A 45,136-nucleotide genomic window follows, 5' to 3' on the forward strand; every position below is an offset into this window, starting at 1 on the left:
GCACGAGGTCGTGGCCGCCGAGACGGTGCTCACCGTGCCGGGCCGCACGGTGCTGCTGCTGCGGGTGGTGGAGGGGGCGGACCGGTGAGCGGTCCCCGGGCGGGCGGTGTGACGGTGCGGCGGACTCGGGGCCGGGGGCAGGTCCTCTGCACCCGGGTCGGGCAGGCCGCGCGGGCCGTGAACCGGTTGACCGGCTCCCTATCGTCTCTGCCATGACGACGAACGCCGCTCCCGGAACCGCCCGGCCCGCCCCCGAGGGGGAGTTCACGCACGACCCGGGCTCCGCCCCTCTCCTGGCCGCCTACGACGCCCAGGTGCGCGGCTTCCCTCAGCGGCCGCCTGCGGGGGTGCGCTACGAGGTGGACGGGCCGGTGACCCGGACCGTCGGCCAGTTCCGCGGCCTGGTGACCGGACCTCCCGACCTCGGCGTGACGGGGGCGGCGCTCGACGCACTGATCGCACGGCAACGCGACTTCTTCGCCGCGCGGGGCGAGGCGGTGGAGTGGAAGACGCGCGGACACGACCGGCCCGCCGACCTCGTCGACCGCCTGCGGGCCGCCGGGTTCACGCCCGAGGAGCGCGAGACGGTCCTCGTCGCGCCCACGGCGGCGGTCGCTGCCGCTGCGGCGCCGCCGCGCGGTGTCCTCCTGCGCCGCGTCGAGGCGGAGGCGGACCTGCGACGCATCGCGGCGATGGAGTCCGCGGTGTGGGGCGTCGACATGGGGTGGCTGGCCGAGGACCTGGCCGGGCGACTCGCGTCGGCGCCGGAGAACATCGCCGTGCTGGTGGCGGAGGCCGAGGACGGCCCGGGTGGGGAAGGCCCGGGCAGCGGAGGCGCGTCGGGTGACGGCCCGTCCGGGGAGGGCGGCGGGGGCGCGCGGGGCCGGCTGGTCTCCGCGGCCTGGCTGGTCTTCCGGGAGGGCACGGAGTTCGCCTCCCTGTGGGGCGGCTCCACGCTGCCGGCCTGGCGGGGACGGGGGGTCTACCGGGCGCTGGTCGCGGCGCGGGCCGGCCTCGCCGCCGCCCGGGGCGTGCGGTACCTCCAGGTCGACGCGTCCGACGACAGCGCCCCGATCCTGCGGAGGCTGGGGTTCCACGCGGTCACGACGACCACTCCGTACGTCTGGTCGCCACCCGGGGCGGTGACGGCCGGGTGAGCGGCCGGCCGGGGCCCCCACCGGCCGATGGCGCGGCAGTCTCCCCCGGACGGGTGAACCCGAAGGAGTGAGCGGGTCGCGGTACTGCGGCGGAGGTCGGATCGGCCGACGGGACCAGGACGAAAAACCCATAGGCACTGTCAGTGGCTGGGCCTACGCTCCGAGTTGATGTCCACTACAGCCACCGACCCCTCGCCCGGGGCGTCGCCGCAGGCCGCGCCCGTCCACAGATCCGCCGTCCGCTCCCTGCTCCGCCTCTGGCCCTTCCTGCGGCCGGTGCGCGTCCGGTTCTTCTCGGCTGCCCTCGCCGCCGTGGCCGGCTCCTGCCTGGGCCTGGTGATACCGCTGGTGCTGAAGTGGATCGTGGACGGGCCGGTGGCCTCCCACGACCCCGGCCAGGTGTGGCTGGGCGGCCTCCTCCTGCTGGTGCTGGGGGTCTGCGAGGCCGGGCTGTTCGGGCTCCGCCGCTGGCTGATCGCCCGGCCGCTGGCGAGCGTCGAGGCCTCGATGCGCGGGGCGCTGTACCGACACGTCCAGCGGCTTCCGGTCGCCTTCCACGACCGCTGGCCCTCCGGCCAGCTCCTCTCCCGTGGCACCACCGACCTCCAACTGCTGCGGCAGTTCCTGGCTTTCGGGCTGACCTTCCTCGTCGTCAACAGCGCCACCGTGGTGGTCGGCTACCTCGTGCTGCTCAGCCAGCGCTGGACCCTGGGGTTGCTGGTACTCGCCCCCGCGGTGCCGCTGGTGATCCTGTGCTCCCTGTTCGAGGTGCGGTACTCCCGTGCGGCGCGGCGGGCACAGGACCAGGTCGGGGACCTGACGACGATCGTCGAGGAGTCGGTGCTCGGCATCCGCGTCGTCAAGGGGTTCGGCCGACACCGCTCCCAGGCCCGCGCCTTCCGCGACCTCGCACTGCGGCTCCGCGGCACCGAGCTGCTCAAGGCCCGGCTGCTGGGGTCGATCTGGGCGGTGATCATGACGCTGCCGGAGCTGGCGCTGGGCGGTGCGCTGGTCCTCGGCACGCTCCAGGTGGCGCACGGCGACCTCTCCGCGGGCACCCTGCTGGGTTTCCTGTCGACGGCCTTGACGCTGCGCTGGCCGGTGGAGTCGCTGGGTTTCCTGCTCGCCCTGTGCAACGAGTCGGCGACGGCCGCCGACCGCTACTTCGAGGTGATGGACGAACCCGAGGCGGAAGCCGCCGGCACCGCCCGGGACACGCCGGCCACCGCCGGCCGCGGGGCGCGGGGCCGGGCCGGCGCTCCCCCACGGCCCGCGCCGGCGCCCCCGCCCCCCGCGGCCGGGGAACCGGGTGGCGGCCTGGTCTTCGAAGACGTCCACTTCCGCTACCCCGACGCCCCGCCCGGCGCCCCCGCCACGCTGTGCGGCGTCGACCTGCACGTCCGCCCGGGCGAGACGATGGCCCTGGTGGGGGCCACCGGCAGCGGCAAGACCACGCTCACCGCGCTGGTCCCCCGGCTGTACGACGTGTCGGCCGGACGCATCCTGCTCGACGGGACCGACGTACGCGACCTCACCCGTGACGAGGTCCGCTCCCGGGTGGCCATGGCCTTCGAGGACCCGACGCTGTTCTCCGCCTCGGTCGCCGAGAACGTCCTCATGGGCCGCGCCGCACCGGGCGGGGAGGCCGCCGCGCCGGCGGACGAGGCCGACGCCCTCGCCCGCGCCCTGCGCGTCGTCCAGGCCCACGCGTTCGTCACCACCCTCGCCGACGGGACGGCCACCCAGGTCGGCGAGCAGGGGCTGAGCCTCTCCGGTGGCCAGCGCCAGCGACTGGCCCTGGCCCGGGCCGTGGTGGGGCGGCCCCGCTTCCTGATCCTCGACGACCCGCTCTCCGCCCTCGACGTCCACACCGAGGCCCAGGTCGAGGCGGCGCTGCGGGAGGTGCTGGCGGCGACCACCGCCCTCGTGGTCGCCCACCGGCCCTCCACGGTCCAGCTCGCGGACCGGGTGGCGCTGCTGTCCGGGGGCCGGGTGGTGGCGGTCGGCACGCACCGGCGACTGCTGCGGGACAACGCCGAGTACGCCCGGCTGATGTCGGGCCTGGAGGAGCCACAGGAGCACCGTCCGCCGGCGACCGAGACCGTCGCCGGCGGGCCCGCAGAGGGGAGCACCCCGCGATGACGACGACAGTGACGGGTCCACCGGAGGAACGCCCGGACGCGGACGGGAGCGGCAGACCCGGGGGCCGGGCGGCCGGGGCGGACACCTCCGTCGCGACCGGCCCGCCGCCCCCGCCCCCGGCCGCCCCCGCAGCGCCCGCCCCGGCCGGAGCCGACACCACCACCCGGCCCGCCGAGACCGCCGCCGACCTGTTCACCCAGGACCGGCTGCCCGCTCCCCCGGGCGCCTCCCGCCGGCTCCTGGGGTCACTGCTGCGCCCGCACCGCCTCCCGGTGACGGCCGCCGCGGTGTTGCTGCTGGTCCAGCAGGTGGCGGTACTGGCGGGGCCGCTGCTGGTGGCGCTGGCGCTGGACCGGGCCGTGCCGGCGCTGCGCTCGGGCGACGCCGGGCCGCTGGTGGCCGTCGGCGGCGCCTACCTGGGGTGCGCCCTGGCCTCCGGGCTCCTGCAGTTGGCCTTCATCCGCCTGTCCGCCCGGATCAGCCAGGACGTCCTGCTGGAGCTGCGGGAGCGCATCTTCGGGCACGCCCAGGCCCTCAGCCTCGACTTCCACGAGCGCTACACCTCCGGCCGGCTGATCTCCCGGTCGACCACCGACGTGGAGTCGCTGCGCGAACTGCTGGACGAGGGGCTCTCCGAACTGCTGGCACTCGTCGTCTCCACCGTCTACATCCTGGTGACGATGCTCTTCCTGGACTGGCAGATCGGGCTGGCGGCACTGGTGTCCGCCCTGCCGCTGTACCTGCGGGTGCGGTCCTTCCGGACCAGGTCGGTCCGCGCCTATGCGAGGAAGTCCACCGCCACGGCCGCCGTCATCGTCAAGCTGGCCGAGACCCTCGGCGGCATCCGTCCCGTGCAGGCGTTCCGCCGGGAGGCCGCCAACGACGCGGACTTCGCGGTGCTCAACGCCCGGCACGAACGCGCCAACGGGGACGCGATCCTGGAGATGGCCCGCTACGTGGTCACCTCCCGGGCGATCGCCGGGGTGTCCGTCGCCGCGCTGGTGCTCTGGGGCGCCTACCGGGTGGCGGCCGGTGACCTCCCGCTCGGGGTCCTGGCCGCCGCCGCCCTCTACGTACGGCGGCTGTACGACCCCATCGACCGGCTGGGGATGTTCCTCAACTCCTACCAGTCCGCGGCGGCCTCGCTGGAGAAGATCGCGGGACTGCTCGCCCAGCAGCCGGCGGTCCCCGAACCGGCGCACCCGGCGGCCCTGCCCCCGAGGCCGAGCGAGCGCCCCGGCCGGGAGGCGGTCTTCGAGGGCGTGCGTTTCGCCTACCGCTCGGGCACGGAGGTGCTGCCCCGGTTCGACCTCACCCTGCGGGCCGGGCAGACCGTCGCCGTCGTGGGGTCCACCGGGGCGGGCAAGTCCACCCTCGCCAAGCTGCTGGCCAGGTTCTACGACCCGACCGAGGGCCGGGTGCTGCTGGACGGCGTCGACCTGCGGGACCTCACCACGGCGGAGCTGCGGCGCGGCGTGGTGATGGTGACGCAGGAGGCCTTCCTCTTCTCCGGGACGGTGGCGGAGAACATCGCCCTCGGCCGCCCCGACGCCACCCGGGAGGAGATCGAGCAGGCGGCGAAGGCCATCGGCGCCCACGACTTCGTCACCGCCCTGCCCGAGGGCTACGACACCGACGTCCGCAAGCGCGGCGGACGCATCTCGGCCGGCCAGCGCCAACTGGTCTCCTTCGCCCGCGCCCTGCTGGCCGACCCCGGGGTGCTCATCCTGGACGAGGCGACGAGTTCCCTGGACATCCCGGGCGAGCGGGCGGTGCAGCAGGCCATGGAGACCGTCCTGGCGGGACGCACCGCCGTGGTGATCGCGCACCGGCTCTCGACGGTGGAGATCGCCGACCGGGTGCTGGTGATGGCCGGCGGACGCGTCGTCGAGGACGGCAGCCCGGCGCAGCTGCGCACCTCGGGAGGTGAGTTCGCCGGGCTGTACCGGGCCTGGCGGGAGAGCGTCACGGGCTGAGCGACCGGTGGCCTATCCTGGCTGTGCGGTCGCCCCTGCGGGTGTGGCCGCACGGCGGTGGGGCCCGCCGTCCCCCACCGCGGCGAAGCGCCGCCAACGGTCCCTACCTGGCCCTTGCGCGCCCTGCCCGTCGCGCACCCCTGATCAGGTAGGAGAACTCTCGTGACCGACGAACGCGACCTGCCCCGGCCGACCGGCTGGGCGGCGGAGCCCGCGGACCCGGACACCGCCCCCGCCCCACTGCCGCCCAGGCCCGGCCGCACGCCGGCCCGGGAGCGGGCCGAGCTCCTCGGCGTGATCGCCGTCGGTGGCGCGATCGGCGCCTGCGCCCGCTACGGCGCGACCCTGCTCTGGCCCACCCCGCCCGACGCGTTCCCCTGGACGACGTTCTGGATCAACGTCACCGGCTGCGCCGCCATGGGCGTCCTGATGGTGCTGGTCACCGAACGCTTCACCGCTCACCCGCTGGTGCGGCCGTTCATCGGCACCGGGGTCCTCGGCGGCTACACCACCTTCTCCACCTCCACCCTCGACACCCAGCGCCTCCTGGACGGCGGGCATCCGGGCACCGGGCTGCTGTACGTGGCGGCCACCCTGCTCGCAGCGGTGGCCGCGGTCTGGGCCACCGCCGCCCTCACCCGCCGGATCGCCCTGCCCCGGACCCCGGCCGAGCGGGGGCAGGCGTGAACTGGCTGATGGTCGTCGTCGGCGCACTGCTCGGCGCTCCGCTGCGCTATCTCACCGACCGGGCCGTCCAGGCCCGCCACGACACCGTCTTCCCGTGGGGCACGTTCAGCGCCAACCTCGCGGCCTGCGCCGGCTTCGGCTTCCTCACCGGTGCCGCGACCGCCGCCACCGTCCCGCAGGCTCTGCAGCACCTCGTCGGGCCCGGCCTGTGCGCCACCCTGAGCACCTACTCCACGTTCTCCTTCGAGACCCTGCGCCTGGCCGCGACCAGGGCCCGCTTCTTCGCCGCCGCCAACGCGGTCGTCAGCGTCGTCGCCGGACTGGGCACGGCCTACCTCGCCACGGCCCTCGCCCGGGCGCTGCTGCTCTGACCGCGCGACGGCCCGGCCTCGCCGGAGGCACCGCCCTCGGCGCAGGGCGGACCACCGCCGCGGCTCCGCGTCGTGGGGCGTGGGCCCCGGGGCGGACGGACCCTCGATGTCAGTCGGTGTCCTTCCGTAGGATGCGGGCATGGGTCGATGGGAGCCGAACGCGCGCGGGCGTCTCGAACAGGCGGCGCTGGAGCTCTACAGCGAGCACGGCTTCGAGCAGACGACGGTGGCGGAGATCGCCAAGCGGGCCGGGCTGACCGAGCGCACCTTCTTCCGGCACTTCGCCGACAAGCGGGAGGTCCTGTTCGCGGGCGGGAGCCGGTTGCGGGAGCTGCTGACGACCGCCCTCGCCGGGGCCCCCGGGTCCGCGACGCCGTTCGAGGCGGTGGCGGCGGCGCTGGCGGCCGTCTCCGCCCCGCTCCGCGAGCGCCGGGACCAGGCCCGGCGGCGGCAGCACGTCATCCTCGCCAACGCGGAGCTGCGTGAGCGCGAGCTGATCAAGCTCGCGACGCTGTCCGCGGCGCTCACCGACGGTCTGCGGGCGCGCGGCGTGGGCGAGCCCGCCGCGAGCCTGGCCGCCGAGACGGGCATCGCCGTCTTCAAGGTGGCCTTCGAACGCTGGCTGGAGGGGCCGGACGACGGCGACCTGGCGGAGTACGTCCGGGGATCGCTGGAGCAGTTGAGGTCCCTGGCCGCGGGCATCTGACCGTCCCGCCCCGGCGCCTCCCCCACCCGCAGCGTCAGGCCGGCGCACGGCGACACGCCGCAGGCCGGCGCACGGCGACACGCCGCAGGCCGGCGCACGGTGCCGCACCGACGGTCCGGGCACGGCGGCACGGCACACCACAGGTCGGCTGGTGGCGACACGCCGTCGGTCGTCCGGGTTCCCCTCGTGCCGCACGGGCCGTGGTACCGCAACCACGTTTGACCCGGATGTGGTTGACACCGCCACCTGGCTGGAAGAATCTTTCACCCGTCGCTCAGGTGGGCGAAGGATATTTTCACAACAGACTTCGGGAGGTCCGGGTGGACGGCACGGCAGCAGCCGCGGCAGCGCAGACGACCGGCGAGGACACAGACCCCGTCGCACGCCCCCAGCAACCGCCCGCCGGCGGCATGACCCGCCGGCGACTGGGCGCCTCCGCCCTCACGCTCGCCGCGGCCGGTGCCCTGTTCGCCGCCGTGGGCGGTTCGGCGACCGCCGCACCGGCCGGCGGCGGTGACGCGCCGGACAGCGCCCTGTTCCCCCGCGGCGCCCGGAACACCACCCTGCGGCGCGGTTCGGCGCGGCAGGCCGGGCTGCTCCAGGGCCCGCTGGACCAGCTCGTCACCGACGCGCGGAAGTATCTCGGCCCCTCCCCCAAGCACCCGTACTACCCGGGTGCGGTGATGCTGGCGGGGCGGGGCGGCACGATCGCGCTGGAGGAGGCCATCGGCTCGGCGGTGCGCTACTCGCACTACGACGAGGCGAAGGACGTCGGCGTGGAGTTCCCCGCGGACCAGCAGATCGCGATGGCGCCGGACACCGTCTTCGACCTGGCCTCGCTCTCCAAGCTCTTCACCTCGCTGGTGGCGGTCGGTCAGATCGAGCGGGGAGCGCTGGGACTGGAGCGGCCGGCTGCCGCCTACCTGCCTCAGTTCGCGGCCCACGGCAAGGAGGCCATCACCGTGCGCCAGCTCCTGACGCACACCTCCGGCCTGCGGCCCGACCTCAACTTCTTCGAGCGCTCCACCCGTGAGGAGCAGCTGGCGCTCCTGTGGGACGACACGCCGCAGAACCCGCCCGGCAAGGTCTACCTCTACTCGGACCTCAACATGATCACGCTCCAGCTCGTCCTGGAGCGGGTCACCGGCAAGGGGCTGGACACACTGGTGCGCGAGCAGGTCACCGCACCCCTCGGCATGACCGCCACCCGCTACAACCCGCCGGCCGACTGGAAGCCCCGGATCGCCGCCACCGAGGACCAGCGCAAACCCTGGGGCCAGGTCGACCGGGGCCTGGTGTGGGGCGAGGTGCACGACGAGAACTCCTGGGCGCTCGGCGGTGTCGCAGGCCACGCCGGGGTGTTCTCCAGCGCCCGCGACCTCGCCGTGCTGTGCCGGACGCTGCTCAACGGCGGCTCCTACGGCAGGGCCCGCATCCTGCGGCCGGAGTCGGTGGAGCTGATGTTCACCGACTTCAACACCGCCTTCCCCGGGGACGCGCACGGCCTCGGCTTCGAGCTCTACCAGCACTGGTACATGGGCGCCATGGCCACGCCGCACACCGCGGGCCACACCGGCTTCACCGGCACCTCGGTCGTGCTGGACCCCACGACGGACTCCTTCCTCGTCCTCCTCTCCAACGCCGTCCACCCCTGCCGCAACTGGCGTTCGGGCAGCGCGCCCCGGGTCGCCACCGGTACGGACATGGCCCGGGCGGTCCCGGTGCGCCCGGAGGGGGGCTCCGCGGCGTGGTTCGCCGGGATGGCGAGCGCGGCGACCGCCACCCTGACCCTCCCGGAGGTCACACCCGCCTCCGGCGCCCCGCGCCTGCGCTGCGGCCTGTGGTGGGACACCGAGCCCGACTCCGACGCCGTCTTCCTGGAGGCCTCCACGGACGCCGGCGCCTCCTGGCACGCCGTCCCCTTCACCACGACGCCGACGGGCTCCCGCCGGGCGGCCCCCGAGAACCACCCGGGCGGCTCGGTGACGGGCTTCAACGGCAGGCAGTGGCAGGAGGTCTCGGCCGACCTCACGGCGTGGGCGGCGGGGCCGGTGCGACTGCGCTGGCGGTACACCACCGACCCGCTGTACGTGGGCCGCGGGGTCTACGTGGACCGGCTGCGGGTCGAGGACGGGCGCCACACGCTCTTCGACGACCGGCGGCCCGGCGACGCCGGCCGCGTCGCCCTGCAGGGGTGGACGCCGGCGCGGGACTGAGCCGGGTCGGCGGGCTGCTCGGCCCCCGCCCCCGGGACGGCGCGGACGGGGATCCCTGCCGGCGGTCCGTGCCGCCGGCCCGCTCCGACGACACCCCGCCGCCCGGCGGTGGCGCCCTGCCTCCCGGGGCGCCACCGCCGTGCTGCGGCGTCACCCCGCCACCCCGGTCCGCGTACGCGCGAGCTGGGGCGGCGCCGGGGTTGCGGACATCCGCCCGTGCCGGACGCGGCTCCGCGGCTCTCCTCCTACCCGCGCGGTGACGACCCGGCGGCGCCGCCACCTGCGGCGGCCCACCGGCGGCCGGGCCGAGACCGCTGCCGGCCACGTCGCCGCCGCCCACCGCCGGCCGGGCCGAACCGCCACCGGACGCGGACGGCAACCGGACGGGACGACGTACGAGTGCCCTGTGTGTCCGGCGTGTTTCGAGCGGCCGGATCCGGCCGCCCGCCCCGCACGCGGTGCGGTGGTGCGCCCGATGTGCCCGGGCCCCGCCCCGGCCGGGGCGCACCTGCTGCCCGCCGGCCCGCCGGGGCGCTGATCGTCCCTGCCCGGCACGGCCGTCGCGGCCGGGCGCGGAACCTGGGGCCCGGTCGCCGCGTCTCTCGCCGGACGGGTCCGCTATGCGGTGTCGAACCTTCGCCTTGCGGACGGATTCTGGCCAACTTGCCGAGGCACTCCTGACATGTCCACCGCTTGGGTGGCACGCTTCCGGACAGCCGGCGCACCCCCCACCTCGTGCGGTGGCCGCCCCCCCCACACGCTCCACATGCTCTCCCTCGCTCTGCCCCGGACAGCCACACGGCCGTCCGGTTCCCCCGCCCGAGGGGCGCGACCCGCCGCCCCGGGCACCGCAGAAGGAGTCAGTGTGAGACGTACCCCCCATGGACGCCGGCGTTCCCTCGCCTCCGGTGCCCTCGTCGCCGTGTCGGCCCTGCTGGCCGTCGGCGCACAGACCACGCTCAGCACGGCGGCGACCCCCCAGGCGACGGGGAAGGTCGTGGCGAAGGCGGCGGCCGGAGCACTGCCGGCCAAGCTCTCCCCGTCCCAGCGCGCGGAGTTGATGCGTTCGGCCGGAGCCACCACGGCTGCGACGGCCGAGCGGCTGGGCCTGGGCGCCAAGGAGAAGCTGGTCGTCAAGGACGTCGAGAAGGACGCCGACGGCACCGTCCACACCCGCTACGAGCGGACCTTCGCGGGCCTGCCCGTCCTCGGCGGCGACCTCGTCGTCCACCAGCGCAAGGGCGGCACGGTCGAGAACGTCACCAGGGCCACCTCGAAGCGGATCACGGTCGCCTCCACCAAGGCGAGGATCGCCCCCAAGACGGTGGAGAGCTCCGCGGTCAAGTCCGCGCGGGCGCTGGGTTCGACGAAGACCGAGGCGTCCCAGGCCCCCCGCAAGGTGATCTGGGCGGCCAAGGGCACCCCTGTCCTCGCCTACGAGACGGTCGTCGGCGGCCTCCAGGACGACGGCACCCCCAACCAGCTGCACGTGATCACCGACGCCACGACCGGGGCGGAGCTCTTCCGCTACCAGGGCATCGAGACCGGCGTGGGCCACAGCGAGTTCAGCGGCGACGTGACGCTGGGCACCTCGGGCTCGGCGGGCTCGTACTCGCTGACCGACACCGCGCGCGGCAGCCACAAGACGTACAACCTGAACCACGGCACGTCCGGCACCGGCACCCTCTTCACCGACGCGGACGACGTCTGGGGCGACGGCACGCCGACCAACACCCAGACGGCGGCGGTCGACGCACACTACGGGGCCGCGGAGACCTGGGACTACTACAAGGAGGTCCACGGCCGCAACGGCATCGCCGGTGACGGCAAGGGGGCCTACTCCCGCGTCCACTACGGCAACAACTACGTCAACGCCTTCTGGGACGACAGCTGCTTCTGCATGACCTACGGCGACGGCAGCGGCAACAGCGCCCCGCTGACCGCGATCGACGTGGCGGGCCACGAGATGTCGCACGGCGTCACCTCGAACACGGCGGGCCTGAACTACAGCGGCGAGTCCGGCGGCCTGAACGAGGGCACCTCCGACATCTTCGGCACCGCGGTGGAGTTCTACTCGAACACCGCGGCGGACCCGGGTGACTACCTCATCGGCGAGAAGATCGACATCAACGGCGACGGCACCCCGCTGCGCTACATGGACAAGCCCAGCAAGGACGGCGCCTCCGCCGACTACTGGTCCTCCTCGGTCGGCAACAAGGACGTCCACTACTCCTCGGGCGTGGCCAACCACTTCTTCTACCTGCTCTCCGAGGGCAGCGGGGCCAAGGACATCAACGGTGTCCACTACGACAGCCCCACCTACGACGGCCAGTCGGTGCCGGGCATCGGCCGCGCCAACGCCGAGCAGGTCTGGTTCAAGGCGCTCAGCCAGTACATGACGTCCACCACCAACTACGCGGCGGCGCGCACCGCCACGCTGTCGGCGGCGGCGGACCTGTTCGGCCAGGGCAGCGCCACGTACAACACCGTCGCCAACACCTGGGCCGCGGTCAACGTGGGCTCCCGGGTCTCCACCGGCGTCACCGTCACCAACCCCGGTGACCAGTCCAGCACCGTGAACACCGCGGCGAGCCTCCAGATCCGGGCCAGCAGCACCAACGGCGGTTCCCTGAGCTACGCCGCCACGGGACTGCCCACCGGGCTGTCGATCAACGCCTCCTCCGGGCTGATCTCCGGAACGCCGACGGCCACGGGGACGAAGAGCGTGACCGTCACCGTCACCGACTCGACGGGCAAGACCGGCTCCACCACCTTCAACTGGACGGTCAACACGGCCGGCGGCGGGGGCAGCGTCTTCGAGAACACCACGGACGTGAACATCCCCGACGCGGGCTCGGCCGTCACCTCCTCCATCACCGTCAACCGCAGCGGCGCGGGCTCGGCGTCCCTGAAGGTGGGCGTCAACATCGTCCACCCCTACCGCGGCGACCTGGTGATCGACATCATCGCCCCCAGCGGTGACACGGCTCGCCTGAAGAACGCCAACATCAACGACTCGGCGGCCAACGTGAACACCACGTACACCGTGGACGCCTCGGACGAGACCGCGGCGGGCGTCTGGAAGCTGCGGGTCCGGGACCTCTACACCGGCGACTCCGGCTACATCAACAGCTGGAAGCTGACGTTCTGACACGCCTGCCGGTGACCGTGACCGCGGGCGGCTCCCCCCACGGCCCCCCGGCACGGTGAACGGCGGCACCGGGCGCCGGCTCCCCCCTGGAGCCGGCGCCCGGTCATGTGTGACGACGGTTTCCTTCTCCCGCCGCCGCACGATCTGTTGAGCCGTGAACTTCTGGAGGGACATTTTTCGGCCAACATCACCGGCGGCGACTGACATGGACGCGCCCACCTGACATTCTTCGAACGTTCGACCGCACGTCACACGCACGCGCTTTGCACCCCCCACGTACACGGCAAAGTCGAAGGAGCACACGTGACCCCCCACACCTCCCGCATATCCCGGCGCACCAGGGTGGCCGGTGCCGCCGTCGCCGTCGCGGCCCTGACCACCGCCGGTCTCTTGACCGGCTCCGCGGGCGCGGCCCCCGGCGCCGCCCGCGCCGGTGCCCTCCCCGTCCAACTGACCGCCTCCCACCGGGCGGAGCTGCTCCGGGACGCGGACAGCACCCGGGCGCAGACCATGAAGACGCTCGGCCTGGGCTCCGCGGAGAAGCTCACCGTCAAGGACGTCGTCAAGGACGCCGACGGCACCACCCACACCCGCTACGAGCGCACCTACGACGGGCTCCCCGTCCTCGGCGGCGACCTCATCGTCCACCGGGCCCCCGACGGCACGGTCAAGAAGACCACCAAGGCCGCCCACGCGGCACTCAAGCTGGCCTCCACCACGGCGAAGCTCTCGGCGGGCACCGTCCGCGACGCCGCCCGCGCGAACGCCGCCAGAACGCTGGGTGCCAAGGGTGACGCGGCCAAGGCCGCCACGCCGCGCAAGGTGGTCTGGGCCGCCTCCGGCACCCCGAAGCTGGCCTACGAGACGGTCGTCACCAGCGTCGCCAAGGACGGCACGCCCAGCAAGCTGCACGTCATCACCGACGCCGACAGCGGCAAGAAGCTCTACTCCTACGACGACGTGCGCACCGGTACCGGCGAGAGCGAGTTCAGCGGCAGCGTCGAGCTGGGCACCACCAAGTCGGGCAGCGGCTACGCCCTCACCGACACCGCCCGCGGCGGACACTCGACGTACAACCTGGACAACGGGACCACCGGCAAGGGCAAGCTGTTCACCGACGACGACGACAAGTGGGGCACCGGCAAGGGCACCGACCCGCAGACCGCGGCCGTCGACGCGCACTACGGGGCCGCGGAGACCTGGGACTTCTACAAGAAGGTCTTCGGGCGCAACGGCATCGCCGGCGACGGCAAGGCCGCCTACTCCCGCGTCCACTACGGCGACAACTACGTCAACGCCTTCTGGGACGACAGCTGCTTCTGCATGACCTACGGCGACGGTGAGGGCAACAGCCACCCGCTGACCGCGCTGGACGTGGCGGCGCACGAGATGTCGCACGGCGTCACCGCCGCGACCGCCGGCCTGAACTACAGCGGCGAGTCCGGCGGCCTGAACGAGGCGACCAGCGACATCTTCGGCACCTCGGTGGAGTTCTACGCCGACAACTCCTCCGACCCGGGTGACTACCTCATCGGCGAGAAGATCGACATCAACGGCGACGGCTCCCCGCTGCGCTACATGGACAAGCCCAGCAAGGACGGCGCCTCCGCCGACTACTGGTCCTCCTCGGTCGGCAACAAGGACGTCCACTACTCCTCGGGCGTGGCCAACCACTTCTTCTACCTGCTCTCCGAGGGCAGCGGGAAGAAGACCGTCAACGGTGTCGACTACGACAGCCCGACCTCCGACGGCTCGAAGGTGACCGGAATCGGTCGGGACAAGGCCGAGCAGGTCTGGTACAAGGCGCTGACCGAGTACATGACCTCCACCACCGACTACGCGGACGCTCGCAAGGCCACCGTCTCCGCGGCCACCGACCTCTACGGCGCGGGCAGCGCGGAGGTCAAGGGTGTCGAGGCGGCCTGGACGGCGGTCAACGTCTCCTGATCCCGTGTGGGCTGGGGGGCGGGTGGCGCACCCGCCCCACAGCCCACGGGGCGCCGGTCCGCGGACCGGCGCCCCTGCGGCACGAACGGAACCCGGGTGACCGCATCGCCGCCGCCCGTTCACCACTGCTGCCGGACGGCCCGTCGGGTCTCCCACCGGGTACGGACCCTGATCTCACCGCACCGGGCCCGTGCCGACACCCTCGTACGGGTGAGGTACGCGTCGACCGCGTCCGGACCGGCCCCCGGCGGGAGGGGATCGAGACCGATCACCGCGCACGCCGTTGCACCGCTAAGCACGTGCTCCCGCCATGCGGCCCCGGGGCGGGGAAGGCTCAACTCGAAGGCCGGGTGACCGTAGTCCAAGGTCACGAGAGGGCCCCGCACGGTGAGACGCGCTCCAGAATCGGGAACGCACCGGGCGACCGGCGCCAGCCCCATGGCGTCCGCCATGCCCGTCAGCCCCGCCTCGACGTCGTCGTGCGTCGCGGCCCCCCGGCAGGCGCCCGGAGTGCCCCAACAGCAGCCAGGCGACAGGGCCGGCCGGTGTCGTGTCCAGCCATGTCGACACGGTCAGGTCGGCGATGAACCCGGGGCCGGGGACAGGGCAGAGGTTCACCTCACCCATGTCAGCTCCGCCCAGACCGACTTACCGAGCGGCTGGGACTCGACGCCCCACCTGCTCGCCAGCACGGCCACCAGGTACAAGCCCCGCCCCCGCACGCGTTCGTCGCCGCCCTCGCACAGCCGCGGCCGGCGCCGAACCGGGTCTGCGACCTCGATCCGGACGCCGCGGGCGGAGGCGACCATCGTCAGGCAGATCGCGTCACCGGGTTCGGTGCCGTAGCGGACGCTGTTGGTGACCAACTCGCTGACCACCAGAACTGTTGCGTCGAGGCGATCAGGGTCGATCCCCGGAACGTGGTAGCTCACGAACTGACGCGCGAACTCCCTGGCCTGCCTGGGGGCCTGTGGATCCTTCGCGAGGAGCAGGTGGGGTGGGGGACCTGTGGGTGGTGCGCAATACGCCTCGGGGGATGCGACTGGATTGGGGTGCCCCATGCAAGCTCCTCGATTCGGGCATGAACAGGCAGTCGGGGTCGTGACGCTTTGAAGCCAAATGCGTACGCCCCGCAGGTACAGCATGCATGTGTCTCGCATCACATCGCAATCTCGCCTATAGAATCTGAGAAATTGCATTTTTGAGCGACAGGAGTGCGCCAGCCGTGCGGCACCCGGGTGACACCGCACGCTGAGCAGGGGCAGACTGTCGGTCACGACGACGACAGGAGGGGGCCCATGTCCACACCGACGGTGCGACGCCGTCGACTGGGAGCGAAGCTGCGCGCCTTGCGCGACGGACTCGGGATGACCCTTGACGACGTCGCCGAGAAGAGCGCCGTCAGCGCGTCCCCGTTCACGACCGCGAAGTTGAGTCGACTGGAGACCGCCCGGACCGCAGCCAAGCCGGCGGACGTCGACGCGCTGCTGACCCTCTACGGGGTGTCGGACACAGAACTGCGCGCCGCTCTCCTCGCCTTGACGCGAGAAGGTGCCCAGCGCGGATGGTGGCAGTCCTACCGCGCCGTCCTCTCTCCGGTGTACGAGGACCTGATCTCACTCGAAACTGACGCGACTGCAGTCCGCACCTACCAGCTCGGAGTCATTCCTGGTCTGTTGCAGACCGGCGAGTACGCACGCGAACTCATGGGTGCGATCGGCATGGCGGACGCCGTCGAGGAACGCGTCGATGCCCTGGTCGAGGTACGTCTCGCCCGTCAGGCCGTGCTCACGCGAGACCATCCGCTGGACCTGTGGGCGGTGATCAGTGAAGGGGTGCTGCACACTCGCTGCGTGGGTGAGGGAGTCATGCGTGACCAGCTCTCACGTCTTCTGATGCTCGCGAAGCGACCCAACATCACGATTCAGGTCCTCCCCATCGACGCACCACCTCACGTTGGTCAGATGGGGTCGTACTCCCTGCTCGGGTTCGAGGGGCACATCGATCTCGACGTGGCGTTCGTCGAGCAACTCTCATCTTCGCTGTACGTAGAGGACAGCGATCAGGTGGAAACCTACCGGCGGGCTTTCGAACGGTTGCAAGCGGCCGCGCTGCCCGCAGAGGCGTCAGTCCAACGCATCGCAGAGATAAGGGAAAAGCACTCATGAGCAACGTCACGGACTCGTCGACCCTGCCGGTTCGCTGGTGGAAGTCGACGTTCTCCGACTCCGGCAACTGCGTCGAGTTCGGAGTCGTCAACGCCCAGGTGGCAGCCATCCGGGACAGCAAGCGCCCCAGCGGCCCGGCGCTGCTGGCGCCGGTGGAGCGGTTCGCCGCCCTGGTCGACGCCGTCAAGCGCGGCGACCTGGCCTGACGACGTCGGGAGACGGCCCGCCCCCGGGTTGCCGGGGGCGGGCCGTCTGCGTGGCGGGGGAAACGGCCATGGACGTCGACCTTGGCCGGGCCCTCAGCGCAGCAGCACCCCGGCCTCCTCGCCGGTGCCCTGCGGCGGCCAGGCCACCAGGCCCAGCTCGGTGCCGCCGCGCCCGTCGGGCAGCAGCGGGTGGGTCGGCACCACCCGGACCGTCCAGCCGAACGGCCCGGTGCGGTCCAGCAGCAGCGGCCCCTCGTAGAGCCGGCGCCCTGCCAGGTCGGCGCCGCCCACCGGCTTCAGCACCGTGGTGGCCGCGCCGGTGATGCGGTCCGCCTCGTCCACCCGGCCCGCGATCACCTGCACCTCCACGTCCTCCGGCGCCAGCCGGTCCAGCCCGACGCGGACCCGGAGGGTGACCGTGCCGCCCAGCTCGGCGACGTCCTCCTCCCCCGGACACGGGCCGGCCTCGACGTGGTCGACGGTGACGGCCGGCCAGGCCTGCCGGACGCCGGCCTTCCAGTCGGCCAGCTCCGTCGCGGCCGGTGCGGTCAGCGCACGGTGCGAGCGGGCCGCCGGGGCGTACAGGCGCTCGACGTACTCGCGGACCATGCGGCCCGCCACCACCTTCGGGCCCAGCCCGGCGAGGGTGCGGCGGACCATCTCCACCCAGCGGTCGGGGACGCCGTCCGCGCCGCGGTCGTAGAAGCGCGGCGCCACCCGGTCCTCCAGCAGCTCGTAGAGCGCCCCGGCCTCCAGCTCGTCGCGCCGCTCCTCGCCCACCGCCTCACCGTCGGCGGTGGGGATGGCCCAGCCGAAGTCGCTCTCGTACCACTCGTCCCACCAGCCGTCGCGCACCGAGAGGTTGAGGCAGCCGTTGAGCGCCGCCTTCATGCCGCTGGTACCGCAGGCCTCCAGGGGCCGCAGCGGGTTGTTGAGCCAGACGTCGCAGCCCGGGTAGAGCCGCTGGGCCATCGCCATGCCGTAGTCGGGGAGGAAGACGATGCGGTGGCGCACCGCGGGGTCGTCGGCGAACCGCACCAGGTCCTGGATGAGGCGCTTGCCCCCGTCGTCCGCGGGGTGGGCCTTGCCGGCGACGACGATCTGGAGCGGGCGCTCGGGGTGGAGCAGCAGCCGCCGCAGCCGCTCGGGGTCGCGCAGCATGAGGGTGAGGCGCTTGTAGGACGGGACGCGGCGGGCGAAGCCGACGGTGAGGACGTCGGGGTCCAGCACCCCGTCGATCCATCCGAGTTCGGCCTCCGCCGCCCCGCGGCGGCGCCAGGAGGCGCGGAGCCGGTCGCGGACCTCGGTCACCAGCCGGCCGCGCAGGGTGCGGCGCAGCTCCCAGACCTCGGCGGCGGGCACCTCGGCGAGCGCGTCCCAGTGGTCGGAGCCGCCCACGGTCAGCGCCTCGGTCAGGCGGTCCGCCCCCAGGGTGCGGGCGCCCAGCGCCACCACCTCTGGGGCGACCCAGGTGGGGGCGTGGACGCCGTTGGTGACGGAGGTGATCGGCACCTCCTCGGGCTCGAAGCCGGGCCAGAGGCCGGCGAACATCTCCCGGCTGACCTGGCCGTGGAGGGTGGAGACGCCGTTGGCGCGCTGGGCCAGGCGCAGTCCCATGACGGCCATGTTGAACAGGCCGCTCCCGCCGTCCGCCGCCTCCTCGCTGCCCAGGGCCAGCACCTGTTCGACGCCGAGGCCGGGCAGTTCCCCGTCCTCGCCGAAGTGGCGGGCGACCAGGTCGCGGTCGAAGCGGTCGATGCCGGCGGGGACGGGGGTATGGGTGGTGAAGACGGTGCCGGCGCGCACCGCCTCCAGGGCCGCCTCGAAGCCGAGGCCGTCCGCGACGCGCTCCCGGATGCGCTCCAGGCCGAGGAACCCGGCGTGGCCCTCGTTGGTGTGGAAGACCTCGGGGGCGGGGTGTCCGGTGAGGCGGGAGTACGCCCGGACCGCGCGCACGCCCCCGATGCCCAGCAGCATCTCCTGCAGGAGGCGGTGTTCGCTGCCGCCGCCGTAGAGCCGGTCGGTGACCTCGCGTTCGCGGGGGTCGTTGTCCTCGACGTCGGAGTCGAGCAGGAGCAGCGGCACCCGGCCGACCCGGGCGAGCCACACCTGGGCGTGGAGGGTGCGGTGGCCGGGGAGGGCGAGTGGGACGAGGGCGGGTGAGCCGTCGGCCTCCCGCAGCCTCTCCAGGGGCAGCTCCGCCGGGTCCAGTACGGGGTACTGCTCCTGCTGCCAGCCGTCGCGGCTGAGCGACTGGCGGAAGTAGCCGTGGCGGTAGAGCAGGCCGACGCCGACCACGGGCACCCCGAGGTCGCTGGCCGCCTTGAGGTGGTCGCCGGCCAGGATGCCCAGGCCGCCGGAGTACTGGGGCAGAGCGGCGGTGATGCCGAACTCGGGGGAGAAGTAGGCGACGGCGGCGGGCTGGTCGCCGGCCGGCCCGCTCTGGTACCAGCGTGGCCCGCTGAGGTAGTCGCGCAGGTCGGCGGCGGCCTCGGCGAGCCGGCTCAGGAACACCTCGTCGCCGGCGAGTTCGGTCAGACGTGCAGCGGAGACCGAGCCGAGGAGGCGCACGGGATCCTCTCCGGCCTGCCGCCAGCCGTCGGGATCGATCGCGCGGAACAGCTCCCGGGTGGCGCCGTGCCAGGACCAGCGGAGGTTGCGGGCGAGGTCGTCCAGGGGTCGTAGGGGGGTGGGCAGGACGGGACGCACGGTGAAACGACGAATGGCCTTCACCCTTCGACGGTAGCTCCCGGTGCGGCGCCGGGCAGCTCTCACGCGGCGAACCGGCCGTCACTTCCGCGCGTTCGTACCCCTCCTTCCCTAGCCTGACGCACAGTCAGCAACGCATTGGCCAAAGATCAATGGCGCAGTGTCCAGCAGAGCGGGCCTCCCGGGCCGCAGGACGCGCACCCAACGGACCGGTCTCCCCATCACCGGGTGTCACAGGCGGACTTGGCCTGCTCCTGCCGGTGTGATCCGGGGCAGGGGTGGTACCCAGAAGACGGGGGCGTCGGCCCGGCCGGCCGGGGCGGTCATCCAGCGGCGCGTCCGACCGGCGCCCCCGCCCCCCGCGGGCCCACCGGGCCCGGGGTTCTCCACCGTGCCCACCCGGGTCGTTCCGGGCGGGTGGCACTCGGCACCACGGCCCGACACCCGTGGGTCGATGGCCGGTTACGTACCAGAAGTTAACGCAAGGGCCGGATTGCCCTCCCGCCGCGGGTGGGAAGGCTCCCCCGGTGTACGTCCCGCGCAGCCCTGCCGCCCCGCCAACCGAGTGAAAGCGCACAGGAGCGTCCATGCCCGCACGTACGGCCCCCACGGAGAAGATACAAAGAGCGAATCCCCCTAAAACGCCACGAACCGCAGGTGGTCCCATGATCGGCCGCATCCCCGTCCTGGACGTCGCCCCCCTCGTCGACTGCGGTCGCCGGCCGGCCAAGGCGGTGGTCGGGGAGACCTTCCAGGTGAGCGCCACGGTCTTCCGCGAGGGACACGACGCGGTCGCGGCCGACGTCGTCCTGCGGGGCCCCTCGGGGCGGACCGCCGGATCCACCCGCATGCGTGAACTCGCCCCCGGCACCGACCGGTTCGGGGCGGAGGTCACCCCGACCGCCGAGGGCAGGTGGTCCTACGTCGTCGAGGCGTGGTCGGACCCGGTGGCCACCTGGCGCCACCACGCCCAGGTCAAGGTCCCCGCGGGCATCGACACCGAACTCGTCCTGACCGAGGGCGCCGCGCTGCACGAGCGGGCCGCGGCCGGGGTGCCCAAGCGGGCGGGACGCGAGACGGTGCTCGCCGCGGTCGACGTGCTGCGCGACCGCGAACTGCCGGCGGCGACCCGTCTGGCCGCGGTCCTCACCCCCGAGGTCTCCGCGGTCCTGGACCGGCACCCGCTGCGCGAGCTGGTGAGCGCCTCCCGGCCGGTGCCGCTGCTGGTGGAGCGCCGCCGGGCGCTGTTCGGGTCGTGGTACGAGATGTTCCCGCGCTCGGAGGGGGCGGTGCTCCAGGAGGGCCGGCCGCCGGTCAGCGGGAACTTCCGCACCGCGGCGGCCCGCCTGCCCGCGGTCGCCGCCATGGGTTTCGACGTGGTGTACCTGCCGCCCGTCCACCCCATCGGCACCGCCTTCCGCAAGGGCCCCAACAACTCCCTCTCGGCCGGCGCCCACGACGTCGGATCGCCGTGGGCCATCGGCTCCCCCGAGGGGGGCCACGACGCGATCCACCCCGACCTCGGCACCTTCGAGGACTTCGACCACTTCGTGCAGACGGCGCGGGAGCTGCGCATGGAGGTGGCCCTCGACTTCGCCCTGCAGTGCTCGCCGGACCATCCGTGGGTCAAGGAGCACCCCGAGTGGTTCCACCACCGTGCCGACGGCACCATCGCCTACGCCGAGAACCCGCCGAAGAAGTACCAGGACATCTACCCCGTCGACTTCGACACCGACTTCGCGGGCATCGTCGCCGAGACCGAGCGGGTACTGCGGCTGTGGATGGACCACGGGGTGCGGATCTTCCGGGTGGACAACCCCCACACCAAGCCGGTCGCCTTCTGGGAGAAGGTCATCGCCGACATCGGTCGCACCGACCCCGACGTGATCTTCCTGGCCGAGGCCTTCACCCGGCCGGCGATGATGCGGGCGCTCGCCCAGGTCGGCTTCCAGCAGTCCTACACCTACTTCACCTGGCGCAACTCCAAGGACGAACTCACCGCGTACGCACGGGAACTTGCCGAGGAGACCGCCGCGTACATGCGGCCCAACTTCTTCGTCAACACCCCCGACATCCTGCACGCCTACCTCCAGGAGGGCGGCCGGCCGGCGTTCGCGGTCCGGGCCGTGCTCGCCGCGACGCTCTCGCCGTCCTGGGGGGTGTACGCCGGTTTCGAGCTCTGCGAGAACAGCGCGGTGCGGCCCGGCAGCGAGGAGTACCTGGACTCCGAGAAGTACCAGCTGCGGCCCCGCGACTGGGAGCGGGCCGCCCGCGAGGGCACCTCGCTCGCCCCGCTGATCACCACCCTCAACCGGCTCCGGCGCCGCCACCCGGCGCTCCAGCAACTGCGTGACGTGCACTTCCACCACGCCGACGACGACGCGGTGATCGCCTACTCCAAGCGTGAGGGTGCCGACACCGTCCTCACCGTGGTCAACCTCGACCCGCACCACACCCACGAGGCGACGGTCTCGTTGGACATGCCGGCACTCGGGCTGGACTGGCACGAGTCCCTCCCGGTGCGCGACGAGCTCACCGGCGACACCTACCACTGGGGCAGGGACAACTATGTGCGTCTGGAGCCGGGCCGCTGCCCAGCGCCCGCGCACATCCTCACCCTGCGGCCGTCCTCATCGATCGGAGGGTCACCCAATTGATCGTCAACGATCCCGTCCACGACAAGTTCGAGGACACACCGGCCAGGGACCGCGACCCGGACTGGTTCAAGCGCGCCGTCTTCTACGAGGTCCTCGTCCGCTCCTTCCAGGACAGCAACGGCGACGGCATCGGTGACCTCAAGGGCCTGACCGCAAGGCTGGACTATCTCCAGTGGCTGGGGGTGGACTGCCTCTGGCTGCCGCCGTTCTTCAAGTCCCCTCTGCGGGACGGCGGTTACGACGTGTCGGACTACACGGCCGTGCTCCCGGAGTTCGGCGACCTGGCCGACTTCGTGGAGTTCGTCGACGCCGCCCACCAGCGGGGCATCCGGGTCATCATCGACATCGTCATGAACCACACCAGCGACCAGCACCCGTGGTTCCAGGAGTCGCGCAAGGACCCCGAAGGCCCCTACGGCGACTACTACATGTGGGCTGACGACGACAAGCGCTACAGCGACGCCCGGATCATCTTCGTCGACACCGAGGCGTCCAACTGGACCTTCGACCCGGTCCGCAAGCAGTACTACTGGCACCGGTTCTTCTCCCACCAACCGGACCTCAACTACGAGAACCCCGCGGTGCAGGAGGAGATGATCTCCGCCCTCAGGTTCTGGCTGGACCTGGGCATCGACGGCTTCCGGCTGGACGCCGTGCCCTACCTCTACGCCGAGGAGGGCACCAACTGCGAGAACCTCCCCGCCTCCCACGGCTTCCTCAAGCGGGTACGGGCCGAGGTCGACGCGCACTACCCGGACACCGTGCTGCTCGCGGAGGCCAACCAGTGGCCGGAGGACGTCGTCGACTACTTCGGCGACTACGCCAGGGGCGGCGACGAGTGCCACATGGCCTTCCACTTCCCCGTGATGCCCCGCATCTTCATGGCGGTGCGGCGGGAGTCGCGCTACCCGGTCTCCGAGATCCTCGCCAAGACGCCGGAGATCCCCTCCGGCTGCCAGTGGGGCATCTTCCTGCGCAACCACGACGAGTTGACCCTGGAGATGGTCACCGACGAGGAGCGCGACTACATGTACGCGGAGTACGCCAAGGACCCGCGGATGCGCGCCAACATCGGCATCCGCCGGCGGCTGGCACCGCTGCTGGACAACGACCGCAACCAGATCGAGCTGTTCACCGCACTGCTGCTCTCGCTGCCCGGGTCGCCGATCCTCTACTACGGCGACGAGATCGGCATGGGCGACAACATCTGGCTGGGCGACCGCGACGCGGTGCGCACCCCGATGCAGTGGACCCCGGACCGCAACGCCGGCTTCTCCTCCAGCGACCCGGGACGGCTGTACCTGCCGACCATCATGGACCCGGTCTACGGCTACCAGGTCACCAACGTCGAGGCCTCGATGTCGAGCCCCTCCTCGCTGCTGCACTGGACCCGCCGGATGATCGAGATCCGCAAGCAGAACCCGGCGTTCGGCCTCGGCACCTACACCGAGCTGATGTCCTCCAACCCGGCCGTCCTCGCTTTCCTTCGCGAGTACGGGGACGACCTGGTGCTGTGCGTGCACAACTTCTCCCGTTTCGCGCAGCCCACCGAACTGGACCTGCGGGCGTTCGCCGGCCGCAACCCGGTGGAGCTGATCGGCGGGGTGCGCTTCCCGGCCATCGGTGAACTGCCCTACCTGCTGACGCTGGCGGGGCACGGCTTCTACTGGTTCCGGCTGCGGCGTTCGGAGCCGTCCGGCACCGCCCCGGCCGAGGCGGTCGCACCCGCCGCGGCCCAGGGGCCCGCCACCCCCGTCACCCCACCCGCCCGTCCCACCGTCCCGCCGTCCGCGGGCGCGCCGTCCCCGAGGCCGCCCGCACCACCGGAGCGCACCTGACCCCCACCCGGGCCCGGGCCGCCGCCGCGCGGTCCGGCGCGTGCCTTCGGAAGATGCCAGTTCCCCCCGCCCGTACGCGAGCTCGCGTACGGGCGTTTTCCGTTGCGCTGCCCGGGCACGCTTCCCTACATCCGCTCGGCCCGGGCCGGTTCGCCCACGTGCGGCGACCACCGCGCGCGGGTCCCCTCCGGTCCCGCCCCACCCCTCCGGGGTGCCCCGCCCGGACTCCGTCTGGGGGTACCCCCACCGTGCCGCCGCAACGCCAAGGCCGCATTCCGGGACACTCTGCCCTACTGTCGTGTGCCCGGGGAAAGGACTCGACGCATGTCGGAAACCGCCTCGACCCACGCCACCGAACGACTCGCGCCGCCGCACCGAACGGGCGGCGCCACCACGCCCGCCCTGCTGCCCTCCCTGGAGCCGCTGCTGCGGGAGTGGCTGCCCAGGCAGCGCTGGTTCGCGGGCAAGGGCCGCCCCGTCACCGGGTTCCAGCCGGTCTCGGCCACCGAGGTGCTGCCCTGCCCGGGCCCCGGCGGCAGCCCGGGCCTGCTCCATCTCCTCATCCGCGCCGAGCAGTCCGGGCCGCCGCAGGCACTGGGGACGCCCGACTGCTACCAACTCCTGCTCGGGGTCCACGACACACTGCCGCCGCGGTTGGCGAGCGCCCTGGTGGGCCGGCCGCGTGGCGGCCCGCTGGCCGGCCTCACGGTCTACGACGCACTGCTGGACCCGCGGCTGTGCGCTGTACTGATGGAGCGGCTGCGCGCCCCCGGCCGGCTGGGGGCGCTGCGTTTCCACCGCGAGGCGGCGGCCACCGTGCCGCCGGGCCTGCTGGCGCGGCCCCTCACGGCCGAGCAGTCCAACTCCTCGGTGGTCTTCGGGGACGCGTACATCCTGAAGATCTTCCGACGCGTCTCCCCCGGCCGCAATCCGGACCTGGAGCTGCCGCTGACCCTGGCCCGGGCGGGGTGCGGGCGGGTCCCGGCCCCCGCCGCGTGGTTCGAGGCGGAGCCCGCCGGCGCGCCGGCGGCGGGCGGTGGCCCGGCCGCCGCGGAGGAGCCCACGACGCTGGGGGTGCTCCAGCCCTTCCTGCACGGTTCCGTCGACGGCTGGCAGTTGGCGCTGAACGCCCTGTCGGTCCGCTCCGACTTCACCGCAGCCGCGCGCTCCCTGGGCCACGCGACGGCCGAGGTCCACACCGAGCTGGCCCGCTCGCTGCCCACCGTGCGGCTGCGCCGGCCCCAACTCGACGCGGTGGCCGCCGGGATGACCGAACGGATGGAGGCCACCGCCCGGGCGGTGCCGGCCCTGCGGCCGTACTGCGACGGGCTGCGCCGGGCCTTCGACGCGCTGCGTGACCTCGGCGGCGAGGAGCGGGGCTGGGCGGCGCAGCGCATCCACGGCGACCTGCACCTGGGGCAGACGCTGCGGACCGGCGACGGCCGGTGGGCCGTGATCGACTTCGAGGGCGAACCGTCCCGGCCGCTGGCCGAGCGGCGCCGCCTTGAGCCCGCGGTGCGGGACATCGCCGGGATACTGCGATCCTTCGACTACGCGGCCTCCAGCGGACCTTCGGGTGGTGACGCCTGGTCCCTGGAGTGGGCGCGCGCCACCCGCGAGGCGTACTGCGACGGCTACGCGGAGGCCGGCGGGCCCGACCCGCGGGCGGTGCCGGAACTGCTGCGGGCCTACGAGACGGACAAGGCCGTCTACGAGGTGCTGTACGAGGCACGCCACCGCCCCGACTGGCTGCCGGTGCCGCTGGCGGCCGTGCGCCGGCTCGCGGCGGCGGCCGGCGGGCAGTCGGCCGACACCGTGGGGGCGGGCGCCCCGGCCGGTGTAGCGGCCCCCGCCTCGCCGCCGCCCACCGGCCCGGCCTCGTGAGGCCCGGGCAGGCGCGGCCGGGCCGCCGGGCCGCGCTCCGCCGCCGCCCGCCGCCCGTCACCGGCCGCCGTCCCGCGCGGCGGGCCCGGTCCGTCCGGCGCTCCCGGTCCGTCCGGTGGGCCGGCGCGGCTTCCGGCCGGGGCGGGCGTCGCCCCGGCCCGGCCGTGTTCCGGTGGCGGCCCGCGCCCCCCGTGCGGCTCCGAGTTCCCCGTTTCCGCGTTCCCCCGTCGAGGAGGACCCCGTCGTGACCGCCCGTCCCCCGTCCTTTCCCCCGCCCAGCGGCGCGGGCCGCGAGCCCGCCGCACACCGCCGTGCCCCCGCGCCGCCGCCCGCGGCCTCCGGTACCCGGCCGACCGCCGACCCGGCGCCGGGCGGGCGCCGCTCCCGGGGCGCCGCCGCCCCCGCCCCGCCCCGCGAGGACGCGACCGCCGCGGCACACCGGGACGCGGCCGGTGGCGACCACCCGCCCGCCCAGCGCACCTCGCCCGCCGGTGCCGGACCGGCAGGCGCCGACGGGGCCCACACGGAGGCCGGCCCGGCGGCCCGGCGGACCGTCGAGGTGTCCGCCGCGCCGTCACTGGACGCGGGGGACCGCAGCCGCCTCCTGGAGGGCACCCACCACGACCCGCACGGCGTGCTGGGGGCGCACCCCGCCCAAGGCGGCACCCTGGTGCGGGTCCTGCGGCCGTACGCGGAGGCGGTCACGGTGGTCGCCGAGGGGCTGCGGGCGCCACTGCTGGACGAGGGGGACGGCTTCTTCGGCGGGGTGCTGCCGGGGGACGAGAAAGCGGCGCCCTACCGGCTGTCGGTGCGTTACGGCGCCGGGGACGAGGTGTGCCTGGAGGACCCCTACCGCTTCCTGCCCTCGCTCGGCGACTTCGACCTGCACCTGATCGGCGAGGGCCGTCACGAGGAGCTGTGGCGTGCGCTGGGCGCGCACCCCACCACACACCAGGGGGTGTCGGGCACCCGGTTCACGCTCTGGGCGCCCAACGCCCGCGGGGTGCGGGTGGTCGGTGACTTCAACTACTGGGACGGCACGGCGCACCCGATGCGCTCGCTGGGCGCCACCGGGGTGTGGGAGCTGTTCGTGCCGGGCGTCGGCGAGGGCGAGCTGTACAAGTTCGACCTCACCCGGCCGGACGGCACCCACACCGTCCGCATCGACCCGCTGGCCCGCCGCACCGAGTGCCCGCCGGCGACCTCCTCCGTCGTGCACGTCTCCCACCACACCTGGCAGGACGGGGAGTGGATGGCGCGCCGGGCCGAACGGCCTGTGCACCAGGCGCCGTTCTCGGTGTACGAGGTACACCTGCCGTCCTGGCGCCCCCGGCTGACCTACCGCGAGCTGGCCGAACAACTCCCGGCCTACGTAAGGGACCTGGGCTTCACCCATGTGGAGTTCATGCCGGTCGCCGAGCACCCGTTCGGCGGTTCCTGGGGTTACCAGGTCACCGGTTTCTACGCGCCGACCGCCCGCATGGGCACCCCGGACGACTTCAAGTTCCTGGTGGACGCGCTGCACCGGGCGGGCATCGGCGTGATCGTGGACTGGGTGCCGGCCCACTTCCCGCGCGACGAGTGGGCACTGGCCGAGTACGACGGCCGGCCGCTGTACGAGCCGAGCGATCCGCAGCGGGCCGCCCACCCGGACTGGGGGACGCTGGAGTTCGACTACGGGCGCACCGAGGTCCGCAACTTCCTGGTGGCCAACGCGGTCTACTGGTGCGAGGAGTACCACATCGACGGGCTGCGGGTGGACGCCGTCGCCTCCATGCTCTACCTGGACTACTCCCGCGAGGCGGGCCAGTGGTCACCCAACCGGTTCGGCGGCCGGGAGAACCTGGACGCGGTGGCCTTCCTGCAGGAGATGAACGCCACCGTCTACCGGCGCTGCCCCGGGGTGGTGACCATCGCGGAGGAGTCGACGGCCTGGGACGGGGTGACGCGGGCGACCCACCACGTCGGCCCGGGCGGGTTCGGCGGCCTCGGTTTCGGGCTGAAGTGGAACATGGGCTGGATGCACGACTCGCTCCAGTACCTGGGGCACGACCCGGTGCACCGCAGCCACCACCACGGCGAGATGACCTTCTCCATGGTGTACGCCTACTCGGAGAACTACGTGCTGCCCATCTCGCACGACGAGGTGGTGCACGGCAAGCGGTCGCTGGTCTCGAAGATGCCGGGCGACTGGTGGCAGCAGCGCGCCACCCACCGGGCGTACCTGGGCTTCATGTGGGCCCACCCCGGCAAGCAACTGCTGTTCATGGGGCAGGAGTTCGCACAGGGCGCGGAGTGGTCGGAGAGCCACGGACCGGACTGGTGGCTGCTGGACCCCAGTTACGCGGCCGAGGCGGACCACCGGGGCGTGCGCGACCTGGTGCGCGACCTCAACCTGACCTACCGCGACACCCCCGCGCTCTGGCAGCTGGACACCGACCCGGCCGGCTTCTCCTGGATCGAGGGCGACGCGGCCCAGGACAACGTCCTGGCCTTCCTCCGGATCGACGCGGACGGCTCCCCGCTGCTGGCCGTCTCGAACTTCTCGGCGGTGGTGCGCCACGACTACCGGCTGGGGGTGCCGGAGACGGTGGCGGCCTGGCAGGAGGTGCTCAACACCGACGCGTCGCGGTACGGGGGCGGCGGGGTGACCAACCCGGAGCCGTTGAAGGCGGAGCCGGTACCGCAGCACGGACGTCCGGCCTCCATCGCACCGGTACTGCCGCCGCTGGCCACCGTCTGGTTCCGTCCCGCCCGGTGACCTGCCCGGCGGGGGCGGGTCCACGGCTGCCGGCCGCCCCGCCCCCGCCGGCCGGCAGCGTCCGTCCCCCGCACGGCGACATACCTCGCACACCACCACGTACGGCATAAACTGCCCGCATGGATCGGACGTGGCGTCGCCTGTCACGCGTCATCCCCTGGGTGCCGCCCCTCCTCCTGCTGGCGGCGGTCGCGACCGACGCCCTGACCCCGGAGCCGTACACCGGGGCGCCGCTCGCCTCACTGGCGGCGATGACGGCGGCGGCGGCGCTCTCCTTCCGCTACACCGCCTGGACCGCGGCGATCGGCGTCACGCTGGCCGTCGCCTCGGGTGTGCTCCAGCGTGATTCCGCGGAGTACGACGCGACCCTGCTGGCCAACGTGGTGCTGGCCGCCCTCCTGGCGCTGGCCATCAACCGGCTGCTGGCCCGGCAGTCGGCCCGGCTGACCCTGGAGCGGGGACGGCTCGCCAGCGCCCAGGACCGGCTCTCCCTCGCGCACGGCGCACTGGAGAGCCTGCAGCGCGCCATCATCCCGGTCCCGCCGACCACGGTGGGTGCCCTGCGGCTGGCCTGCCGGTACGAGGCGGCCAGTGCGGAGGCGCAGATCGGCGGCGACCTGTACGCGGTGCGCCGGGCGCCCGGGGGCGGTCTGCGGTTCCTGGTGGCCGACGTGCGCGGCAAGGGCCTCTCGGCGGTGGCCGCCGTCTCCGTCCTGACCGGTGCCTTCCGGGAGCGGGCGGGCACCGAGGAGGAACTGGTGGCGGTGGCCCGGCGGCTGGACGAGGCGGTGGTGCGCAACATCACCGAGGACGTGGGGGCGGGCAGCCCGGCCTTCGACGAGGGCTTCGCCACCGCACTGGTGGGGGAGGTCGACCGGGACTGCACCACCCTCCGGCTGGTCGACTGCGGCCACCCGCCGCCCTACCTGGCGCACGGCGGGCGGCTGACCGAGCTGAGTGCGGCCGAGCCGGGGGTGCCGCTGGGGCTCGGGGCCCTCTCCCCCGACGGCCCCCGGGTGGAGGCCTTCTCGGTCCCGCCGGGGGGCGTGCTGCTGTGCGTCACGGACGGTGTCACCGAGGCCCGCGACGACCACGGCGTCTTCTACGACCCGCTCGCCCGGCTCCATCCGCCGGCGCAGGTGGCCCCCGCCGACCTGATCGACCTGCTGTTCCGTTCGGTGCACGACTGGACGGGCGAGGTGCGCGACGACGACATGGCGGTCCTGGCCCTGGCGGGCCCGGCGGTGCGCGGGACGACGGGGACGGCCGGGGCGACGGCGGACGCGGGGCGCTGAGGACCCCTCAGTCCGCCGGGCGGGGGAGGCGGGCGGAGACCTCGGTCAGCAGCCGGTCCAGCAGGCCGACGAGCTGGTCGCGTTCCCCCTCGGTGAGCCCGGCCACGAGCGCGGCCTCACGCCCCAGCACCTCGTCCACGGCGGACTCGACGAGGGCGTGCCCGGCGGAGGTGAGGGAGACCATGACCGTGCGTCGGCCCGTACCGGGAGCCCGCGTCACCAGTCCCTGGCCTTCGGCACGCGCGACCCGCTGGGACACCGCCCCCGGCGTCACCAGGGAGCGTGCGGCGATCTCACGGGTGCTCAGGGAGTAGGGCGGACCGGCGCGGCGGACGACGGAGAGCAGGTCGAGGGTGGCGGCGTCGATGCCGGCGGCCCGCAGTGCACGGTCGCGGTCGGCGGCGAAGAGCTTGCCCAGCCACCAGATGGGCGTGACGATCTCGATCGACCCGGTAGGGGTGCCGGGCCGTTCGCGGTTCCAGGCCTCGGCGACCTCCCGGGCCGGGTAGGGCGGCCGGTCACGCGTCAGCGGTGGGGGGACCCATCCGTCGCGGGAGCCTTCGTCGCCGCCGCGGTCCTGCGAAGATCCGTCCACCACTTCCCCGTCCCTGCTTCCCGAGGTTACGTTTAGACCTAAACCTAGCATCGAGGGGCCGGAGTGCGGCCCGCGGAAGGAGGCACTGTGTCCCGCACCGTGCTGGTCACCGGCGGAACCAGCGGCATCGGCCGGGCCGTCGCCGAGCGCTTCGTCATGGAGGGCGCGCACGTCCTGCTCACCGGCCGCAACCCGGAGACCGCAGCCGAGGTCGCCCAGGAGGTGGGGGCGGTGGGCATCGGCTGCGACGCCACCGACCCCGACCAGGTGGCGGCCCTCGGCACCGCCCTGGACCGGGCCTCGGCCGAGGGGGCGCTGGACGTGCTGGTCAACGCAGCCGGCGGGCTGGTGCCCGAGGGCGAGGACGACCATCCGCTGCGACGGGTGCGGGCGCACTGGCAGGCGCAGCTGGAACTGAACCTGCTCAGCGCGGTACTGACGACCGAGGCGGTACGGGGACGGCTGCGGTCACCGGGTGCCGTCGTCAGCATCGGCTCCATCGGGGCGGAGCGGCGCGGCGGCTCCTACGGCGCGGCGAAGGCGGCACTGGGCGCGTGGAGCGCCGCCCTCTCCGCGGAGCTCGCCCCGCACGGCGTCACGTGCAACACCGTCTCCCCCGGCTACGTCGGACAGACCGGCTTCTTCGGCGGAGGTCTGACCCCGCAGCGCGAGGCGGCGCTGGTCGCCGAGACCCACAACGGCCGGGCCGGCACGCCCCAGGACATCGCGGAAACCGTGTACTTCCTGTCCTCGCCGGGGGCCCGCCACCTCACCGGGCAGACCGTGCACGTCAACGGCGGGGCGCACACGACCCGCTGAGGGCAGCGGCAGGGGTGGCCGGGGGCCGGCGGCGCCGCGCGGCGGGTCCCGCGCCCCCGTGCCGCCCTCACCGCAGCGGCCGTGTGTGCAGGATGCGCTGGTAGAGGAGGTGGTCGCGCCAGGCGCCGGCGATGTGCAGGTAGTCGGGGGCCAGTCCGATCCTGGTGAAGCCGGAGCGCTCCAGGACGCTCTGCGAGGCGGCGTTGACGGGCAGGACACCCGCCTGGATGCGGTGCAGCCCGAGGTCCGCCTCGGCCGCGCGGCACACTCGGTCGACCGCCGCGGTGGCCAGCCCCCGGCCGGTGTACTCGGCGTCGACCCAGTAGCCGAGATCGGCGCTGCGGAACGGGCCGCGGACCAGGCCCGACAGGGTCAGGGTGCCGACGATCCGGTCGCCGTCGAGCAGGACCCAGCCCTGCAACCGTCCCGCCTCCTGCTCGGCCACCCGGTGCCCCACGTAGGCGCGCTGGCCCGCGAGGGTGAAGAACTCCGCACTGCGGTCCGGTTCCCAGGGGCGCAGGTGCTCCCGGTTGCGCAGGTAGGCGACGAGCATCGCGGGGGCGTCGCCCTGCACCAGCGGGCGGATGCGGACGCGGTCGGTGAGGTGGGCGACGAGGTGCGGCACCGCAGCAGGATAGGCGCAGGGACCGCAACCGGTGGTCGCGGTCCCTGCGCCTGGGCTGCGGGCAGTGCCCGGCGGTGGGTCACACCGCCGTCGGCTCCGCCGCGTCGTCGGTGTCCGACCCGGTGGGCGCGGGCTTCGCTCCGGGTTCGGCGGGCTCCGCCTGGCCCTCGGTGGCCAGGGTCGCCTCGTCGAAGGGCAGGCGGCCGGCGAGCACCTCGGCGACCCGGGGCTTGTCGATCTCCTTCGTCCAGGTACCGACCAGGACCGTGGCCACGGCGTTGCCCGCGAAGTTGGTCAGCGCGCGCGCCTCGCTCATGAAGCGGTCGATGCCGACGATGAGGCCGACGCCGTCGACCAGTTCGGGCCGGTGGGACTGGAGACCGCCGGCGAGCGTGGCCAGCCCCGCGCCGGTGACGCCGGCGGCGCCCTTGGAGGCGATGACCATGAAGACGAGCAGGGAGATCTGCTCACCCAGGGCCAGCGGCTTGTCCATGGCCTGGGCGATGAACAGGGAGGCCATCGTCAGGTAGATGGCGGTGCCGTCGAGGTTGAAGGAGTAGCCGGTCGGCACGGTGATGCCCGCCACCGGCCGGCTCACCCCGAGGTGCTCCATCTTGGCGATGAGCCGCGGCAGCGCCGACTCCGAGGAGGAGGTCGACAGGATCAGCAGGAACTCCCGGCCCAGGTACTTCAGCAGCCGGAAGATGTTCACGCCCGCCACCAGCCGCAGGATCGTGCCCAGGACGACGACCACGAAGAGCAGGCAGGTGATGTAGAAGCCCACCATGATGACGGCAAGGGACTTCAGCGCGTCCACGCCGGTCGCCCCCACCACGGCCGCCATCGCACCGAAGGCACCCACCGGCGCCACCCACATGATCATGGACAGGATGCGGAAGACCAGCTTCTGCAGGTGCCCGATGCCGCGCAGCACCGGCTCGCCGGCGCTGCCGAGCGCCTGGAGGGCGAACCCGGTGAGCAGGGCCACCAGCAGCGTCTGCAGGACGTCGCCCTGGGTGAAGGCGGAGACCAGGGTGGTGGGGATGATGCCGAGCACGAACTCGGTGCCCGACTCGCCGCCGCCCTCGGTCTGGGCCTGCCCGGCGTGCCGCATCGCCTCCGTCAGGTGCAGCCCCGAGCCGGGCTCCAGGATGTTGCCGACCACCAGGCCGATGGCGAGCGCGACGGTGGACATGACGAGGAAGTAGCCGATGGCCAGTCCGCCGACCGCGCCGACCTTCGCGGCCTTGCGGACCGAACCGACGCCCAGCACGATCGTGCAGAAGATGATGGGCGAGATCATCATCTTGATCAGGCTCACGAAGCCGTCACCGAGCGGTTTGAGTGCCACGCCCACGCCGGGGGCGGCGAGCCCGACGACGATGCCGAGGATCACGGCGCCGATCACGGCGAGGTAGAGGTAGTGGGTGCGGTCGCGCCTGGCCCGCGGGGCCGCCGCCTTCCCGGCGGGCGGGGTACCGCCGGCGCCGGACGGCTCGTCGGCGGGGGCGGGTCGGGGCGACGGTGTCGGTGGGGCCACGGCTCTCTCCTCTGAGTCTCTCCTCGGGATTCCTCGCCACCGTGCCGGCCGGGGCCAGTGCCTGGCCGGCGCTCACGGTGGGAGGACTCCGCACACACGCCCCGGTACCTCCCAGGGCGCCACCTCCCGTTTTCGCAGGTAGGCAGTCCCGGCGACTATGCACGTCAGCGCCGCCGCCGTCACCCTCGTCCGGGTTGCGTTCGTATAAAGATCGCCTCGGCGGGGTGCTCGGGGCGGCGGCCCGGCGGGGGGCTCGCGCCGCGCCCGGGCGACCGGGAGGTCCGTGGGCTGCGGGGCGGCGGGGTGTCCGTAGGTTGCTACGGAGCTGCGGCTCGGCGTTTCGCACCGTGGACCCCGACCCGTCCGCTTTCCTACGGTGTGCCGATGAGCACGCCCCACGGGGACTCCCCCGGGCCGTCGGCCTTCGACGCCGGCGCCGCACGCCGGCTACGCCTCGCCCTGCGCATGACCCCCGCCCAGGTCGCCCACGGCATGTGGGCCGCCTACGGGCTGCGGGTGCTGCCGTCCACCGTCGAGTCCTGGGAGGCGGCCCGGTCGCTGCCGGACCGGCGGGAGCTGCTCGCCCTGGCGGGGGCCCTGTGGTGTGCGCCCGGTGACCTGCTGGGCGAGCCTCGCACGCTGCGGGAGCACCGGACGGCCCGCGGTGTGGCGGCGAGCGACGTGGCGCTGCGCCTGGGCATGAGCGCGGCGGCGTACGAGCGCGTCGAGGCGGAGGGGCGGTGGACGGGGGACGCCCGGCAGGCGGTGCTGCTGGGCGAGATCCTGGGCCTCGGCCTGCCGACCCTGGTCGAACTCACGGGCCGGGGCGAGCAGTTGGAGAAGCTGCTGCGGTACGCGGCGACGACCAGGTGGCAGGCGTACGTCAAGCCGGTCCGCACCATGCTGGCGCTGGAGCAGGAGAGGGTGCGGGAGGCGCTGGAGCACCTGCACGACGAGTACCACCGCCGGACCGTGGCCACCGCCCACTGGGGCGGCGGAAGCAGCGCGGGCGAGGCGGCACGCGCGGGCCGGGAGTACCTCTCCGAGGTACGGCGGCACTTCTGGGAACGGCTGGGGATGGGGGCGGGGTGAGGCCCCGCGCGGCGTCCGCCGGCCCGGCACGCCGCAGGCCCGCCGCCGCCCCGAGGGGCGGCGGCGGGCCTGGCGGGCGGAGGCTTCAGGTGCCCGCGACGGGGTGCGGCCCGGGGCGGGGCGTGGACGCCGCAGCGCCAGGCACCCCGTCAGCCGGTGACCCGGTAACCCGGTGACCGGTCAGATCGTGGCGTTGTCGATCACGAAGCGGAACCGGACGTCGCCGGCGAGGACCCGCTCGTACGCCTCGTTGACGTCCTTGGCCTCGATCAGCTCGATCTTCGAGCCGATGCCGTGCTCGGCGCAGAAGTCGAGCATCTCCTGGGTCTCGGGGATTCCGCCGATCATGGAGCCGGCCATCGACTTCCCGCCGCCCAGCAGCGAGAAGACCGACAGGCTCACCGGCTTCTCCGGCGCGCCCACCTGCACCATCGTGCCGCCGGCCCGCAGCAGCCCGAGGTAGGCGTCCAGGTCCAGGTCGGCGGAGACGGTGTTGACGATCAGGTCGAAGGAGCCGGCGAGCTCCTTGAAGGTCGTCGCGTCGGAGGTGGCGCGGTACTCGTCGGCGCCGAGCTTCAGGCCGTCCTCCTTCTTGCGCAGGGACTGGCTCAGCACGGTCACCTCGGCGCCCATGGCGTGGGCGATCTGGACGGCCATGTGCCCCAGGCCGCCGAGGCCGACGACGGCCACGCGCTTGCCGGGGCCGGCGCCGTAGCGGCTCAGCGGGGAGTAGACGGTGACGCCGGCGCACAGCAGCGGGGCGGCGACGTCCAGCGACAGGGACTCCGGGATGCGCAGGGCGAAGTCCTGGTCGACGACGACCTGCGTCGCGTAGCCACCGTAGGTCGGGGTGCCGTCGTGGTGGCGGCCGTTGTAGGTCATCACGGTGCCGGGGTTGCCGGTGCAGTGCTGCTCCAGGCCGGCGCGGCAGTTCTCGCACTCGCGGCAGGAGTCGACCATGCAGCCGACGCCGACCCGGTCGCCGACGGCGTGCCGGGTGACCTCGCTGCCGACCTCGGCCACCACGCCGGCGATCTCGTGGCCCGGGACCATCGGGAAGATGGCGCCGCCCCACTCGTCCTTGGCCTGGTGGATGTCGGAGTGGCAGATCCCCGCGTACTTGATGTCGATGACGATGTCACGCGGCCCCACCTCGCGGCGCGGCACGGTGGTGCGCTCCAGCGGGGCGTTGGCGGTCGGGGCTGCGTAGGCGGTGATCACGTTCTCGGTCATGTTTCCGAGGATGCCCAACGCCTCCAAGGGGGGCCAGCGCCCCCTTGAACGTAGGTCCACTGTGCCTACCACCAGCAGAACCACCCTGGTGGGACGGCGGTACCCGCATACTTGGAGGTATGGACCAGCGGACCGAGTTGAGTGAGTTCCTGCGCTCGCGGCGTGCCCGGCTGCGCCCGGAGGACGTGGACATCGCCCCCTTCGGTGGCCGCCGCCGGGTCCCCGGCCTGCGCCGGGAGGAGCTGGCACAGCTGGCCGGCGTGAGTGTGGCCTACTACACACGGCTGGAGCAGGGCCGCGGGCAGAACGTCTCCTCGGCGGTGCTGGACGCGATCGCGACGGCCCTGCGGCTGGACGCCACCGAGCGCGCTCACCTCAACCGGCTGGTCAAGCCCGTATCGCGGGCGGCCAGGCGGACCTCCTGCCCGCCGCAGCGCATCCGACCCGCCCTCCAGCAGCTCATGGACGCGATGGAGAACGTGCCCGCCTACGTCGTCGGCCGGCGGCTGGACATCCTGGGCGGCAACCGGCTGGGCCGCGCGCTGCTCGGCGACTTCACGCAGCTGCCGCGGGAGAGGCGCAACATGGCCTGGCAGATCTTCCTCGACCCCGCCGCCCGCGACCTGTACGAGGAGTGGGAGCGCAAGGCGACGGAGGTCGTGGCGTTCCTGCGGCTGGACGCCGGCCGCTTCCCGGACGACCCACGTCTGAGCGAGCTGGTCGGGGAACTGTCCGTCAAGAGCGAGGCCTTCCGGAAGATGTGGGCCGCCCACGACGTGAAGGAGAAGGGGTACGGGGTCAAGCACCTGCGCCACCCCCTGGTGGGCCGCCTCACGCTCTCCTACGAGTCGTTCACGCTGCCGGCCGACTGCGACCAGCAGCTGGTGACGTACCACGCCGAGCCCGGCTCACCCTCCGCCCAGTCGCTGGGGCTGCTGGCGAGCTGGACGAGCGGGGAGGCGGCGGAACCCGACACCACCTCGGCGGGCCGCACCCCCGGCGGCGAGGGGCGGTCGGGCGGCGGGGCCGCCGGCTGACGCCGGTACGACCCGACCCGCACGATCACCCCGAAGGCCGGGTGTTCGTGCGGGTCACGGCCATGGAGCTGGTCCGGGGCCTCAGCTTCCGAAGGACGGGGCCTTCACCGAGGCCAGGTAGCCGTCCTTGACGGTGTCGACGGTCGTCCAGTCGCCCTGGAGGATGCCGCCGGTGTCGCCGGAGTCGGGGTTCCAGCACCAGAACGTCCAGGAGAAGCTGTCGCCGCCGTTGCCGGCGGTGGGGCGCAGGTACGCGACGAGCTTCGCGAGCCACTTCTGGTCGGTGGCGGACTGGAGCGTGGTGCCGAACTCGCCGACCCAGACGGGGGCGATGTTCTGCCGGAAGAGGTAGCCCCAGTACTTGTCCCACACCGCGGGCATGTTGTCCGGGAAGCTGGGGTCGCTGAACCAGGGCTGCTGGCTGACGCTGGTCGCGTAGTCGTGCGCCGAGTAGACCAGCCGGTTCTGCACGCTGAGCTCGACGGGGTACTGCCCGGCGGCTGCCAGGTTGCCGCCCCACCAGGTGGACATCCCGCCGGCGGTCTGCACGCCCTCGACGAAGATCAGCAGGTCCGGGTCGGCCGACAGGACCGCGTCGCCACCGCGCTCGGCGGCCAGCCGCCAGTCCTTGCTGGTGTCGCCGCAGCCCCAGCACGCCGGGTCGTGGGGTTCGTTGTGCAGGTCGATGCCGACCACGGCGTCGGAGTCCCGGTAGCGGGTGGCGATCGCCTTGAGGTCGGCGATCCAGGTGGACTCGGGAGTGGCGTCGGTGTACCAGAGCGCCGACTGGCCACTGGCGTCGGGCCGGTGGCGGTCGAGGATGACCTTCAGGCCGATCTGGCCGGCGTAGTCGACGATCTTGTCCATGACCTGGAGGGAGTCCAGGCCCTGGAGGTCGGCGTTCATTTGGTAGAAGTTGATGCCGCTCGGCTGGGTTCCCTTGAAGATGTCGTCGCTGTAGGGCAGCCGGATCGTGTTGTACCCGAGCGTCTTCATCTGGTCCATCATCGCGCGGTAGTCCCGCGCCCACAGGCCGTGGGCCACGTAGTTCGACGTCTCGAAGCCGAACCAGTTGATGCCGGCGATGCGCACCGGGTGGCCGGCCGCGTCGAGGATCTGCCGGCCGCTGGTGTGCCAGGGACCCTCGCCGGCCGTGACGGAGGTCTGCTGCGGGGCCGCCTGCGCCGCGGGGGCGGTGAGGGTGAACGGGAGCAGGACGGCGGCGGTGACCGCGAGGGCCGCCGTGGCGGCTCTGCGCAGTCGGCGCAGTGAGGTGAGCACTCGCTGGTTCCTCTCTTCACAGGTGCGGGGAGACCGGTGACGAGGAGCTGGGAGCGCTCCCATTCCCGGCCGCGCGACACCTTCGACGACGACGTGGCGGGTGCCGACGGGCACCGCCCGCCCTCACGGGGCGAGGGGTGGTCCGGTTACGGGGCTCGGCGGCGGACGGGGCCCGGCGGGCTGCGGAGAAGCGAAACAGTAAGGCATGGGCACGTCAATAGTGCGCGGTGCGTACACCTCCCGAAGCCGGCCTTGAGGGGGGAGAACCGGCCACCCGGCCGGAGCCGCCGCACGCGGGGTCACCCCACCGGACAAGGCCACCGCGGGGAAGGCGGACGCACGAAGGGGCGGGCCGCCTTCCGGTGGCCCGCCCCTTCGCCGGGTGGGTGCCCGCGCCGGGCGGCGGGGGCCGCGGGCGCCGGGTGGCGTGGGTCAGAAGACCGACTCGGCCTCGTCCATGCGGCTGGCCGGGACCCGCTTGAGCTCGGTGACGGCCTCGGCCAGCGGGACCATCCTGATGTCGGTGCCGCGCAGGGCGGTCATCTGCCCGAAGTCACCGCGGTGGGCGGCCTCGACGGCGTGCCAGCCGAAGCGGGTGGCCAGGACGCGGTCGTAGGCGGTCGGGGTTCCGCCGCGCTGCACGTGGCCGAGGATGACCGGGCGGGCCTCCTTGCCGAGGCGGTTCTCCAGCTCGGTGGCCAGGCGGTTGCCGATGCCCAGGAAGCGCTCGTGACCGTACTGGTCGATCTCGCCCTTCTTGTAGTCCATGGTGTCCTCGGCGGGGTGCGCACCCTCGGCCACACAGATCACGGCGAACTTCTTGCCCCGGGCGAAGCGTTCCTCGACCATGTCGGTGAGCCTGGCGGGGTCGAAGGGCCGCTCCGGCAGGCAGATGCCGTGGGCGCCGCCGGCCATGCCGGACTCCAGGGCGATCCAACCGGCGTGCCGGCCCATGACCTCGACGACCATCACCCGCTGGTGCGACTCGGCGGTGGTCTTCAGACGGTCGATCGCCTCCGTCGCGACCCCGACGGCCGTGTCGAAGCCGAAGGTCCGGTCGGTGGAGGAGATGTCGTTGTCGATGGTCTTGGGCACACCGACGATCGGGAGCCCCGCGTCGGAGAGCATCCGGGACGCGGTGAGCGTGCCCTCGCCGCCGATGGGAATGAGCACGTCGATGCCGTACTCCCGGGCGAGGTCCTTGCCGGCCTCGCAGGCCTCACGGAGCCGGTTGCGCTCCAGCCTGGCCGAGCCGAGGATGGTGCCGCCACGGGCGAGGATGCCGCTGACCGAGTCCAGGTCCAGCTTCCGGAAGCGGCCGTCGAGGAGCCCCTTGAAGCCGTCTTCGAAGCCGATGACCTCGTCGTTGTGGCCGGTGAGGGCGCGGTGGACCACCGACCGGATCACAGCGTTGAGGCCGGGGCAGTCGCCCCCTGCGGTGAGGACTCCGATACGCATCGTGCTGTGTCTCCCGTTGCTTGGCTGGCGGTGCTGTCGGTTCCCTGAGCCAGTCCGATTGTTTCACGCCCCGGAGGAGCCCGCCGTCACCGGTTCTCTCCCTCGCCTCTCCCTCGTGCACACGGGGACAGGCCCGGCCGGGACGGAGGGACGAGGGGTGAGGCATCGGTCACGCGCGGGGCGCCGGAAGCCCCGCGGCGGCGCCGTCCCCCCACCGCCCGGACGCCCACCCGTGAGCTGCGCCGATCCCGCCTCCACCCGTCCGGTTGCCGCGTCCGGGCGGTCACCGCACTCCCAGACACCCGGCCCCTGCGGGCTGCGGGGCGGGCCCACCTGCGGGAGCGACTTACCCACCCCCGCAGGTATTGTCAAGGGGGGCAGGCCTGTCGATATAGGGATTTTGCCCTGCGGCTACGGAATGATCGGAGAGCACGCGTGACGCGCAGCGTGTACGTGACGGGAATCGACCGCGGCGACGGCCGGCAGGTGGTGGAGCTGGGGGTCATGGAACTCCTGACCCGCCACGTCGACCGGGTGGGCGTCTTCCGGCCACTGGTGCACGACGCTCCCGACCGCCTCTTCGAGCTGCTGCGCGCCCGGTACCGGCTGACCCAGCCCGAGGCGACCGTCTACGGCATGACCTACGAGGAGGCCGGCGCCCTCCAGGCCGAGAAGGGCACCGACGAGCTGGTCTCCCACCTGGTGGAGAAGTTCCACGCGGTGGCCCGCGAGTACGAGTACGTCCTCGTCCTGGGCAGCGACTACGCGGCCACCAACCTCCCCGCCGAGCTCGGGCTCAACGCCCGGCTGGCCAACGAGTTCGGGGCCTCGATGCTGCCGGTGGTCGGTGCGCAGGGCCAGGAGCCGGCCTCGGTGCGCACCGAGGCGCACAACGCCTACCTCGCCTACCAGTCGCTGGGCTGCGACGTCGTCGCGCTGATCGTCAACCGGGTGGAGCCCGAGCACCACGCGGCGGTCGCCGCGCTGCTGGGCGAGGGCATACCCGTGCCCTGCTACGCGCTGCCCGCCGAGCCGTCGCTGGCGGCCCCGACCGTGGCGCAGATCGCCCAGCGGCTGGGGGCGCAGATCCTCCTCGGCGACGACTCGGGCCTGGCCCGGGACGCCCGCGACTTCGTCTTCGGCGGCGCCATGCTGCCGACCTTCCTGCCCGCGCTGACACCCGGCTGCCTGGTGGTCACCCCCGGCGACCGCGCCGACCTGGTGATCGGGGCGCTCGCCTCGCACAGCGCCGGTTCCCCGCCCATCGCCGGCGTGCTGCTGACCCTCGACGAGCGGCCGGACGCCGACATCCTGGCGCTGGCCGACCGCCTCGCCCCGGGCACCCCGGTGCTCTCGGTACCCGGCGGCTCGTTCCCGACCGCCGCGGAGCTGTTCACCATCGAGGGCCGGCTGACGGCCGCCTCGCCGCGCAAGGCGGAGGTCGCGCTGGGCCTGTTCGAGCGGCACGTGGACACCGCCGAGCTGACCGACCGGATCTCCGTGGCGCGCTCCGCCCGGGTCACCCCGATGATGTTCGAGCACGAGCTGATCGAGCGCTCCCGCTCCGGACGGCGCCGCGTGGTGCTGCCGGAGGGCACCGAGGAGCGGGTGCTGCGCGCCGCCGACGTGCTGCTCCGGCGCGACGTGTGCGACCTGACGCTGCTGGGCGACACGGCCGCGATCCGCCGCCGGGCCGCCGAGCTCTCCATCGACCTGGCCGACGCCCAGCTGCTGGACCCGCAGAGCTCCGAGCTGCGCGAGAGGTTCGCCGAGCGGTACGCCGAGCTGCGCGCTCACAAGGGCGTGACCTACGAGCTGGCCTACGACGTGGTGGCCGACGTCTCCTACTTCGGCACCCTGATGGTGCAGGAGGGCCTGGCGGACGGCATGGTCTCCGGCGCGGTCCACTCCACCGCGGCCACCATCCGGCCGGCGTTCGAGGTCATCAAGACCCGGCCCGACGCGAAGATCGTCTCCTCCGTCTTCTTCATGTGCCTGGCCGACCGGGTCCTGGTCTACGGCGACTGCGCCGTCAACCCGGACCCGAACGCCGAGCAGCTCGCCGACATCGCCATCCAGTCGGCGACCACGGCGGCACAGTTCGGCGTCGAGCCCCGGATCGCGATGCTGTCGTACTCCACCGGCACCTCCGGCTCCGGCGCCGACGTCGACAAGGTGCGCCGCGCCACCGACCTGGTCCGCGAGCAGCGCCCCGACCTGCTGGTGGAGGGCCCGATCCAGTACGACGCGGCGGTGGACGCCGCGGTGGCCCGCACCAAGCTCCCCGAGTCCCAGGTGGCCGGGCGGGCGACCGTGCTGGTCTTCCCCGACCTCAACACCGGGAACAACACCTACAAGGCGGTCCAGCGCTCGGCGCACGCCGTCGCCGTCGGCCCGGTCCTGCAGGGCCTGAACAAGCCGGTCAACGACCTCTCCCGGGGGGCGCTGGTCCAGGACATCGTCAACACCGTCGCCATCACCGCCATCCAGGCCCAGGGCGAGGGTACGGCCACCCCCGGCGGGGCCCCCGCCGCGACCCGGGGCGTCGGCTGACCGCCGCCCCTCCCCCGCCCCCACCTATCCGAACGAAAGTCGCTCCATGACCAGCAACCCCACCCGTGTCCTCGTCCTGAACTCCGGCTCCTCCTCGCTGAAGTACCAGCTGCTCGACATGGCCGACCGTTCCCGGCTGGCCGTGGGCCTGGTCGAGCGGATCGGCGACGAGCAGGCGCGTCTGGTGCACACCCCGCTCGCCGCGGGCGGCGAGAAGCGGGAGCGGATCGAGCCGATCGGCGACCACGACGCCGCGCTGAAGGCGGTCGCCACGGAACTGTCCGAGGACGGCCTGGGCCTGGACTCCCCGGAGCTGGCCGCCATCGGCCACCGCGTGGTGCACGGCGGGAAGCGGTTCACCCGGCCGACCGTCGTCGACGAGGAGGTGATGGCGGAGATCGAGCGCCTGATACCGGTGGCGCCGCTGCACAACCCGGCCAACATCACCGGCATCCGCACCGCGCAGCGGCTCCGCCCCGACCTCCCGCAGGTCGCCGTCTTCGACACCGCCTTCCACCAGACGATGCCGGAGGCCGCCTCCCGCTACGCCCTGGACACCGAGCTGGCCGACGCCCACCGCATCCGCCGCTACGGCTTCCACGGCACGTCCCACGCCTACGTCTCCCGCGAGACGGCGAAGCTGCTGGGCAAGGCGCCGGAGGAGGTCAACGTGATCGTGCTGCACCTGGGCAACGGGGCCTCGGCCTCCGCGGTCGCCGGCGGTCGCTGCGTGGACACCTCGATGGGCCTCACCCCGCTGGAGGGCCTCGTGATGGGTACCCGCTCCGGTGACCTGGACCCGGCGGTGATCTTCCACCTGGCCCGCAACGCGGAGATGGACCTGCCCGAGATCGACGCGCTGCTCAACAAGCGCAGCGGTCTGCTGGGCTTGTGCGGCGACAACGACATGCGGGAGATCCGCCGGCGGGTGGAGGCGGGCGACGAGAAGGCCCGGCTCGCCTTCGACATCTACATCCACCGCCTGAAGAAGTACATCGGGGCGTACACCGCGGTGCTCGGCCGGGTGGACGCCGTGGCGTTCACCGCAGGCGTCGGGGAGAACGCGGCGCCGGTACGGGCCGCGGCGGTCGCGGGCCTGGAGGAGCTGGGGCTGGCGGTCGACGCCTCGCTGAACGAGGCCCGTGCCGACGGGGCGCGCCTGATCTCGCCGGAGTACGCGCGGGTGGCGGTGGCCGTGGTCCCGACCGACGAGGAGCTGGAGATCGCGGGCCAGACGTACGAGCTGGTTCGCTCCTGAGCCACGTGGCGCGCACCGTGGGACGGGCCGGTGACGTACAACGGTCAACGCCCGACCTTCCGGAGCGCCTTGGCGTTTCCACCCACCGGAATATTCCGCTACGGAACAAAACGATAGGATAGAGCCCATGCGCCGTTCCAAAATCGTCTGCACCCTGGGCCCCGCCGTCGACTCCTACGACCAGCTGAAGACGCTGATCGAGGCCGGCATGAACGTGGCTCGCTTCAACATGAGCCACGGCAGCCACGCGGAGCACGAGGAGCGGTATCACCGCGTCCGCAAGGCCGCCGCGGAGACCGGCCGCGCCGTCGGCGTGCTCGCCGACCTGCAGGGCCCCAAGATCCGCCTGGAGACCTTCGCCGACGGACCGGTGGAGCTGGTCCGCGGTGACGAGTTCACCATCACCACGGAGGACGTGGCGGGCGACAAGTCCATCTGCGGCACGACCTACAAGGGTCTGCCCGGGGACGTCTCGATCGGCGACCCGGTCCTCATCAACGACGGCAACGTCGCGCTGCGCGTGACCGAGGTGGACGGCACCCGGGTGCGCACCATCGTCATCGAGGGCGGCGTCATCTCCGACCACAAGGGCATCAACCTGCCCGGCGCGGCCGTCAACGTGCCCGCGCTGTCGGAGAAGGACATCGAGGACCTGAAGTTCGCCCTCCGGATGGGCTGCGACATGGTGGCGCTGTCCTTCGTGCGCGACGCCAAGGACGTCAACGACGTCCACCGCGTCATGGACGAGGTCGGCCGCCGGGTGCCGGTCATCGCCAAGGTGGAGAAGCCGCAGGCGGTGGCGAACATGGAGAGCGTCGTCGCGGCGTTCGACGGCGTCATGGTGGCCCGCGGCGACCTGGCCGTGGAGTACCCGCTGGAGAAGGTCCCGATGGTGCAGAAGCGCCTGGTGGAGATGTGCCGGCGCAACGCCAAGCCGGTGATCGTGGCGACCCAGATGATGGAGTCGATGATCACCAACTCCCGCCCGACCCGCGCCGAGGCGTCCGACGTCGCCAACGCGATCCTGGACGGCGCGGACGCGGTGATGCTCTCGGCGGAGTCCTCCGTCGGCGCGTACCCGATCGAGACCGTCAAGACGATGTCGCGCATCGTGGAGGCCGCCGAGGAGGAGCTGCTCTCCAAGGGCCTCCAGCCGCTGGTGGCGGGGAAGAAGCCGCGGACCCAGGGCGGCTCGGTGGCGCGCGCCGCCGCCGAGATGGCCGACTTCCTGGACGGTGCGGCGCTGGTGGCCTTCACCAAGTCCGGTGACACCGCCCGCCGTCTCTCGCGCTACCGCGCGCAGCAGCCCATCCTCGCCTTCACCACCGAGGAGTCCACCCGCAACGAGCTGGCGCTGAGCTGGGGCGTGGAGACCTTCGTCGTCCCGCACGTGGACAACACCGACGGCATGGTGGAACTGGTGGACGCCGAGCTGTCCAAGCTCCAGCGCTTCAACCACGGCGACACGATGATCGTGACGGCCGGTTCGCCCCCCGGCGTCCCCGGCACCACCAACATGGTGCGCGTCCACCACCTGGGCGGCGAGCGCCGCTAGGCCTGGTGCCCCCTGATCGCCGTACGCGGGAGCGCGGCTTCCGGGACCTGGTCCCGGTCGCCCCCGACCAGCGTCTTCCGCGTACGGGCAGACACATGACGACGGCCGTGCCGCGCTTCCCGAAGGAGGCGCGGCCCCGCCCGCCTTCGGCACCCCCAAGGTGAAACGCCCCCCGGGGCGAATGGGCCCCAGGCCTGAGCGTAGAGCCCGAGTTAAACA

30 protein-coding genes and 1 pseudogene (1 of these 31 cut by a window edge) are annotated in these 45,136 nt (G+C 73.2%); 23 read left to right on the forward strand and 8 right to left on the reverse strand.

What is annotated here, in order from left to right:
• The 10 genes from glgX to ACFV3R_RS06115 all read left to right on the forward strand — a co-directional run.
• Positions 1 to 88 carry the final stretch of a glycogen debranching protein GlgX gene (gene glgX, locus ACFV3R_RS06070; RefSeq protein ID WP_385576208.1) on the forward strand. 2,234 nt of this gene lie to the left of the window's left edge, so only the last 88 of its 2,322 coding nucleotides appear in the window; its start codon lies beyond the left edge, outside the window; it ends in the stop codon at positions 86 to 88.
• Between the two features lie 124 nt (positions 89 to 212).
• Positions 213 to 1,157: a GNAT family N-acetyltransferase gene (locus ACFV3R_RS06075; protein ID WP_385576211.1), complete on the forward strand. Its 945-nt coding sequence runs from the start codon at positions 213 to 215 to the stop codon at positions 1,155 to 1,157.
• Positions 1,158 to 1,325: 168 nt separating this feature from the next.
• Complete coding sequence (locus ACFV3R_RS06080) at positions 1,326 to 3,299, forward strand: ABC transporter ATP-binding protein (RefSeq protein ID WP_385576214.1); 1,974 nt, start codon at positions 1,326 to 1,328, stop codon at positions 3,297 to 3,299.
• Positions 3,296 to 5,275: an ABC transporter ATP-binding protein gene (locus ACFV3R_RS06085; RefSeq protein WP_385576217.1), complete on the forward strand. Its 1,980-nt coding sequence runs from the start codon at positions 3,296 to 3,298 to the stop codon at positions 5,273 to 5,275. Before ACFV3R_RS06080 ends, ACFV3R_RS06085 begins: the two co-directional genes overlap by 4 nt.
• Before the next feature lie 162 nt (positions 5,276 to 5,437).
• Complete coding sequence (locus ACFV3R_RS06090) at positions 5,438 to 5,962, forward strand: fluoride efflux transporter FluC (RefSeq protein WP_385576220.1); 525 nt, start codon at positions 5,438 to 5,440, stop codon at positions 5,960 to 5,962.
• On the forward strand, positions 5,959 to 6,333 hold the full coding sequence (locus tag ACFV3R_RS06095; RefSeq protein WP_385576223.1) for a fluoride efflux transporter FluC: 375 nt from the start codon (positions 5,959 to 5,961) through the stop codon (positions 6,331 to 6,333). The genes ACFV3R_RS06090 and ACFV3R_RS06095 overlap by 4 nt, the downstream gene beginning before the upstream one ends.
• Before the next feature lie 139 nt (positions 6,334 to 6,472).
• Positions 6,473 to 7,039 carry a TetR/AcrR family transcriptional regulator gene (locus ACFV3R_RS06100; RefSeq protein ID WP_385576226.1) on the forward strand — a complete coding sequence of 189 codons (567 nt, stop codon included), beginning with the start codon at positions 6,473 to 6,475 and terminating at the stop codon, positions 7,037 to 7,039.
• A 410-nt stretch (positions 7,040 to 7,449) separates the two neighbouring features.
• Entirely contained in the window at positions 7,450 to 9,255 is a 1,806-nt protein-coding gene (locus ACFV3R_RS06105; RefSeq protein WP_385576476.1) for a serine hydrolase, read from the forward strand.
• Between the two features lie 865 nt (positions 9,256 to 10,120).
• The gene (locus ACFV3R_RS06110; RefSeq protein WP_385576229.1) at positions 10,121 to 12,406 is read left to right on the forward strand and encodes a M4 family metallopeptidase; all 2,286 of its coding nucleotides are present in this window, start codon (positions 10,121 to 10,123) and stop codon (positions 12,404 to 12,406) included.
• A 303-nt stretch (positions 12,407 to 12,709) separates the two neighbouring features.
• On the forward strand, positions 12,710 to 14,353 hold the full coding sequence (locus ACFV3R_RS06115) for a M4 family metallopeptidase (protein ID WP_385576232.1): 1,644 nt from the start codon (positions 12,710 to 12,712) through the stop codon (positions 14,351 to 14,353).
• Positions 14,354 to 14,967: 614 nt separating this feature from the next.
• On the opposite strand, the gene ACFV3R_RS06120 is transcribed toward ACFV3R_RS06115, so the two are convergent.
• Positions 14,968 to 15,552: an ATP-binding protein gene (locus ACFV3R_RS06120; RefSeq protein WP_385576479.1), complete on the reverse strand. Its 585-nt coding sequence runs from the start codon at positions 15,550 to 15,552 to the stop codon at positions 14,968 to 14,970.
• Between the two features lie 99 nt (positions 15,553 to 15,651).
• Here ACFV3R_RS06120 and ACFV3R_RS06125 point away from each other — a divergent pair, with 99 nt between their 5' ends.
• A complete protein-coding gene (locus ACFV3R_RS06125) occupies positions 15,652 to 16,521 on the forward strand; it encodes a helix-turn-helix domain-containing protein (RefSeq protein ID WP_385576235.1) in 870 nt (289 codons plus the stop codon).
• Complete coding sequence (locus ACFV3R_RS06130; RefSeq protein ID WP_385576238.1) at positions 16,518 to 16,727, forward strand: DUF397 domain-containing protein; 210 nt, start codon at positions 16,518 to 16,520, stop codon at positions 16,725 to 16,727. The genes ACFV3R_RS06125 and ACFV3R_RS06130 overlap by 4 nt, the downstream gene beginning before the upstream one ends.
• Positions 16,728 to 16,820: 93 nt before the next feature.
• Here the strand turns inward: ACFV3R_RS06130 and glgP are convergent, their stop codons facing one another.
• The gene (gene glgP, locus ACFV3R_RS06135; protein WP_385576242.1) at positions 16,821 to 19,460 is read right to left on the reverse strand and encodes an alpha-glucan family phosphorylase; all 2,640 of its coding nucleotides are present in this window, start codon (positions 19,458 to 19,460) and stop codon (positions 16,821 to 16,823) included.
• A 641-nt stretch (positions 19,461 to 20,101) separates the two neighbouring features.
• On the opposite strand from glgP, the gene ACFV3R_RS06140 reads away from it, so the two are divergent.
• From ACFV3R_RS06140 to ACFV3R_RS06160, 5 genes are all read left to right on the forward strand, one after another.
• Positions 20,102 to 22,093: a maltotransferase domain-containing protein gene (locus ACFV3R_RS06140; protein ID WP_385576244.1), complete on the forward strand. Its 1,992-nt coding sequence runs from the start codon at positions 20,102 to 20,104 to the stop codon at positions 22,091 to 22,093.
• Positions 22,090 to 23,931, forward strand: coding sequence for a maltose alpha-D-glucosyltransferase (gene treS, locus ACFV3R_RS06145; RefSeq protein WP_385576247.1), 1,842 nt, complete (start codon positions 22,090 to 22,092; stop codon positions 23,929 to 23,931). Before ACFV3R_RS06140 ends, treS begins: the two co-directional genes overlap by 4 nt.
• A 324-nt stretch (positions 23,932 to 24,255) precedes the next feature.
• Positions 24,256 to 25,815 carry a maltokinase gene (locus ACFV3R_RS06150; RefSeq protein ID WP_385576249.1) on the forward strand — a complete coding sequence of 520 codons (1,560 nt, stop codon included), beginning with the start codon at positions 24,256 to 24,258 and terminating at the stop codon, positions 25,813 to 25,815.
• Positions 25,816 to 26,059: 244 nt separating this feature from the next.
• Positions 26,060 to 28,576 (forward strand): 1,4-alpha-glucan branching enzyme, encoded by a 2,517-nt coding sequence (gene glgB / locus ACFV3R_RS06155; protein ID WP_385576252.1) that lies wholly within the window; start codon positions 26,060 to 26,062, stop codon positions 28,574 to 28,576.
• A 119-nt stretch (positions 28,577 to 28,695) separates the two neighbouring features.
• Positions 28,696 to 29,871, forward strand: coding sequence for a PP2C family protein-serine/threonine phosphatase (locus ACFV3R_RS06160; protein ID WP_385576255.1), 1,176 nt, complete (start codon positions 28,696 to 28,698; stop codon positions 29,869 to 29,871).
• A gap of 7 nt (positions 29,872 to 29,878) precedes the next feature.
• Here the strand turns inward: ACFV3R_RS06160 and ACFV3R_RS06165 are convergent, their stop codons facing one another.
• Complete coding sequence (locus ACFV3R_RS06165) at positions 29,879 to 30,466, reverse strand: MarR family winged helix-turn-helix transcriptional regulator (protein WP_385576482.1); 588 nt, start codon at positions 30,464 to 30,466, stop codon at positions 29,879 to 29,881.
• An 87-nt stretch (positions 30,467 to 30,553) separates the two neighbouring features.
• Here ACFV3R_RS06165 and ACFV3R_RS06170 point away from each other — a divergent pair, with 87 nt between their 5' ends.
• Complete coding sequence (locus ACFV3R_RS06170; RefSeq protein ID WP_385576258.1) at positions 30,554 to 31,285, forward strand: SDR family NAD(P)-dependent oxidoreductase; 732 nt, start codon at positions 30,554 to 30,556, stop codon at positions 31,283 to 31,285.
• A 67-nt stretch (positions 31,286 to 31,352) separates the two neighbouring features.
• On the opposite strand, the gene ACFV3R_RS06175 is transcribed toward ACFV3R_RS06170, so the two are convergent.
• Positions 31,353 to 31,910 (reverse strand): GNAT family N-acetyltransferase, encoded by a 558-nt coding sequence (locus tag ACFV3R_RS06175; RefSeq protein ID WP_385576261.1) that lies wholly within the window; start codon positions 31,908 to 31,910, stop codon positions 31,353 to 31,355.
• Positions 31,911 to 31,989: 79 nt separating this feature from the next.
• Positions 31,990 to 33,450, reverse strand: a complete 1,461-nt coding sequence (locus ACFV3R_RS06180; RefSeq protein WP_385576264.1) for a cation:dicarboxylate symporter family transporter — start codon at positions 33,448 to 33,450, stop codon at positions 31,990 to 31,992.
• 384 nt (positions 33,451 to 33,834) lie between these two features.
• Here ACFV3R_RS06180 and ACFV3R_RS06185 point away from each other — a divergent pair, with 384 nt between their 5' ends.
• Positions 33,835 to 34,542, forward strand: a complete 708-nt coding sequence (locus ACFV3R_RS06185; protein WP_385576266.1) for an XRE family transcriptional regulator — start codon at positions 33,835 to 33,837, stop codon at positions 34,540 to 34,542.
• A 180-nt stretch (positions 34,543 to 34,722) separates the two neighbouring features.
• Here ACFV3R_RS06185 and ACFV3R_RS06190 read toward each other — a convergent pair whose 3' ends face one another.
• Positions 34,723 to 35,775 (reverse strand): NAD(P)-dependent alcohol dehydrogenase, encoded by a 1,053-nt coding sequence (locus ACFV3R_RS06190; RefSeq protein ID WP_385576269.1) that lies wholly within the window; start codon positions 35,773 to 35,775, stop codon positions 34,723 to 34,725.
• A gap of 119 nt (positions 35,776 to 35,894) precedes the next feature.
• Between ACFV3R_RS06190 and ACFV3R_RS06195 the strand changes: the two genes are divergently transcribed.
• Positions 35,895 to 36,812: a helix-turn-helix transcriptional regulator gene (locus tag ACFV3R_RS06195; protein WP_385576272.1), complete on the forward strand. Its 918-nt coding sequence runs from the start codon at positions 35,895 to 35,897 to the stop codon at positions 36,810 to 36,812.
• An 84-nt stretch (positions 36,813 to 36,896) separates the two neighbouring features.
• Here the strand turns inward: ACFV3R_RS06195 and ACFV3R_RS06200 are convergent.
• Both ACFV3R_RS06200 and ACFV3R_RS06205 read right to left on the reverse strand, forming a co-directional pair.
• Positions 36,897 to 38,093 (reverse strand): annotated as a pseudogene (locus ACFV3R_RS06200) (glycoside hydrolase family 5 protein); the annotation flags it as partial.
• 432 nt (positions 38,094 to 38,525) lie between these two features.
• Positions 38,526 to 39,551 (reverse strand): ATP-dependent 6-phosphofructokinase, encoded by a 1,026-nt coding sequence (locus ACFV3R_RS06205; RefSeq protein WP_385576275.1) that lies wholly within the window; start codon positions 39,549 to 39,551, stop codon positions 38,526 to 38,528.
• A gap of 435 nt (positions 39,552 to 39,986) precedes the next feature.
• Between ACFV3R_RS06205 and pta the strand changes: the two genes are divergently transcribed.
• The 3 genes from pta (at position 39,987) to pyk (ending at position 44,917) form a co-directional block, all read left to right on the forward strand.
• The gene (gene pta, locus ACFV3R_RS06210) at positions 39,987 to 42,104 is read left to right on the forward strand and encodes a phosphate acetyltransferase (protein WP_385576278.1); all 2,118 of its coding nucleotides are present in this window, start codon (positions 39,987 to 39,989) and stop codon (positions 42,102 to 42,104) included.
• A 46-nt stretch (positions 42,105 to 42,150) separates the two neighbouring features.
• A complete protein-coding gene (locus ACFV3R_RS06215; RefSeq protein ID WP_385576281.1) occupies positions 42,151 to 43,362 on the forward strand; it encodes an acetate kinase in 1,212 nt (403 codons plus the stop codon).
• A 127-nt stretch (positions 43,363 to 43,489) separates the two neighbouring features.
• On the forward strand, positions 43,490 to 44,917 hold the full coding sequence (gene pyk / locus ACFV3R_RS06220) for a pyruvate kinase (RefSeq protein WP_385576284.1): 1,428 nt from the start codon (positions 43,490 to 43,492) through the stop codon (positions 44,915 to 44,917).
• The last annotated feature ends 219 nt before the right edge of the window (positions 44,918 to 45,136 follow it).

Source organism: Streptomyces sp. NPDC059740 (genome assembly GCF_042733155.1).
Classification (GTDB): Bacteria; Actinomycetota; Actinomycetes; order Streptomycetales; family Streptomycetaceae; genus Streptomyces.

What these genes read in the sequence shown, in the direction of transcription:
- ACFV3R_RS06160 (WP_385576255.1), top strand. Translation starts at nt 28,696, where the DNA reads ATGGATCGGACGTGGCGTCGCCTGTCACGCGTCATCCCCTGGGTGCCG.
- ACFV3R_RS06130 (WP_385576238.1), top strand. Translation starts at nt 16,518, where the DNA reads ATGAGCAACGTCACGGACTCGTCGACCCTGCCGGTTCGCTGGTGGAAG.
- ACFV3R_RS06085 (WP_385576217.1), top strand. Translation starts at nt 3,296, where the DNA reads ATGACGACGACAGTGACGGGTCCACCGGAGGAACGCCCGGACGCGGAC.
- pyk (WP_385576284.1), top strand. Translation starts at nt 43,490, where the DNA reads ATGCGCCGTTCCAAAATCGTCTGCACCCTGGGCCCCGCCGTCGACTCC.
- ACFV3R_RS06120 (WP_385576479.1), bottom strand. Translation starts at nt 15,552, where the DNA reads ATGCAATTTCTCAGATTCTATAGGCGAGATTGCGATGTGATGCGAGAC.
- ACFV3R_RS06140 (WP_385576244.1), top strand. Translation starts at nt 20,102, where the DNA reads ATGATCGGCCGCATCCCCGTCCTGGACGTCGCCCCCCTCGTCGACTGC.
- ACFV3R_RS06190 (WP_385576269.1), bottom strand. Translation starts at nt 35,775, where the DNA reads ATGACCGAGAACGTGATCACCGCCTACGCAGCCCCGACCGCCAACGCC.
- ACFV3R_RS06195 (WP_385576272.1), top strand. Translation starts at nt 35,895, where the DNA reads ATGGACCAGCGGACCGAGTTGAGTGAGTTCCTGCGCTCGCGGCGTGCC.
- ACFV3R_RS06080 (WP_385576214.1), top strand. Translation starts at nt 1,326, where the DNA reads ATGTCCACTACAGCCACCGACCCCTCGCCCGGGGCGTCGCCGCAGGCC.
- ACFV3R_RS06150 (WP_385576249.1), top strand. Translation starts at nt 24,256, where the DNA reads ATGTCGGAAACCGCCTCGACCCACGCCACCGAACGACTCGCGCCGCCG.
- ACFV3R_RS06125 (WP_385576235.1), top strand. Translation starts at nt 15,652, where the DNA reads ATGTCCACACCGACGGTGCGACGCCGTCGACTGGGAGCGAAGCTGCGC.
- ACFV3R_RS06100 (WP_385576226.1), top strand. Translation starts at nt 6,473, where the DNA reads ATGGGTCGATGGGAGCCGAACGCGCGCGGGCGTCTCGAACAGGCGGCG.
- ACFV3R_RS06075 (WP_385576211.1), top strand. Translation starts at nt 213, where the DNA reads ATGACGACGAACGCCGCTCCCGGAACCGCCCGGCCCGCCCCCGAGGGG.
- ACFV3R_RS06185 (WP_385576266.1), top strand. Translation starts at nt 33,835, where the DNA reads ATGAGCACGCCCCACGGGGACTCCCCCGGGCCGTCGGCCTTCGACGCC.
- ACFV3R_RS06215 (WP_385576281.1), top strand. Translation starts at nt 42,151, where the DNA reads ATGACCAGCAACCCCACCCGTGTCCTCGTCCTGAACTCCGGCTCCTCC.
- ACFV3R_RS06205 (WP_385576275.1), bottom strand. Translation starts at nt 39,551, where the DNA reads ATGCGTATCGGAGTCCTCACCGCAGGGGGCGACTGCCCCGGCCTCAAC.
- ACFV3R_RS06105 (WP_385576476.1), top strand. Translation starts at nt 7,450, where the DNA reads ATGACCCGCCGGCGACTGGGCGCCTCCGCCCTCACGCTCGCCGCGGCC.